Origin of the sequence: Nostoc sp. CMAA1605 (assembly GCF_021596505.1) — a bacterium.
GTDB lineage: Bacteria > Cyanobacteriota > Cyanobacteriia > Cyanobacteriales > Nostocaceae > Trichormus.
Map to the genome: position 1 here is coordinate 1 of NZ_PJIZ01000014.1, position 57671 is coordinate 57671.

Below are 57671 nucleotides of genomic sequence, written 5' to 3' on the forward strand. Positions count from 1 at the left end.
TTTTTTCCTCAACATTAAAGGCTATACCCGCCGCCTGTTCCCCATCTCGCAAGGTTGTATCGTTAATGTGAATAGCCACGTTGTTCATAGTAAATAGATAATTGATTGTTTAACTCTAAATAGTTTGCGACAACTTCACCAATGTCGCTGATGTCATAGCCGCCTAGAACTTCTAATTGTGATTGCACCAGGCGATGTCCCAAGATACTCAAAAATTGTTGTACTGGTGATTCTTCCAAGTATTCCTTGAGAATCACTAAGTCATACCGCGCTTGATGCAAGGGGATAAATCCCAAACCAAAAGCCGCCGCCACGGAAGCCGTACTCACCCCAGCATCAGCGATACCTGCGGCGATAGATAAAGCTACGTCTTGATGGCTATGGACAATATGCTCATATCCTTTGATCGCGTTTGCTGATACTTTTTCCTCTTTCAGTTTGCGTTCTAATAGCATCCGACTACCAGAACCAGGTTCACGGTTAATGATTTTGGCTTCTAGTTCCACCAAGTCAGATAAGGATTTGATTTCCATTGGATTCCCCGGCGCAACTACTAGTCCCTCTTCCCAAATACCTAGAGTGATTAAAACTGCACTTCTACCATCCAAAGCTTCTCGCGCAAAAGGAATGTTATGTTCTCCGGTTTGCGGATCGTACAAGTGCATCCCTGCAATGTGGACTTCACCCCGATTTAAACTACGCAAGGCAGCCATACTATTAGCAAAATGATAATGAACACGTAGCTGGGGATGCCAGCGTTCAGTCGCTCTGGCTAAGAAGGAAATCACCGGTGTACAACCAGCAATGACGACTGTATTTTGTAATTTGTCCAAATCATCAAGCAGCCGCACCTGGACTTTATTCGTATGTGTCTGACTCTCTGCTTTACCATCAGCCGGAATCATTTCCATGCGAAAAGCTTCCTTGCCCACAAGAGGATAAGCTATCCATTGACCGCCAACCTTTGCTAGACTCACTCTCAGTTGTTGTCCAGTGGGGACTGGTTTAGCCAGAACTGCTTCAATTTCAGGTAAATCATCTTCTAACCAGAATAAGTTTTCGACTTGACAACCAAGTGCTTTAGCTAAACGTAGAGTAATGGCGACAGAAGGCGCATATTGTCCAGATTCTACACCACTAATCGTCTGACGGGTTACGCCAGCTATATTAGCCAAATCTTGCTGGCTCATGCCTAAACGGGTTCTGATAGACTTGATGTTGTTGCAGATATTGATATCTAGCTTCATGAGACTTTATCTACTCCGCGACAAGAAGCTACCACGAGCAAATTAAATCTGCTGAGGTAATAGCACAGCCTTCTACTATATATTTGAGAAGACTGGTGATTGAGTTTGGATGACTGCATATATATTGCATTACTTGCTGGATTGATATGTTCACAGCAAATAATTTGTCAGTTGAATTGGTTGCGAGTTGATTTACAGGTTTTGTCCCCCCTTGACGCAAGTTTAACATACATTTCGCCAAAATAATTGCTAAAGAAAAAACTTTTTATACTGGTATTTTCTGTCAGTAATGTATATGCAGTTACAGAAATTTGTGACTTTTATAGTTTGAAGAAAAGGGGTGTAGGGGTATAAGGGTGTAAGGGTGTAGGGGAGAAAAACTCATCTATAACTTCTACTGTTCTAAATGCTGTGATACCAACAATTGCAGTTCTAACCATAATACGGGGTCTTTTTGTTTTAATGTAGAACAGCGATCGCGGATAATGCGTGTAGCGTTCATACAAATCGCATTGGCTATTCCCATATCCTCAGCGACACCTCTAAAAGTTTCTTTGTAAGCACTTACTGAAGCAAACAGTTGATGAGGAGCGTAAATTACAAAATACTGTAGAAGTTTTTCGGGTTTACCCCAGTAGGAGTTGACAAGCTCGACATGACAGTATTTAAGTAAAGTATTCAGTTCAGGACAGCGATCGTTAACAACAGTAGTAAATTTCTGCACTAAAGCTTCTTCAGTCAACATGATGAAATACTCCTGAAATATTTTGAGGGTATAGGGGTGTAGGGAAGAAAAACTAATGACTCACAACTCAAAACTTAGCACCTGCTAAACGCCGCGCTACTGCTAACACAACTCAGCACTCAAAACTCAAAACTCCCCACTTCATCCATAATGTTTCAAGCTGCTGATTAGACAAAGGTTTGGGAACGACAAAATTAGTATTCTGGTCAATTGCTTTGGCTAGGTGACGATAATGTTGTGCTTGTTCACAATTAGGAGCATAAGCAATCACTGTTTGATTGTGAAATTCTGCTTGCTGCACTATATTATCTCTGGGTATGGAATAGATAATTTGAGTCCCCAATTGTTCTGCAAAAGCCTGAACTAAATCATCTTCTTGATCAAAATTGGGAGAGTTATAGATTAACCCTCCCAAACGCACACCACCTAGAAACGCATATTTTTGGATTCCTCGGCAGATATTATTGATGGTATACAAAGACAAACTGTCCCCAGACGTGACAATGTAAACTTCTTGAGCTTTCTTCTCACGCATAGGCATGACAAACCCACTGCACACCACACTACTTAAACCATCATAAAAAGCATAATCAAGCTGTAGTTTTGCATCGTAAGCACCTAGTTGTTCCAGTAAGCCTATTGATGTAATGACACTGCGTCCAGTACATCCCACCCCAGGTTCAGGCCCTCCTGATTCCACACAAAAAGTCTTTCCCCATCCTTCTTTGCGAAAGTCTTCTAGGTGCAAATCTTCTGATTCTTCGCGTAGTGTGTTGAGTAGAATTTTCGGGTGCAATCTTCCTAAAAGCAGTCTGGTAGAATCTGCTTTGGAGTCGCATCCTACCAGCATCACTTTACGACCCATTTCAGCTAGTGCCGCTACAGTGTTTTGAGTAATGCTAGACTTACCGATACACCCTTTACCGTAGATAGCAATCTTCCGCATAGACATTCACCGATAGAAAATAGGAATTTATCTCACGCAAAGGCGCAAAGGCGCAAAGGTTAAGAGAACTTTGCGTACCTCTGCGCTTACCTCTGCGTTTCTACTCCCCATAATGAGGGCTAACAACCTTACCTTTAAATACTCGGTAAAGATAGATGTTGTAGAACAGTAAAATCGGGACAAAAAAGCCGATAAAAGCAATCATGAAGGCTTGGGAACTCAAAGAGGAAGAAGCCTGATAGATGGTGATTTGGAAAGGGATGATGTAAGGAAATACGACGAAAGCCAACGCCAAAATAGTGATCAAGAAAAGTACAATTGTCCAGATGAAAGGCATGATTTCTTGACGGCGGTTGATACTATTCATCAGTAGTCCGGCTGCACCAGTCGCTAAGACAGGAATAGCAGCAAATATCACTACTTCTGGTTGATGGAATAGCCTTTCTTTGACTTGTTCGTAGAACATCGGTGTGGCAATTGTCAGGACTAACGCACCCAAATATGTGGTGATGGCACTAAATTTGGCGGTAATGTAGTGATATCGTTTGAGTTCGCCTTCTGTTTTGGTAATCAAATAAGTTGAACCAATCAATACATAGCCTTGAACAACTGTGATCGCTATTAATATTGATGGTAAATTTAACCAATCCCAAGTCCCACCAATAAAGTTTCCGGCTGCATCAACTTTAATCCCCGCAATTACGCCACCTAATACTAATCCTTGGGCGAAAGCCACTAACAAACTACCGCCACCAAAACCGATATTCCAAAAGGTTTTGTCTAGGGAATGTTCCCGAAATTCAAAGGCGACGGCGCGGAAGATAAACCCAATCACCATCAAAGTAATTGGAATGTAGAGGGCATTAACGATAGTAGCGTAAGCCAGGGGGAAAGCTCCATACAACAAACCCCCTGTACATACTAACCAAGTTTCATTGGCATCCCAAACGGTGCTGAGGGTATTGATAATGATCCCCCGTCGTGCTTCGTTAGCAGCAGTTAGCGTTAAAATTCCTACGCCTAAATCAAAGCCATCGGTAATTAAGTACAAGGTGAGGAACAGGGCAACAAGTCCAAACCAGAGCAATGGTAGAGTGGTGCTTACGGATTCCATGAGAGTTGTGATAATTGGGTATTAGTTGTGTACGCTTTCTGTGATTTGTCCTATGTCGCTGTGCTGTGCATCTTGATTGGGTAAGGGTAGTCCTAAATTCGGCCCTTGGAGAACTATCCGACGACCAAAGTATAAGGCGCAGGCGAACAACAACAGATAAATACTGGTGTAACCCAGGAGTGAAATTAAGACGTTGCTGGCTGGGACATTAGAAACCGCCTCGGCTGTCCGAATTTGTCCGTACACAATCCAAGGTTGTCTACCAACTTCTCGTACCATCCAACCAGATTCGACGGCGACATAACCCAAGGGTGCAGCTAATATCCACGCCCGCATTAACCAAGTTTGGGTGGTAATATTTTCCACAGTCAGCTTACCGCGTAACCATTGGACGACACTGACACCCATCAAACCCAGGAAAAAGAAGGCGATACCTACCATGATACGGAAGGTATAAAATATCAAAGAAACTGCATGGGGTCTGTCTTCTGGTTTCCACTCATTTAAACCCAGTACAGGTTCAGAAAGTTTGGGCTTCATTTCCAACACCATACCTAAACCATTAGGAACACTGAGTGACCAATTATTTTTATTTTCCTGGTCATTGGGTGCAACTAAAACATTCCAAGGTGCTGATTCACCTGCGGGTACAGTGTCCCATAAAGCTTCGATCGCAGCTAATTTACTGGGTTGATTGTGGTATACTTCCTCACCACTGAAGTGACCAACTAGAATTTGTAGGGGTGTGACAAGAATAGCAAGTGCGATCGCAATCTTGAAAGACTTGCTAAAAAACTCCTCATAACGCTTGTGGAGGATATACCAAGCACTAATCCCACCAATCACAAACAAAGCAGTTTCTAGAATCGCCAAGATCATGTGAAACCAGCTATTCAAAGCTGCGGGGTTAAAAATGGCTTCTAGATAACTGTGAACCAGAAATTTACCATTCACCATTTCCCCACCGGCTGGTGTTTGCATCCAGGAGTTAGCAACAATAATCCAGAAAGATGAGAGACTCGCACCAACCGCTACACATAAGGTTGCAAAAAGGTGCATCAATGGTGGAATTCTATTCCAGCCATAAATCATAATCCCTAAAAAAGCAGCTTCTAGCATAAAGGCCATCGTACCTTCAAAACCTAAAATACTGCCTAAAAAATCACCCACAGCTAGAGAAAATGGGGCCCAGTTTGCACCAAATTCAAATTCAATCGCCACACCAGAAGCCACACCAAGACCAAAATTGAGAATGTAGAGTTTTGACCAAAAACGTGCATGGTGATAAAAAGTAGGATTTTTAGTTTTTAGCCATAAAATCTCGACAACAAATAAATACCAAGACATCCCAATTGTGAGGATAGGCCAAAACATATGAAAGATGCTGGTGACTGCAAATTGAATACGCGACAGCATCACTGTATCTGAAAGAAAATTCATTGTGTGTTCTCCAATATTCTCTCCATGAGTCGGTTTTGAAAAGCTAAATCTTGAATCCGTCAAACACCACGAGATTTACGCACATTATTTGAGATGAATGGATGATGATTCACGAGTAACATTCAAAATTAATCAGGTGTTTCGCAGGAAAAATTATCTCCTGACCTTGAAATTAAACTCTCTCAATTTGAACGTGAATATTAATCTTACACTAGATAAATTTTGTTGTATTTTCTGTATTTAGTGCCACCAAATAATGCTAAATATCATAATTTTTCAGTGAATAAATCCCTAATAAATTCCTCTATAACCCTGCTCCATTATTCAGCAACACGCCCTTCCTCTATGTTTGATAAACTTCGACAATTCGTCTTATTAAATCATCAACATTTCTCCTAAAAAAGTACCTTTTAAAGACGATGCTTCGACAACTTGTCTTTTGACAATAGCACTCTCATCTAGTATTTAATATATTAGTTATATTGTTTATTCTCTGTGCCTCCCTTCGGGTTCGCAGTTCCTTCAAGTCGGCAAAGCCGCCCAACGGACTGCTCACTGCGCCTCTGCGTGAGCATTTTAAACCCTATATTCAAAGACAAAAATTGTAGGTTGGTTTGACATGAGGAAACCCAACACCAACATCTATGTTGATTTTCCGAAATTTATGTTGGGTTGCACTGCGTTTAACTCAACCTACATCTTTCGGTGCGTTACGGCTTGCGCCTAACACACCCTACATATAAGACAATTGAATATTGACTGAAAATCCCTAATTAACCTTCATCACCATCAACAATTTCTTGCTTAATGAAGCGGATTTTCGTAGCTAATTCCTTGCGTGTAGAAGCTTTGAGTAAATAGCGCAAGAAAAACCATGTCACCGAAACCATGCCAATGAACTCAAAACTTAAATTGACCACAGGAATATCATTGACAGTGTATAGTAAAACCATGAGTAATTTTACCGCAAATAGCATTACCAAAATTAAGCCAATGCCAATAATGATGCGCTTATATTCCACAGAGAAATTACCGAGATATTGAGAGGATTTAGCTAATAACCCCCAAATCTTTTTCCCAATTTCTAGCCATTGAGTACCCTGCTCATTATCCGGTAATACCTGAGCTTCAACTTTAGCAATTTCCGGTTCTAATATCACTTCATCAGAAGTTAGAGCAACTGATTTTAATTGTTCTATTCTGCTTTCCATAATGTTCCTATTATTGGTAGTGACAACGTTGTTAATTTCTAAATCCAAGTATGGTGTCTCTGATGTAGAAATATATGACATATCAGTGAACAAAGCTTTGGCATCTACACAATTACTGTGATTACTAGATATTTCCAAAACAGCCTGTTCATCAATTAAGATTTCGCTTTCCTTTCTACTACCATTGCTGTTTTCTTCCTGATGGTATTTAGAAGGAGATGGTAATTCTTTGTTGTTTACATTTGCCGCAAAATCATCACGAACATCAAAAGCAGCAAGCTGCATCAGAGGAGAATAAATGGCATTGTACAAATCTCTTGCCATATTCACAGCACCTTCAAAGCCCATGTATGGCCCATTGTGATAACCATGACCATTGATATAAGGCAAGTGCAGTTTCTTCACTAACGCACCTACCCTTGGCCCAGTCAACACCACATCAGGACGAATCATTTCCAGGACTTCAAAGAACTCTAATTCATTACCATCATCAATATAGATTGTGCCTTCTTGACCTCTGGCAATGACTTTCTCAAAGTCTTCTTGGTGTCCGAACTTGGAAGACATGGATACTACTTGCATCCCCAAGTCATCTTCTAGAGCCTTTGTCCAGTGCCATAGTCTGGGGCCACCTGTCCAAATACAGACTTTTTTGCCTTTAAGTCGTTCTTTGTACCAATTCATTTTGTCTTGGTATTTAGCGACTTCTTCGGCAATGACGGCTTCGGCTCTGTCTTCAATGCCAAAGAATGCGCCGATTTTGCGTAGTGCTTCTTGGCAATAGTCAAAACCCCAAGTGTCTACGTCTAGACAGGGAATACCATATCTCTTTTTGAGTTCGTTGGCGATATATCCTGCTGAACGCGCACAGTTAGTAACGTTGAGTTGCGCTCTGTGCATTCCCCGTAAGGAATCATAGGTACCATTTCCGGTGAAGTGGGCGATGATTTGTACGCCCATTTTTTCCATGTACTTCTCTAGAACGAAGGTATCGCCTTGGATGTTGTAGTCACCAATGACGTTGATGGTGTAGGGTGAGGTGATTTCTGGCTCTAATGTGCCGACTTTTTCGTTAATCCAGGCGATGTTTAATACGTGGTGTCCTTTGGATTGGCTCACACCTGCAAATCCTGGACATTCTACACAGAAGATGTATAGCTGCTTTTCTTTTTCTGGGATTGATTCGTCACACTTTAATAGTTTCAGTGGCATTTCTCTATTCTCCTTGGCTAGTTTTTAATTTAAAAAATAGGTAAGGATAATTAAACGCAGATAAGTTTGTCCGTTAGTAGAGTAAAAAAGGCTATAAAGGACTAAAGTCCTTACTACGAAATTGAATTAGCAATGTTGTAAATATAGATAAAAACAAAGTTGAAAAAGGTTGGGTTGCGCGCGCGTTCAACCCAACTTAACTTTTCAGTTTCACTGAAAGGTGTTGAAATTCATCTCACTGTCTCAACTATTTAAATAGTAATATTTCCTTTGGTTGGTGATAGTAACTAGAACGACAATTCTAAAAATAAATATCTAGAAAATTCCAATATTATTTTCTCTATTTTTGCATGAAAAAATTTCTGTCTACTGATGTTTTTTGTAGAATGGGCGTAGACAGAATATGTAAATCTGAGTGTTTTTATATTCTCTATATATTGTTGATTTTGCTATTGCCTCTACTTACTACTTGCTGTTGTCTTGTTATGTTGATAAGCATTTCATGGTTTTGTGTTGTATCCTGATGAGATAGTTCTCTCAGTTCTATCTCTTCCTGCGAAGCTTGAAATGTAATCCAGCCTTGTTCTTTTCTTGGCATATATGCTTGTTGATTTTGGGATGTCAGACAAATCTGAAAATATCAATGATAGGCAGACTAATTTTTCCGTAAATATTTTTCTATGGGCTTTTCCCCTTCACCCTCCGTCCCCTATCCTTTGTCCTTTTCGTTGACTTTTCTTTCTGTACTCCCTCTGCTCCTGGTTTTAAATAGTAGTTTGCAGACGAGTGTTAATCTGTGGCGACTCATGTTGGTTGGTTAATCTCGTCTCAGGAGCTAGAGCATCATCATAATTTATTGCATAGCAATTATGGTTTACGCAATTATTTTAGCACAATGTTATTTAAACTTGCATACTTTCTGATATTCATCTGGTATTAATAAGTATTTTTGCCAAATATATAGTTTTTTTGCGACAAAATTAAAAAATAGCAAGTAAGATGGCAAAATGTATGCTATACTTGCACTAGAAAAGATAAAAATAGCGAAGGCATAACAGGTCTTCCTACAAAATGGGGATACGTAAGAAGATTTGGCTGTTTCTATCCGATTCATTAATTAGGTATTTTATCTGGCATTAAAAGGTCTTGTTTAGCCACGTCTAATCATGAGCCTGATAGAATTTCCAAACACAATAAAAGCTTGCTGGTTAGGGTGCATTTATCTTGGGGAAAGGGCAATTCTCCTTTCCCACTTTCTCTAATTTCTATAATTTTAGAGAAATTAATTTAGGGAATACCAAAAAATAAAGTATCCGCAATTGACAGTTTTTTAGGGTTCGTTATTGCGAGAAAACTTAACTACACCCAAAATTATTTATACTGACGCACCCTGAATTTTTAACAGGAAGTTGCTCAAAAAGTATAGGTCGTCTTTTGATGGTGTCTTTATTGGATTATTTATCTTAACTAACATGAGCAAAGATATGAGAAATACACAAGAAGAAATCAACAAATTACTTGATGAAATAGCCTGCGAATACAACCTAAAAAAATTGCAGAGCAAGCAGAATAAAACGACTTGTAAAAAACCACCAAAACCAGGTGCAGCACAGGGAAATTGTCCTTTTGAGGGGGCAATGGTGGCTCTTGGCCCAATTACGGATGCAGTTCATTTAGTACATGGCCCCGTTGGTTGCACTCGCAATCCTTGGGGTAGTCGCGGTAGTCTTTCTTCTGGCTCAGAACTATACCAAATGGGTTTTTCTACTGATTTGAGTGAAAGTGAAATCATTTTTGGTGGTGAAAAAAAGCTAGAAAAATCTATTATACACATTGCTCAACGTTATCATCCGGCTGCTATTTTTGTCTATTCTACTTGTGTCACGGCTTTGATTGGTGACGATGTCGAAAGTGTTTGTAAAAAAGCTACAAATCAATTTGGAATTCCGGTTGTTTATATCAACGCGCCTGGATTTCTTGGGAGTAAAAATTTAGGCAACCGGATTGCTGGGGAAGCCTTATTAGATTATGTGGTGGGAACGGCTGAACCAGAATTTACTACGCCATTTGATATCAATATTATTGGTGATTACAATGTTGCTGGGGAAATCTGGAATGTTTTACCATTGTTTCAGAAATTGGGGATTCGGGTTCTGTCCAAAATTACTGGTGATGCGCGTTATCAAGAAATTTGCTATGCTCACCGCGCGAAATTGAATGTGGTAATTTGCTCGAATGTGTCTCTAAAAATGGCACAAACAATGCAGGAACGTTATGACATTTCTTATATTGAAGAATCTTTCTTTGGGATAGAAAATATGAATCGTTGTTTGCGAAATATTGCAGCAGCATTCGGTGATCAATATTTACAAGAAAGGACGGAATGGTTAATTGCAGAAGAAACCGCAGCTTTAGATATCGCCCTTGCTCCTTATCGTTCTCAGTTACAAGGAAAGCGGATTGTTCTTTATAGTGGGGGTGTCAAAAGTTGGTCAGTGATTTTAGCAGCAAAAGATTTGGGTATGAAGGTTGTTGCTACTAGTGATAGGAAGAATACTCAAGATGAAAAGGCTAAAATCAAGGAATTACTGGGTCAAGATGGCATGGTTTTAGCTAAGGGTGGCCCCAAGGCTTTACTAAAAGTAATAGAAGATACTAATGCAGATATTTTAGTGGCTGGTGCTAGTAATCAATACACAGCGATTAAAGCACGCATTCCTTTTTTAGATATTAATCATGAGCGTCATCATGCTTATGCTGGTTATGCGGGAATGGTGGAAATGGCGCGGGAATTTTATGAAGCCTTGTATAGTCCTGTGTGGGAACAAGTTAGGCAGCCTGCTCCTTGGGAGTAGGAAGGATTAAGGGTGTAGGGGAGCCAGTTGCGTGGGCGGGTCTCCCGACTTGAGCAAACTGGCGTGTGTAGGGGAATGGGATGAAAAACAATCACTTTTTTTTATGGAGTAAATCAATGAAAGTAGCTTTTACGACTAGCGACGGAACTCATGTTGATACTCATTTTGGTTGGGCTAAGGAAATTGATGTGTATGAAGTCAATAAGGATGGATTTAATTTTGTGGAGACTTTAACCTTTGAGGGTGAATTAGAAGAAGCTACCCACGAAGATAAGATTGCACCAAAAATGGCAGCAGTTAGTGACTGTACAATTCTCTATGTGAAGGCGATTGGTAAACCTGCTGGCAATAAGTTAATTAAGCAGGGTATGACTATCGTTAGAGCGCAAGAATATGATACAGTTCCTGATATTTTACATATGTTGGTGAATAGTCTCAATGGTGATGCACCACCACTTTTACGTAAGGCTTTGCTACAGGAAAATCGGGAATTAGCGTATGCTCATGATGAAGATTAATTCAAGTTTTTGTTAGTGGTTGGGTGATACTAAATTTTTCCTCAGTTGTCATAACTCCAACTTTTTCAAAAAGTTGGGGTTATAAATTATATCTACTGCAAATTGCTTTGCAAGTAATTGAAGGTAAACCGCTTCATTTCTGCTATCAGCCGTTGTCGAAAATGTGGTTCTTGGCTGAGGGAAAGCCACATTAAATTACCGATCGCTTTTACCAAGACAAAGGCGATCGCTTCATAATCAGTCTGATCTAAACCTGCTTCCCGTTGGGCGAGTAAACTAGCCAAATCTCCCATGAGTTTCGCATCAGCTGCATCTTCAATGGCTTGTACTTCTGGGATTACACCTTGAACTTCCATGAAAATCTCATAGTAGCCAGGATTCTCCCAGAAAAATTTTTCACTGATATCAATCAAATGGTCAACCAGGGTAGATAAGGGTAGTTTCGCAAACTCAGGATGATGGAGTATTGCCAAGCGTTGATGTAAAAGTTCGCAATAACGCAGGGCTAAAGCTTGCACAATGGCGGTCTTATCGGGGAAAAACTGATAGAGTGACCCGATGGGTATTTGAGCGTGAGAAGCGATCGCATTGGTAGTAGTCGCATCATATCCCTGGGTAATAAACAGTTTTTCTGCCACATCTATAATCCGGTTGACTCGCTCCTGACTGCGGGCTTGTCGGGGTTGGCGGCGCATTCCCACTGGGTTTAAGGGACTTTGAGTCATACATGATCTCCAGAACAAAAATAAATATTTGAGGATTACTCACATTCTAGTTGACAAATATGAATGATGCTCATATTATCTAAATATGAGCTTCGCTCACATAAACCCGCAACTTAAATGGAGTCTCTGACAATGAGCAAGAATTTACAGACCCTACCCCATCCCAATCCTGTAACCGCTTTAGAAGAATACAGCCGCGATCATCTGGGATTTATGCAACGCTGCACCCAAGAATATGAAGGTATCGTTCCTCTGAAATTTGATGATCAATGGTTTTGTGTGTTGACCAATCCCGACTACATTACTGAAGTGTTAAAAGACAGACTCTTGTTTGTGAAAGCAAAAGATATGCAAGTAATAAGTGGTGTACTAGGTAATGGCTTGATCACCAGTGAAGGCGATTTTTGGTTACGACAACGACGACTAGCCCAGCCAGTCTTTCACCAACAGCAGATTAACAGCTATGGGGCGGTAATGGTGGATTATACCGAGCAAATGTTAAAAACTTGGCAAGGTGGTGAGGTGAAGGATATACAAGCAGCTATGATGCGCCTCAGCCTCAACATCGTCATGAAAACCCTGTTTGATCAGAATGTAGAGGATACAGCCGCAGTTAGTATTGATAATGCGCTAGTTGAAACCATGAACTGGTTTGAATATCAAGCAGCCAAAAATGTCATGTCTGCACTGTCGGAAATTGCGGAGTTAAAACAAAACACCCAAGAGATTAGTGAAGAAGATATGGAGAGACGTTATCAAAAAGCGATCGCTCTATTTGATGAAGCAGTATATGCCATTATTAAAGAGCGTCGCGCCAGTGGTAAAACAGGCAAAGATTTATTGGGAATGCTGATGCAAGTCGAAGATGCGGATGATGGTAGCCGCATGACTGATAAACAATTGCGAGACGAAGCTGTAACATTAATTTTGGCAGGACACGAAACCACCGCTAACACCCTTTCTTGGACATTCCTGCAATTGGCGCAAAATCCCGATGTCCGCGAAAAACTCAGTGCAGAACTCAAAACAGTGTTGAACGGACGCACACCCACCCTAGCTGATTTACCCCAGTTAACTTACACCAATTGGGTGATTAAAGAATCTATGCGCCTGTATCCCCCTGTTACCGAAATTTCACGAGAAGCAACTCAAGATTGTGAAATTGGTGGTTATTTCATTCCCAAAGGAACAAACATAATTGTTAGTCAATGGGCTATGCACCGTGATGGGCGTTATTTTTCCGAACCAGAATTGTTTCAGCCAGAACGCTGGGCTAATGACCTAGAAAAACAGCTACCTCGTGGTGTGTATTTCCCCTTCGGTGATGGGCCGCGTGTTTGTATTGGTAAGAGTTTTGCCCTGATGGAAGCGGTATTATTACTAGCAGCAATCGCCCAAAAATTCCAACTGGATCTCGTTAGCGATCAAAACATTGAACTTCAGATATCTATTACCCTCCGCGCCAGACATGGTATTCAATTTCTCTTGAAAGCAGCTGCATAGAATTTACTTCACATCATGAGAAGTTGGTTGCGGTCAGATATCCGACTTCTTCAATCAGTCGGGTATCTATTTTTCTCTCATATTGTACAGGTGATGAAATTATGAAGGGATTAATAGAGCAGAATCAGATTATTCAAAGCAATCAAAATAGTTCCGAAAGTATTGTATCTTTAGCACGTTTGAGTGATTCTATTTTTGCTTTTGCAATGGCTTTAATGGTAATTGCCTTTGACTTACCAGAAGATGCTAAAGCCATGACTAATAGTGATATCAATGGGTTTTTGTTGAGTCAGTTAAAACCGTTGGGAACATACACTATCACCTTTGTTTTAGTCGCAACTTATTGGATTTCTAATTCCCGCCAATTCAAATATCTGCGGAGAACCGATGAAAACCATTTGTGGATTTCTGTAGGGTATTTAATGGTCTTGTTTTTAGTGCCTTTATCTAATGATTTAGTCATCACATTTCCAGATAATTTTCTGGTCAAAGTTTGGTTTAGTTTAAATATCGCTGTAATTGGGTTTGTTTCTTGGCTAAGTTGGTCTTATGCAACAAGTGATCGCAAATTAGTAGATAGCGATTTAGATGATGTGACAATTCGCTCCATCAAAATCAAAGCTTTAATTGAACCGATATGTGCATTGATTTCCATTGGGGTGGCATATCTTAACCAAGAGTTATGGGACTATTTTTGGGTGGTGCTGTTTTTTATCTATTCTCCTTTGGAAAAATATTTGAACAAGTCGGGTGAATTGTTACGTTAATTCTGTCAATTTTAGCAAATCATTTGTGGTAATAGTTTCAGAAGTAAATAAATCAGATGTTAGCAAATTTAAGTCTTCCGCGTTGGACAGTTTGGTGTTTGGTGATTCCCGTGCTGTTTCTCAATTTTTGGTTATTGCAAATAATCTCACAGCAATTACAACCAATACCCAACATTGTATTAGTTGCTGCTTTACTAGCTTTTCTCTTAAATTTTCCTATTAGTTATCTTGAAAAACGGGGTGTGGGAAGGATTTGGTCGGTATTGTTGGTTCTCATACTTGCCGTTACAGCTTTTTTAGTTCTGGGTTTTGGTGTTGCACCGATTGTATATCAACAATTAATTGAATTTGGCGATCGCCTACCAGCATTAATAGATCAAGGACAAAGACAACTCCAAGAAATCCACATCGATACACCCCTAGCAGGCTTATCTTTTGATGCTGCCAACCTTATTACAGAAGTTATCAATAAATTTACTCAAAGTCTAGAATCTTTACCCAGTCAAATTGTAGATTTTCTCTTTGGTGTCTTTGATAGTACGCTGAATTTACTGATTACAATCGTCCTCACCATCCTCCTAATTTTTAACGGTTCTAGTTTATGGAATGCGCTGTTTAAACTATTCCCTCAACCTTGGAATGTCCAATTACCATCTCTGATTCAGCAGAGTTTTCAAAACTACTTTGCAGGACAAGCAACTTTAGCAATGATTGAAGGTACTGCACTTATAGTTTTATTTTTGGTATTTCAAATTCCCTTCGGGCTATTATTTGGTTTTGTGATTGGGATAGCGAGTTTTATCCCTTTTGGTGGAACTGTGACAGTATCCTTGATTCTTCCCATACTTGCTATCCAAAATATTTGGTTAGCAGTGAATTTATTAGTAATAGTGGTGTTGGTAGGACAGATTAACGAAACTATTGTTGCACCTCGTCTAATGGGTCAAATGACTGGCGTAAATCCTACTGTTATCTTTATTTCTTTATTGTGTGGTGCAAAATTAGGTGGGGTATTAGGAATTCTGCTGGCTGTACCCCTAACTAGTTTGTTGAAAAAATTTGCAGAACCTTTGTTTAACACTGATGAATTAGGGGCTACTACACCATAAACAGACTATCTGGAATCGCTAAAAGGCTTGTGGTATAGTTATTATTTCTTTTTCCTTTTGCCTTGTTGTACTAGTTATCCCCTTCGCTGTTTTCACAAACTTTGTCTAGCAGGATTAGCAGATGGAGGGGGAAGCCAGGGACTACTACTCACAAATTGCACATCGCTATTAAAACGACTATGGAAAGTATACAAAGTTGAACTTTCCATCAAACTAATTCTCCAACCCAGAACGGGGGTTTTTTCACAAGTTGGTTGATTAATGGTCACACCCAAGCAAGTATCATCCCAAGTTACCAAGTCGGCCCAATGTAACCGAAAGTTACTCTGAGGTTTTCCTGTTTGTATGGATGCGGTTTTGATTGCTTCCTCAACGAGATATGAGGGAATGCTTTTAGGTGCATCAAATTCAAATTCGTTTTTGGTTGCATAATATACCCATCTTTGTTTAGTGGAGGAAATCAAGACTTTCCAACCAAACGTGTAATTCTCGACGGGAACAGTCCCCGTTATTGGTCTTGAAGGCCCATCTCCACCAGTACCCGACCATTGGACGTTTTTAATTTCATCGACTTTCCAATCAGAAAGCTGTGTTTGGGAACGTTTTGCGGCATCGGATAAAATATCTGCATTGATTTTCTGGGGTAGATTCCCTACGCTTGCAACTAAATCCAGTTCCACTATCTTTCCATCTAAATCGCTGCGATATATCCATTGTGTGGGTTTCGATTCATCCGATTTATCTTTGGTGAGCTTGATTAACCATCCTGGGGTTTTGACAAAATTACAGCGTTTTTCGGTTTTGGGAAGTTCCAAACAATCGTTTTTCCATAGCCGTGATTCAACTGATAAAATTTGGATTTTCCCGATATTTTGTTGGTTGAGTCGATTGACATGGCTAATTACTTGTTGTCTTACAGACTGAGGTAAACTTTGCAACCAATTGATGCGGAAATTATTACCTGGGATTTTGGGTGAAACTGCGTGATATAACCAAATCTGCTTACCTGCACTAACCCTAATCGCCCAACCCTTGTAACCGATTTTGTTACATTTTTCATTCTTGGCTGGCAGATTCAAACAACTATCAAATACTTTTGATTCTACTCGCGCCACCTGGACATTAGCCAGTTTCACATTTAACCGTTTCGCCATATCTTGACGCACCTGTAAGATAACAGATTTAGGTATCTCAGTTGCTGTTAACGAAGGTTGAATTTGAGCTAATTTACTGGGATTGGCAGCGAAAGTATATTGATATGTACAGGGAATGGTCAGCATCAAGCTGCTCACTATTGTCAAAATAATAGCTTTCTGCGTCATAGAATATATCCAGATGGGCGTAATTTAGATGACGCAGACTAGATAGACTTGGTTGCTAGAGGATCGATTCAGTAATCAAAAACCTAACCCCCCAGCCCCCTTCCCTACGAGGGAAGGAGGAGCCAAAGTCTCCTTTTCTTGTGGGAGAGGTTCTTCCAGCATTACTGAATTGAGATTCCCTGATGAGTCAAATTTTGGTTAGCACTAAATGATCTTTGTCAGTGCTTGAATAGACTCACTTAAAGGAGTGGTAGGACGGCCTATTAGTTGGCTTAGGGTTTGGCTGTCATCAAACAACCCTCCTTTTGCTGCTCCTGTCTCAGATTCTGCTAACATCACAGCAACAGGCTCAGGTAAGCCAGCATTTTTTAATACATTAATATACTCATCTTCAGACAAATTCTGATAAATCACTTGCTTACCAGACTGCTGGCTGATTTCGGACGCAAATTCGCTCAATGTGTAGGCTACATCACCAGCCAATTCATAGACTTTACCTGCTTGGTCATTGGCTAATAAAACGGTGGCTGCGGCTGCGGCATAATCGGCGCGGGCTGCGGATGCGATTTTAGCTTCTCCAGCACAGCCCATAACTACACCATATTCCAAGGCTATCGGGATACCTGCTGTGTAATTTTCGGTATACCAACTATTGCGTAATATCACATAAGGCACACCAGATTTTTTCAGGACTGTTTCAGTTTGGTGATGTTCTGCTGCTAGAGGTAGGGGACTGCTATCTGCGTGTAAGAGACTGGTATAAGCCAGTAATTTGACTCCGGCTTGTTTACAGGCGTTGATGACGTTTGTGTGCTGAGTGACGCGATCGCCAATTTCACTGGAGGAGATCAGCAATACTTTTTCTGCACCAGCGAAGGCAATATCTAATGTGTGGGGTTGATTGTAATCAATTTCCCGCACCTGCACGCCTAAACTGGCAAAATCTGATACTTTTTCTGGATTGCGAACCGCAGCGACTAATTCATTGGCAGGAACGGATTTTAATAGTTCTTGCAATACTAATCTGCCTAACTGACCCGATGCAGCAGTGATGACAATCATATTTTTTAGTTGGTTAATTTTTGGATGTCGATAAACCTAATATAATTGCATTACTAACTTTTGGTAAGTACCAACAAAAAAGTAAGTATATGAGCGATCGCCATGATGATTCCAGGACGCTGACACAACGCCTGGAAATAGGGAATATTTTCGCCGCGCCATGTCCTTCACGAGACATTCTGAAACACGTTTGCAGCAAATGGGGCGTACTGATTCTGATTACGCTGCGCCAAAGGACTCACAGATTTAGCGAGTTGAGACGCAAAATGGGCGGAGTCAGTGAAAAAATGCTGGCTCAAAGTCTACAATCCCTGACGGAAGATGGTTTTGTGTTGCGTGTATCTCACCATGTGGTTCCGCCTGTTGTTGAGTACAGCCTGACTCCAATGGGAGAAGAAGTCGCCGATCGCGTCGCCGCCTTAGCAGATTGGATTGAAGTCAATACGCCAAGGGTGTTGGATGCAAGGAAGAAGTTAGAGCGATAGTGATGATTTCACAAAGTCGCGTTGCTCCCATCAGACGGGAAATAGCTTTGCAGATAACTTAACGCCAAGCGTTTGGTTTCTGCTAATAATCGCGGTTGAAACGTTTTTTCTTGACTGAGGGATAGCCATAATAATGTGCCGATCGCTTTGACTAAAATAAAGGCGATCGCTTCATAGTCTATTGTTTCTAACCCTGCTGCCCGTTTAGCTAATAAACTGGCTACATCTTGCATCAGTTGATTATCCATAACCTCGCCGACGGCTTGTAATTCGGGCATTGAACCCTGGAGTGCCATAAAAATGGCGTAGTAACCAGGATTATCCGAGAAATGCAGAGCAGTGATATCAATCATTTGTTCTACGAGAACATCTAAGGGCAGATTGGCTAATTCAGGATTATCCAGCACTGCTAACTTTTGATGAATATTTTCCTCATGACGCAAAGCAAGTGCCTGCATGATTGCAGATTTGTCAGGGAAAAACTGATAAAGTGACCCAATCGGGACTTTAGCACCAGAGGCGATCGCATTGGTTGTTGTGGCTGCATAACCTTGAGTGATAAACAGTTCTTCTGCTACATCCAAAATTCGATTGACTCGCTCCTGGCTACGCGCTTGTCGGGGTTTGCGGCGCATTCCACCTGCGGCTGATGGACTTTCAGTCATAGATTACCTCCCTATGTCGCAAAATGTGACTATTACTCATATTTTCTTGACTGAATATGAGTGATTATCATATATTTATAAATGAGTATTGCTCATATTTAAGTTTAGATGACTAGGGGGAATCTTTCAATGAGTCAGAATTTAATGTTCCTCTGCGGTCGTAAAACAGCGATCGCCCTGCTTGACGAAACACTATATGCAATGATCGACCATTGTCATTTGAGTGAGATAAATGGCAAAAATTCCAGAGTATGGATGCAGGATGATACCAATTTAAAATACCCAACAATACCAAATAGGGATAGATATAGGAATCATATTTGATTTCTGTGAAACTAGGTACACTTTTATCCCTTTTAACCTGTTCCCCATTCCCTTACTACGCAAATACTTTCACCGAATCAAAGCGGATTCCTATATCTTGATTTTTTTATACAAAAATAGGGAATTGGGAGCAGGAATTCCCAATTCCCTAATACATAAAAACCAACGTAGCAGAGAAGGAGAAAAAACAGTGAAATTTACTAAATCAGCATTAAAAAATGATGAGGAAAAATAGGGTAAAGAAGATTAGGGTAAAACGACAAAAATTGAGATTATCTATAGGCGTGCCTCCACATTTCAATAAATTTTTTCATGGAGGGTGGATAGGAAGAATCCACCCTATAGTTAACTGTATTTAGCAGCTAATACTAAACACAAACTCTATCTTTTATCACCGGCAACAATTTCAACGTTACCTTTCTGCACAGCTTCCAGTGCTTGAGCTTTGAGTTCTTCTTGCTTCTTGATAGCTTCTTCTTCAGCCTTGCTCATACCGACTAGTTTTTCCTTGTCTTCGTCGCTTTCAAGGATACCGAACTCAATCAACAATGCTTCTAACTCATCCATTTCGATGGGTGTAGGAACAGCCATATTTTGATTGTTGATAATCTTGTCGGCTAATATGCGGTATTCGTTAGCTTGATTGCTATCAGGTGCGTATTCGTTCACAGTCATCCGACGCAATTCAGCGTGCTGTACGATGTTATCGCGGGGAACGAAGTGAATCATCTGGGTGCTTAACCGGTTTGCGAGTGTAGTAATCAGTTCGTCTTCTCGGTCAGTTTTACGGCTGTTACAAATTAGACCACCCAAGCGTACACCGCCGGAGTGAGCATATTTCAAAATACCGCGAGCGATGTTGTTTGCAGCGTACATCGCCATCATTTCACCGGAAGTAACGATGTAGATTTCTTGCGCTTTCCCTTCCCGAATTGGCATGGCGAAACCACCACATACAACGTCACCCAATACGTCATAGGATACGAAATCTACATCTTGATATGCACCGTTTTCTTCGAGGAAGTTAATCGCGGTGATAATACCACGACCGGCACAACCTACACCTGGTTCTGGACCACCAGATTCTACACATTTGATATCGCGGAAGCCTTTGAGTACCACTTCATCGAGTTCGAGGTCTTCTACTGCACCACGTTCAGCAGCCAAGTGCAGTACGGTGGTTTGGGCTTTAGTGTGGAGAATCAGACGGGTAGAGTCAGCTTTGGGGTCACATCCGACAATTAAAATACGTTGTCCCACCTCTGCCATAGCGGCGAGGGTGTTTTGGGAGGTGGTAGATTTACCAATACCGCCTTTACCGTAAAAAGCTATCTGTCTAATGTTTGCGTCGGACATGATGGTTTAGTCTCCAATTGATTGTGTGATTGTCGTGAGTCTGTCATCTGAAGCGTTCAGACTTGAGCTGTTGTAGAACGTCTTTGGAGGTGCGCGTTCTACAACCAAAAAGTTGTAGATTGAATACATATTCCAGTGTTGGTACAATTTGATCTGTTGATGTCTGAAGACAAGCAGCTTCTTTTGGCTATGCAACGCTAGCGCACTACATCATCTCTAAATGAATAGGTGCAGTAGTATGCGCCGCCTGAAGTGCGATCGCTCGTATAATATTTTGAATATTGACCAAATGAGTGCTGAGTAACGAGTGCTGAGTAAAAAGTAAGATTAATTGCATGGGCTGAACGCCCCGCTACCGCTAACAACACTACTGAAAAACTCTGGAAACGGTAGTCAAGAGTGAGAGAAATAACAACTCACCACTCATAACTTTTGATTCCTCAATTTTTGCAATGTCAACTATCGTGCTGCATCGGCTGTTTATTTTTACTTTGCTTGACACAAAGTCTGAAGCGGACTGACGTTGTTTCCAGCAACGGAAATCTAAGGCTTGAGTTTGCCTTATACTTTGGTTGCGTTTTTGATTCCCTATAAGTCAAGCATAACATACAAATCGCTAGTTTACTTGCGCTAGTTAAAAATTTTGGAAGAATTTTTTAGAAAGTTATCATAACCTTTATTGGAAAAGGGTTTCAGCCCTCTGTTTTTGAACCTCCGAATTTGGAATTGAGGTTTTTCGGTTCATGTCCCGGAATTGGGCGGAATAAATCTCAAATCTGCAAGCCCCGCATATTAACTCCTCTACTCTCTGATTTGACACATCCGGCAAAATGGTAAGATTTGCCATATAAAACAGATAGGAACATAGCGTGTCGATAACAGAAAATAAAATAACAGTAGATTCTTTAGAGTGGTTTTATCGAGAATCTGCGCCAATTGGTCAAACTGATTTATTGCCTGTAGTCTTATTACATGGAATCCCATCACAAAGTTACAGTTGGCGTAATATTTTACCAGGATTAGCCGGACAAGGTACAAGAGCGATCGCACCAGATTGGATTGGTTCTGGATTTTCTGGCAAGCCGGAAAAACAAGAGTTTCCTTACACTCCTGATGCTTATATTAAAGCCTTATCAGGTTTTATTGACGCATTAGAAATAGAACGTTTTTCGCTAGTTGTGCAAGGTTTTTTAGGTTCTGTCGGTCTGCAATATGCTTTAAGAAATCCCGAAAAAATTGCCAACATTGCTATTTTAAATACACCTATTTCTCAGGATGCAAAATTGCCTTGGAAACTGCAACAAATGGGTTGGCCTTTTGTGGGTGATATGATGACTCAAGATCCTTTGTTAGTTGACCGCACCTTAGAAGGTGGGAGTCGCTATCGCATTGGAGATGCAGATTTAGATGTCTACCGCAAACCTTATTTAAAAACTTCCGCCGTGGGACGTGCGTTATTAACCACGATTCGCAACCTGCAACTACCAGCCGCCATGAGCGAGATTACCACGGGTTTTCAACAATGGCAACAACCAATTTTAGTTCAATGGGGGATGATTGACCCCTGGTTGCCGATAGAGATAGCGGAAAGTTTCGCTAAATCTGTCCCCGATGCGGAAGTGATTAAACTCAATAACGTCGGTCACTATCCGCAAGAACACTATCATGAGGTGATTTTACAAGACTTATTACCCTTTGTGCGCCGGACTAAGTGATGATTATGCGATCGCCTCTGTATAATTGGGATGCGATCGCTAAAACACCAACTCGATTTATTTTAATTTTTTCTCATCTATAATTTCTCCTTTTCTATTCCACATAAACACCGTTCCATCAGCACCGCTACTAGCAATAGTATTGCCATCTTGACTAATTGCTACTGATAAAACTTTGCCAATATGCTTTTTGAGAAAAGGTTTACCGTTAAATTGCTTTTGAGCATTATCATATTGCCATAGCCATATTTGCCCATCATTAGCACCACCAATAATAACTGTACCATCAGAGTTGATGGCAAGAGATGAGACTTCAATAGTTGGTTTTACTTCTCTAGGAGAACTACTAGGATTTGTATCTGTCAGATTCTGTACAAGTAAATTTCCATTGGTATTACTAACAATATGTTGTCCTCCCAAACTCATAGCAGCTACAGCACTGGTAGGGGGGTATGTTGGTTTATAGCCTTGAATTGGTAAAAAAAAGCGAAAAAAAAACCAAAAGACATAGTACCGCCAAGCCTAAACCAGCAAATATTAAAATTAACGTTTGACTGTTATTTTCTTGCTTTCTTGAACCACCTGAGTTTTTTTTAACTATATTAGTAACTTGTGGATTGTATTCAGTAAAACTTTGATGTTTAATCAAATTCGATAGTCCTCGCCAGACTAAATTTTTGATTAAAGCATCCTCTGCTTTGATGCCAGTAACTACTATTAGTACGTCTACATTTTTTTCTTGAGGAGGCAAACTTTTTGTTTCCAAAAGAGTTGCTAGTTTATCTCTGTTAGCTTGGGAATTGTAAGCTAACATATAACTAGATTCTGCTGTGTTAATTCTGTCTCTTTTATTTAAATTACTAATTATGTCACCTATTTCTTGAAAAGAGACTTTAAATCCATATTCAGCATCTTGTGTGATAGCATCGTCAATTTTATTGTCTAATTCTCCTCTGAGTGAAAGAGCCGCTAATTCTTGTAACTTCTGCTCATTTTCTTCAGATTTAGGAAAAATCCAAGCAACAGAGTTACGTATAGTACGACCCCGATAATCTCTTCTTTGACTAGCTTTCATACCAGTTATTAGTAAAATTAACTGGTTATAATCACGCGCTAATAGTAGAGAGGGAGATTCAGTTTCTAGAAGTTCTTTAAATTTGCTGACTAATGCTGGTTCACTGATTTTTTCTTGATAGTTTTCTGTAATCTTCTGCCAACAATAATCATCCTGTTGAGAAACACCAGCACTGTAAACATAAATTTCCATGTCCAACTCCTATTTTTTAATATCCAGTAAGTCGAGACCTTGTAAAATTTCAAATCCACCAGTATGCTTACATTTTTCAGCAGATTTACGAGCTGCTTCTTTTAAATATTCATCCCAACCTAGCCAACGCCGAACACGATTGAACCAGCCGCGCTTGGTATCTAAATGAAGCTTGAGTACGAAGCGTAAAAGATATCGTAGTGGCTGATCACTATCTTGGGGACTATATTCGGCATGATGATCAATTTTACGGAAATAAAAATGGGGTTTACCATCAATTTCTTTAATCTGAGAAAAGAATACAGTTCCTACAGTTTGCACAGGTGTCACCACACAAGCTACCTTTGTCAGCAAATTTTCACTGCCAAATAAACGCAATAAACCACTATATTTTTCTTTGATGCGTTCTAGTACCTTTTTTGCATCTTCTTCTTTTTGGATATATTTTTCACAGCGAACCGGTACTAACAGCACAAGTTTTGGTTCTTCTAAATCGGCGTACGCACTTTTGAAAAAATCAGTAATTTGCTTAGGGTTATTGATTAAATCATGCCATCGTCCGTTTGCTTCCATAAGAGATGGTGTATCAATAGCAATTAAAACGGCGGCACATTCTTTCACTTGTTTCTCTACAAATTCCAAGTTATCTCGGAGATAACCGCCTGGAAAATCCTGAAAACTCAATTGTAAATTGGGTTTACCTCCCAATTTACCCAGACCAAATGTAAAAGATTTATGCCCTTCAGTTCCTTCTAAGCCTCCTGTTGCTTCAAAATCATTTAATAGAGCTTTTAATTCACCTAAACGTTTTGATAATAGAGCCGAACTTTCTAAGTCTGGTGTGAGTTGCAGACCTACTTCACCAATAGTAGTATCAAACTGCTCATACATAGCTGTTAAAATACTAGTTTTACCTACACCTCTATGTCCTAGCATAGTAATTTTCAATTCTGATGGCATTGTATTTTCCTGAGTGAATTAATTGAGAAATTTCATAGAGTCTAATTGATTGGCGATCGCGACTTTTTCTATTGCTTCTAGCCACTCTCTTCTTAGTCTAGTACGTTCACCCAGTAACTCAAATTCATCAGGCCAGATTGCAGCGCGTTCTTCTCGCAAAAATATCCGCCACTCTATTTCAACTTCTTCTGCACGTAGCACACGATCAAGAAACTCTTCCACTATGGCAAAACCCGCTTGGGAAGGCTCACACAGCAATTCATCTAAGGCTGTTTCGCATTGATAAACTGCTTCGCCATGTAGTGCTTTTAGATTGCTCATTACTTGTTGAGCATTGGGGTTTGGTGGGAGTTTGAGAGTTTTCGTATCAGGAGATAAATCATTCAGACATTTACGAATGCGGTGTTGAATCATGCCTCGGTAAGATAACTCGAATTCTGCTAGAATTTGGAAACCGAATTTGATTCTGCAAGGTTGTCCATCGCCTATGAGGTCATCAGGTAATAGTTTGGCGATCGCCTGAATAAAATCAGCCCCTCTTACCTCAGTTAGCCCTCCTAAATTACCTTTTTCTATCAATACTTGCGCCACCTGAGATTTCACACGGTTCAAAGAATTTTTTAACCCCTCATCTAAAGTTAAAAAATGTTTGGAAATATGGGCGCGAATTTCATTTAAATATTCATTATAAGCTGTTTCATAAGAATTACTGACATTACGTCTAACTTCAATTCCCTCTATTGAAGACGGTAATTTAGTATCTTCGTAACAAGCTTTAATTGCAGCCTCAACTGCCTCCTTAAAGTCACGATCATGCTTATTTATCTGTTTACTTAATTCTTTAAGTAAAATCTCTAAACCAGTTGTCAGTTGTTCCCAAAGTTGTTTAAATAGAACTTCAAACCTACTAGTTTCGGCAGACTGTATCGGCTGTCCTAACGCATTTTTGGCTTTATCTAATTCAGCATCAATAGCACTTTGGAGTTGCTCAAGTCTTTCCTGACAAGAAGAGGCATATTTTTTATCTAGGGAGGTGATTTCAGTCGCTAAATAATCAACCACACGATCCAAAACTTTATTATTGGCTTCATCAGGATCAGCACAATTTGCCGTTATACATTCTACAAGTTTGATATGTTTATCAACAATACTTTGTGTCAATCGTTCACAGTTAGAAGCATTATCTCCATAATTTGAACCTCTATCTGTGCGGTTGAGAACCATAAAAGACCACTGCTCAATCGGCAAATCAGTTAAAGCTGAACGAGCTGTATCATAAAGTTTGACATCCACATCTCCCCAAAAATCACCAGAAGGTTTTGGCATTCTGACAAAGAGAACCGCATCAACTTCTTGGCCAATAGTTTTGACCATTCTTTCTTCATCACCAATACCTGTATCGCCCAATCCTGGTAAATCAACTAGAGCAATTTGCCCCACATCATCATTAGGGAATTTACAAACAATTTTTACATCCTTAACTGCCACATAATTAAAATAAATACGTTCACCTTCAAGATTATCTTGTGCTACATAAGCTCTAATTTCATCTCTAGAAATGCGCCGTGGTGAAATCTCCCGAAACAGATGACGATATTTATCAATATTTTTATGATATCCCCGCAGATGTTCATACTTTGCACCACCCTCAGCACCAGCAAAGTTACTAGGCAAAGAGGGTAATGGTTGAGTGGCAAACTCTCCTAATGTAATTGGTTTAGTACCCAATTTCAACTGTTCATAATAGGGAGCGATTACTTCATCCAAGAAAGACCGTTCTGTATGGAAAGTCACTTCTCCATAGGTTTCAAAAGCTGGGTTATGGTAAATTGTACTGCGGACTCCTGTGCAGTGTTCACCACTTCCATCAGGAATTTCTGCTGCTGTTAATTTCGTTAAACTTTGTAATAGACGGCTTTTTCCCTGTCTCGCTCGTCCAATCACACCAATGTTAAGAGTGTTACGCGAAAAGCGAGCTTTGAGCTTACTTAAAGCTTCTAACTCAGCTGCCAAATTCAATTGGATTTTGGCAAAATCAATAGCTTGCAATCTTCCTGAAATACTTATATCTTCAACCGTTGCTAATAACTGATTGCGATAGTTTTCTAAGTAGTGGAGTGCATAGGCAATAGAATTTAAATTTTCTTCTACCTCTGTAATTTTTTTCGCCAACGGTTGGCGTTTTGCAATAATCTTAGCAATGCGCTCAGTTCTACTCATAAATAAATATCAGGTTTTATATAAGACTTATACTTGATTACTAATTGAACTTACGCAGTCAATGACTTTTAAGTAGGACTTCCGTAACTGGTATATTTTTATGTAGGGTGTGTGACGCTGTGACAGAATTTAAACGTAGTTATCGGACTTATCGCGTCACGCACCGTCAATTGTAACACTTGTGTAAGTCCTGTTAAATTTAAGGGAACACCAAAAAATAAATTATCCCAAATAAACAGCTTAGTAGGGTGCGTCAGTATAAATAACCTCTTGGTATAGTTAGGTTTTCTCGCACTGACGCACCCTACAGTTTGGATGTTTTTTTATCTGGAAGTCCCTAACCACCAATTAATACAGTCGGCGCACCTACCCCTACAACAGTAGTTAAAGGTATACCCGTCACAGTATTCACACCAGCTACCTGAGAAGTGATTCTAGCGGCTGGTCGTCCACCAATTAATACAGTAAAAGAACCCAACACAATATTACCCGTAATCACTGGCCCCACCACCAAATCACCAACACAAGCGGCGGGTAAACCCATAATCAACACATTAGGAACACCAGGTGCAGTAATCGGATCACCGGTAACAGTTAAATCAGTAAGTCGTGCGGCTGGAAACATAGGGGATTAGAGATTGGGGATTGGGGACTGGGGATTGGGGACTGGGGATTGGGGACTGGGGACTGGGGATTAAGAGATGAGGGAGACAACGTAAATTAATGACTAATGACTAATGACTAATGACTATTGACTATTGACTATTAACAATTAAGCCTAACTATACCGCCCATAATGCCGACGGTAGCAGCTCCATTAATGCTCACGGAAGCCCCCGCACTGGCACTAATTGACGCACCAGCAGTAGCACTAATTGACGCACCAGAAGTTACGCTCAAAGAACCACCAGATTGTACACTCATAGAGCTACCAGCTTGTATACTCACTGTTCCAGTGGTTCTCATGGTAATGCCACTGGGAGTTAATTCTATACTAGTTGCTCCTACTGTGAGGCTAATTTTTTGCGTGGCAGTTAGGGCAATTTCTCCACCATTTACACTAATTTTCTTAGTTGTGCCAGTAGTTCCCGACTTAACTGTAATATCACCAGTAGAAGTTAAACTAATTGTTTTATTGCTATCATCAGCACGATATTTATGTCCGCCAGTTGTCTCTAATTCTACAAATTTATCACTGTCATTTAAACGAAAATTATGACCACCTATTGTCTGTAAATAAACGCCTTTTTTGGTGCCTTTATCTTCTTCTACAAACTGTAATTTATGTCCCACACGAGTTTTAAAGGTGCGGAGGCGGACTTTACCATTAACAATGGTATCATTGACACTTTCTGGTGGCGCATCTGTACCATTCCACACCCCACCAATTACATAGGGGCGATGAATATCACCATGTTCAAAAGCTACTAAAACCTCATCATTAACTTCTGGTAAACAATCAAAACCCCTACCTGGCCCTGCACCTACACTTACTACTCTCGCCCAATTACTTTCATGTTCTTCAGTCAAGGTGGGAAATTTCACTCTGACTCTACCCCAACCTTTAGGATCTTTATTATTACTGACAATTCCCACTAACAAAGTTTGTCCTGGTTGCAAGTGTTGCTGCGGGGTTAATGTAGCGAATAAGTCTCCTGGACGTAATCCCCGCACACTAAATTCTGTGGTATATTTGCGTTTTTGGAAGAGGTGACGAGTTTCTGTAACGTAATAACTGCCACTGTAATTTCCCATATCTGTCAGCTTGATGACTTTTCCTGTTCTAATTAAAGGATTACCTTCTCCTTTCGCGTCTGCATAGACAAATTCTCCCCCCAGTTCGTTACACAAAGCTTGAGCGATTTTTTGCGCTTCAGCTGTACTAAACACAGGTTGATCTACAACTATCATCTTGGGCTGAATGGTAAATTTCTTGCTACTGACGCTACCTTTACCATTATCTGTACTGGTAATTACTTGTTCTGTTGTGGCTGTTGATACAATCGATTTCTTTGTAGCGTAGTCCCAACCCCGCACTTCTACAGAACTCACCTGTTCCGCACTGGTTACACGAACACGAAAACTGTGGATGTCTTTGAGCCATTGCAGAGATAAAGTCTGGCTTTGTGTGGGTTGACGAAAGTTGAGTTTCCCATCCTGCACATATAATTCAAAACCTATGCGGGCGGCTCTTTCTCGCAAGAATTCCATGTTAGTTTGGTTTTCTTGAAAGATGTATTCATGAACAGGAGTTGTGGTAGTTATTGTGCCGGTTGTGATACTTGTTTCACCTGCAATTTGGGTGACAACATCACTATCAGTAACGTTTTGAAAAGAACGGTTATAACGTCCCCGATGTAATCTGTGAGAAATATCATAACCCCGAATCACAATCGGAGCTTGTGATTCAGGTGTAAATTCAGTTTCTATAGCAGTGATTTCCCCTTCCAGTACATAACCCTGTTCTACATCCTGAAACTCTGCGTTTTCTGTGGTGCTGGAAACAAAGCCAATTTTGATTTTTTTGCCAATAGCAAATAAACTTTGATGTTTCCAGGTAGTTTCAGTTGTTTTTCCAGGAAAGTAGTCATTACGAATGACTAAGGTAAACATCCCTGGTTGATGGAGACTCTCTTCTACAGAGATTTGCAAAATGTCTTCAATTAATTCTTTAGAAGCATCAGTGTTATCAATTTGCAATAGGGGTTCGGGGATGTAACTGACTCCGGGCATAGGATAAGCACAATGGGTTTTCCATAGCTTAAGAGGATCAATGGCACTAGGCTATTAACCGAAAGTCGAATTACTTGCGTTTGCTTCTGTTGTCACCGCCTCTGTTGACGCTAGCGGGCGCGCCCATTCCTGGTTGTGTAATTGATTCGTCTACTTCTTCTAGTGTCAGGTTTACTTTGGCTCTTACGGGCGTACCATCTGGTAAAAATAGTGTCAAGCTGTAGCTAAGTGATTGGACAAAACAACGGATATACTGTTGATCACCCCAGGTAAATATATATATAGGTGGACGTTTATCTACACCTGTTCCAGCCTCTGCAAAGTTGACGGCTTTTTCAAATTTTTTCAGATGAGTTAGGACGCTTGTGCCTGCTTCGTAGGTATCAAAGATAATGTTGTTAATGGTCAGGATACAAGGTTCAGGATAGGCAAAGCTGACTTTAGGTAATCCTCGTCCAGTCCGCGCACCACTACTTTTAGTGAGGTTGATTTGTTGGGAAAAATCTAGCTGGGTGGGATTGAACATAAATTCAATATCGGGTGCAGCTTGTTCTGTTGCAATTAATTTGGCTTTAACTAAAAGGGTGGTACTCATGATTGTTGACTGTTAATTGTTGACTGTTAAATTTACCAAGGTAATCGTCCTGAATAATTATTACCTCGGCGTTCTCGTTCTATTGCTAAACGTTGTTGGAGTATTTTGTATATTTCTTGGGCAAGTATTTCTATATTTTCGGTTTCGTCCTTAGTTAAATTATTATTAGATTCTGGTTGTTCAGAATCATTCTTAACCATTTGTATCATTGGTGATTCAGCAGGATTCGAGAATGTCTGTATTAAATCATTTCTAGAGTTATTTTTAGATGAGAAACCAGTGTTTACTGGGGATTGGTGATGATGTTTTATGTTTGGGGAAATGTTTGGCGATCGCTTTTTTTTAGGTGAAATTTTTTGCCACTGCTTTTTATCAATTTCAGGTTGAACCACTATTTTTTTAGTATGACTAATAGCTGGTATACCATCCATTAACTCAGCAATATTAGACCAAGAATCTGGTACTCCTTCATTTTGTTTTCTCTGAATTTTGGATGGTGATTTATGGTCAATATCTATAAGATTATTTGTATTTTGTGATTTGTTGTCAACCAAGTTAGATGTCATTAATCCAGATGGATGAGATAGTGGTGAGAGGATTGAGATATTTTCGATAGCTTGCGGTAACTCAGGAATTATCGTATTTTTCGCTTGAATAATCTTTGTCGCATAATTCTTGTTTACAGATTTAATATTATTCGTTTCAGGTGTTGATTTAGTTGTACTGGATGTAGTTAATTCTGAGTGGGATGATATTTCTGAAATATCAACTGATAGCTGATTTTCTCGTTGTGCTTGGATAACTGTGTTTTCAGTCGCCGAATGTGTTGGTGTTGATGTGATTTCTGGGGAATTGGAAATTGATGAATTATTTTCCAGTTGTGGCTGAATAACTGTGGTTTCAGGTGTTGAGTTAGTTGTACTGGATGTACTTACCTCTGAGTGGGATAATGCTTCTGAATTATCAACTGATGACTGATTTTCTCGTTGTGGTTGAATAAATGTGCTTTCAGTCGCAGAATGTGTTGGTGTTGATGTGACTTCTGGGGAACTGGAAACTGATGAATTATTTTCCAGTTGTGGTTGAATAATTGTGGTTTCAGTCGCCGAATGTATTGGTGTTGATGTGATTTCTGGGGAACTGGAGACTGATGAATAGTTTTCCAGTTGTGGCTGAATAAGTGTGGTTTCAGGTGTTGAGTTGGTTGTGTTTGATGTAGTTACTTCTGAATGAGATGATGCTACTAAATTATCAACTGATGGCTGATTTTCTCGTTGTGGTTGGATAACTGTGCTTTCAGTCGCAGAATGTGTTGGTGTAGATGTGATTTCTGGGGAACTGGAAATTGATGAATGATTTTCCAGTTGTGGTTGAATAATTGTGGTTTCAGGTGTTGAGTCTGTTGTATTGGATGTAGTTACTTCTGAATGAGATAATGCTGCTAAATTATCAACTGATGGCTGATTTTCTCGTTGTGGTTGGATAACTGTGCTTTCAGTCGCAGAATGTGTTGGTGTTGATGTGATTTTTGAGGAAATGAAAATTGATGAATGGTTTTCCAGTTGTGGTTGAATAATTGTGGTTTCAGGTGTTGAGTCTGTTGTATTGGATGTAATTACTTCTGAATGAGATAATGCTGCTGAATTGTCAACTGATAGCTGATTTTCTCGTTGTGGTTGGATAACTGTGCTTTCAGTCGCAGAATGTGTTGGTGTTGATGTGATTTTTGAGGAATTGAAAACTGATGAATTATTTTCCAGCTTTGGCTGAATAACCGTGGTTTCAGGTGAGTTTGATAATGTTTCTGAATTATCAACTGATAGCTGATTTTCTCGTTGTGCTTGGATAACTGTGCTTTCAGTCGCAGAATGTGTTGGTGTAGATGTGATTTTTGAGGAACTGGAAATTGATGAATTATTTTCCAGTTGTGGTTGAATAAATGTGGTTTCAGGTGTTGAGTTGGTTGTGTTTGATGTAGTTACTTCTGAGTTTGATAATGTTTCTGATTGTGGTTGGATAATTGTGCTTTCAGTCGCCGAATGTGTTGGTGTAGATGTGATTTTTGAGGAACTGGAAATTGATGAATTATTTTCCAGTTGTGGTTGAATAAATGTGGTTTCAGGTGTTGAGTTGGTTGTGTTTGATGTAGTTACTTCTGAGTTTGATAATGTTTCTGATTGTGGTTGGATAATTGTGCTTTCAGTCGCCGAATGTGTTGGTATTGATGTGATTCCTGGGGAATTGGAAACTGATGAATGGTTTTCCAGTTGTGGTTGGATAACTGTGCTTTCAGTCGCAGAATGTGTTGGTGTAGATGTGATTTCTGGGGAATTAGAAACTGATGAATGATTTTCCAGTTGTGGTTGAATAACTGTGGTTTCAGGTGTTGAGTTAGTTGTGTTTGATGTAGTTACTTCTGAGTTTGATAATGTTTCTGAATTATCAACTGATGGCTGATTTTCTCGTTGTGGTTGGATAACTGTGCTTTCAGTCGCAGAATGTGTTGGTGTTGATGTGATTTTTGGGGAACTGGAAACTGATGAATTATTTTCCAGTTGTGGTTGAATAATTGTGGTTTCAGGTGTTGAGTCTGTTGTATTGGATGTAGTTACTTCTGAATGAGATAATGCTGCTAAATTATCAACTGATGGCTGATTTTCTCGTTGTGGTTGGATAACTGTGCTTTCAGTCGCAGAATGTGTTGGTGTTGATGTGATTTTTGAGGAAATGAAAATTGATGAATGGTTTTCCAGTTGTGGTTGAATAATTGTGGTTTCAGGTGTTGAGTCTGTTGTATTGGATGTAATTACTTCTGGCTGCGATAATGCTGCTGAATTGTCAACTGATAGCTGATTTTCTCGTTGTGGTTGGATAACTGTACTTTCAGTCGCAGAATGTGTTGGTGTTGATGTGATTTCTGGGGAATTGAAAACTGATGAATTATTTTCCAGCTTTGGCTGAATAACCGTGGTTTCAGGTGAGTTTGATAATGTTTCTGAATTATCAACTGATAGCTGATTTTCTCGTTGTGCTTGGATAACTGTGCTTTCAGTCGCAGAATGTATTGGTGTAGATGTGATTTCTGAGGAACTGGAAATTGATGAATTATTTTCCAGTTGTGGTTGAATAAATGTGGTTTCAGGTGTTGAGTTGGTTGTGTTTGATGTAGTTACTTCTGAGTTTGATAATGTTTCTGATTGTGGTTGGATAATTGTGCTTTCAGTCGCCGAATGTGTTGGTATTGATGTGATTCCTGGGGAATTGGAAACTGATGAATGGTTTTCCAGTTGTGCTTGGATAACTGTGCGTTCAGTCGCAGAATGTGTTGGTGTTGATGTGATTTCTGGGGAATTGGAAACTGATGAATTATTTTCTCGTTGTGGTTGAATAACTGTGGTTTCAGGTATTGATTCAGTTGTATTGGATGTAGTTACTTCTGAATGCGATAATGCTTCTGAATTATCACCCGATGGATGATGTTCCAATTGTGGCTGAATAACTGTATTTTCAGGTATTGAGTCAGTTGTATTGGATGTAATTATTTCTGAATGCGATAATACTTCTGAATTATCACCCGATGAATGATGTTCCAATTGTGGCTGAATAATTGTGATTTCTGGTGAATTGGAAATTGATGGATGATTTTCTCGTTGTGGTTGAATAACTGTGGTTTCAGGTATTGATTCAGTTGTATTGGATGTAATTACTTCTGAGTGTGATAATACTTCTGAATTATCACCCGATGAATGATGTTCCTGTTGTGGCTGAATAATTGTGGTTTCAGGTGTTGAGTCAGTTGTATTGGATGTAATTATTTCTGAATGCGATAATGCTGCTGAATTATCACTCGATGAATGATGTTCCAGTTGTGCTTGAATAACTGTATTTTCAGGTATTGATTCAGTTGTATTGGATGTAATTACTTCTGAATGCGATAATAATGCTGAATTATCACTCGATGAATTATTTTCTCGTTGTGGCTGAATAATTGTGGTTTCAGGTGCAGAATGTGTTGGTGTTGTTGATGTGATTTCTGGTGAATTAGAAACTGATGGATGATTTTCTCGTTGTGGCTGAATAACTGTATTTTCAGGCGCAGCATTTTTTGGTGTCGTTGATGTGATTTCTGTTGAGATGGAAATTGATGGATGATTTTCTCGTTGTGCTTGAATAACTGTATTTTCAGGTATTGAGTCAGTTATATTTGATGTAATTACTTCTGAGTGTGATAATGCTGCTGAATGATCATCCGATGAACGGTGTTCCAGTTGTGGCTGAATTAATGGGGTTTCAGGTTCAGAATGTGTTGGTGTTGTTGATGTGATTTCTGGTGAATTGGAAACTGATAGCTGATTTTCTCGTTGTGGTTGAACAACTGTAGTTTCAGGTGTTGAGTCAGTTGTATTGGATGTAATTACTTCTGAGTGCGATAATACTTCTGAATTATCACCCGATGAATGATTTGCTCGTTGTGGTTGAACAATTGTAGTTTCAGGTATTGAGTCAGTTTTATTGGATGTAATTACTTCTGAATGCGATAATACTTCTGAAGTATCACCCGACGAATGATTTTCTCGTTGTGACTGAACAACTGTGTTTTCAGGTGCAGAAATTGTTGATGTTGTTGATGTGATTTCTGGTGAATTGGAAGCTGATAGCTGATTTTCTCGTTGTGGTTGAATAACTGTAGTTTCAGGTATTGATTCAGTTGTATTGGATGTAATTACTTCTGAATGCGATAATACCTCTGAATTATCACCCGATGAATGGTGTTCCAGTTGTGGCTGAACAACTGTGTTTTCAGGCGCAGAATGTGTTGGTGTTGTTGATGTGATTTCTGGTAAATTGGAAACTGATGAATGATTTTCTCGTTGTGGTTGAATTAATGTCTTTTCAGGTATTGATTCAGTTGTATTGGATGTAATTATTTCTGAATGCGATAATACTTCTGAATTATCACCCGATGAATGATTTTCTCGTTGTGGCTGAATAATTGTGATTTCTGGTGAATTGGAAACTGATAGCTGATTTTCTCGTTGTGGCTGAATAATTGTGGTTTCAGGTGCAGAAATTGTTGGTGTTGTTGATGTGATTTCTGGTGAATTGGAAATTGATAGATGATTTTCTCGTTGTGGTTGAACAACTGTAGTTTCAGGTATTGAGTCAGTTGTATTGGATGTAATTATTTCTGAATGCGATAATGCTGCTGAATTATCACCCGATGAATGATGTTCCAGTTGTGGCTGAATAATTGTGGTTTCAGGTGCAGAAATTGTTGGTGTTGTTGATGTGATTTCTGGTGAATTGGAAATTGATAGATGATTTTCTCGTTGTGGTTGAATAATTGTGTTTTCAGGTTTTGAGTTAGTGGTATTTGATGTGATTATTTCTGAGTGTGATAATACTGCTGAATTATCACTCGATGAATGATTTTCTCGTCGTGGTTGAATAACTGCAGTTTCAGGTATTGAGTCAGTTGTATTAGATGTAATTATTTCTGAATGCGATAATGCTGCTGAATTATCACCCGATGAATGATTTTCTCGTTGTGGCTGAATAATTGTGGTTTCAGGTGCAGAAATTGTTGGTGTTGTTGATGTGATTTCTGGTGAATTGTAAACTGATAGCTGATTTTCTCGTTGTGGTTGAACAACTGTAGTTTCAGGTATTGAGTCAGTTGTATTGGATGTAATTATTTCTGAATGCGATAATGCTGCTGAATTATCACCCGATGAATGATTTTCTCGTTGTGGCTGAATAATTGTGGTTTCAGGTGCAGAATGTGTTGGTGTTGTTGATGTGATTTCTGGTGAATTGGAAACTGATGGATGATTTTTTCGTTGTGTTTGAACAAACGTAGTTTCAGTTGTGGAGTTAGTGGTATTGGGTGTAATTATTGCCGACTGTGATAATGCTTCCGAATTATCACCCGATGGATGATTCTCCCTTTGTGGATTAATAACTGTGGTTTCAGGTGTTGAGTTAGTAGTATTTGATGCTATTAGTTCTGACTGTGATATTTTTTCGGAACTCTCAACTGATGAATTGTTTTCTCGTTGTGGCTGAATAATTGTGTTTTTAGGTGCAGAATGTGTTGGTGTTGTTGATGTGATTTCTGGTGAGATGGAAACTGATGGCTGATGTTCTAATTGTGGTTGAATTAATGTAGTTTCAGGTGTTGAGTTAGTGGTATTTGATGTGATTACTTCTGACTGTGATAATGCGGCTGAATTATCAATTGATGAATGATTTTCCCATTGTGGTTGAATAACTGTAGTTTTAGGTATTGAGTCAGTTGTATTGGATATAATTATTTCTGAGTGCGATAATGCTTCTGAATTGTCACCCGATGAATGATGTTCTAGTTGTGGCTGAATTAATGTGGTTTCCGTTGCAGAATTTGTTGGTGTTGTTGATGTGATTGCTGGTGATATGGAAACTGATGGCTGATATTCTAGTTGTGGTTGAATTAATGTAGTTTCAGGTGTTGAGTTAGTGGTATTTGATGTGATTACTTCTGACTGTGATAATGCGGCTGAATTATCACTCGATGAATGATTTTCCCATTGTGGTTGAATAACTGTAGTTTTAGGTATTGAGTCAGTTGTATTGGATATAATTATTTCTGAGTGCGATAATGCTTCTGAATTGTCACCCGATGAATGATGTTCTAGTTGTGGCTGAATTAATGTGGTTTCCGTTGCAGAATTTGTTGGTGTTGTTGATGTGATTTCCGTTGCAGAATTTGTTGGTGTCGTTGAAGTGATTTCTGGTGAACTGGAAATTGATTTTTGATTTTCTCTTTGTGCTTGAATAACCGTGTTTTTAGGTGTTGAGTTAGTTGTATTGGATGAAATTATTTCTGATTGCGATAATACTGCTGAATTATCACCTGATAAATGATGTTCCTGTTGTGGATGAACAACTGTGTTTTCAGATACAAAATTTGTTGATGTTGTTGATGTGATTTCTGATGAACCAAAAACTGATGGCTGATTTTGTAGTTGTGGTTGAATAACTGTGTTTTTAGGTGTTGAGTTAGTTGTATTGGATGAAATTATTTCTGATTGCGATAATACTGCTGAATTATAACCTAATAAATGATGTTCCTGTTGTGGCTGAACAACTGTGTTTTTAGGTGCAAAATTTGCTGATGTCGTTGGTGTAATTGCTGCGGAATTGGAGACTGATGGCTGATTTTCTCTTTGTGGTTGAACAATCGTAGTTTCAGGTGTTAAGTTAGTGATATTTGATGTGATTATTTCATCGGGCGATAATGTTTCTGAATTATTAATTGATGAATAATTCTCTAGTTGTGGTTGAATGGCTTTGTGTTCAGTTGCAGAGGTTATTGGTGTTGTTGATGTAATTTCTGGTGAATGGGAAATGGGTTGATAATTTTCTAATTGTGCTTGAATAAATAACTTATCTGGATAATTATTACTGATAAATTTATTGTTATCAGGAAATCTTTGTAAATTTAAATTTGTTTTTTTAAAATTCGCTGGCTGAGATTCAGATGAAAATTGTGTGGTGCTTAAATTATTAGAAGATATATCATCTGTCAGTTCAAAATCAGAAAAGATTAAATTATCAAAACTTGATAGAGATTGATAACCTAAAGGCGACAAAAATTTAGGACTGATTAATTTTTGTCCCAAGGGTTTGTGAGGAAGTAATGGTTTTTTAATTCCTAGTTCTGGGTAATCACCAAAATTAGCTGCTAACTTATCTGTCATAAATCATTAATCTAATTACTAGAAAAGTATCCAGCACTATCTCTGCCTGATAAAATGGATGCACCACCTGCTCTAGTTTTATCAACTTTTAAGCCTTCATAGGTTAAGGTCAATTCTTCAATAGCTACTGTGTTGGATTCTGCACTGAAGCTGGGTGCTTTCCATCCAACAGGAACAGCACCAATCAGAGTCCAACATTGCATGATTTCTCCAGCTTGGTTAAATAATAAAATATTGACGTTACGACGTTGTTTAGCATTAGCACCAACACTACTCAAAATTTGACTCATCCAAGTCCAAAATGTTAAATCATTAGTAATTCCTCGCTTCAGTGTGACATCAGAAAACTCTGCTGGGTTCAACAGCACTCTTTGTTGATCATTTACACCACCTTCGGAGAATTTTTCTGTTTTGACTGTCACACCTAATCCTTGACATTCGGTAAAGCAAGCAGTGATGCTGCTTTCCATTTCTACATAAAATCTATTAGTGGTTACATAATTTAATTCACGAGCAGTATTAGTCATTATTTACCTCTTAATTAATTTCTATTGCGCTCTTTTTTGAGACGTAATTCTTCTAGCATTAACTCATAAATCCTATCGCCAAGCGTTTCTAATAATTGCCGATCGCCTAAAATTTTACCTGCTAGTTTTGCTAGTAATATCTGTTTTTCTGTATCTTTCATATTACTTATTATTTTTTTGTAAAGGTACTAATCCAGTTTGTTCTAGGAGATTTTGTACTTCTTGCGTTTTGAGCATTTCAGCAAATTTTTGTCCAATGGGAGGACGGCTATTATCTCCTAGATAAACTACAACCATTGGATAACTCAGGGGATAAGTTCCGTTCTTGAAAACTTCAAGATTAGGACTATAACTTCCTTTATCATCACATAAGTCTGTGTTGGGATTTATCGGTTTATTTGTATCATTCTGTACTAAAGCTTGTACGGATTCTTTATTACCATCTACGATGGCTAAAGGATATACGGAACACTGTCCAAATACTTGACTAAGCGTCGCAAAACCTATACTACCCAGCTTTTTATCGTCTTTTTCAAAATCTTGTAAAATCTTCCTCACCATTTCTAAAGTCTTCAACTGAGTAATTACTATAGGCTCATTATCTGTAAATGTATCCTGCTGTTTATTTATTTTCTGTAGTCGCTCAAATGTATCTATAGCATTAGGTTCTTTTAAAACTCTTTCTTTAAAAATATTTACTGCTTCTTCTTCTGAAGGTATATATAAATTTACACGTAATTTAGGTAACTGAGGATTTAATTGATTCCAATATTTAATTTTGCCTGTGTATAGATTTCGCAATTGCTCAAGACTAATTTGACCCCGCAAGGGTTCAGGTAAATTTTGCTCTCGTTTAGAGTAGCTAAAAGCCACAAAAACCACCAAGCCATCATAGGCAAATTCTTTATATCTCATTTGTGGTGGTAATTGATTAACTAAATTAGTCACAGCAAAATTATACTGACCAGATTGCACCTGAGCGATCGCGGTTTCTAATTTCTCTTCTGGTTGATAATTAATTTCCAGTTTCGGTTGGCTCTCTTTGAGCTTTTCTTCTAAGGTTTGGTTTTGTAAAATTAAATTACTCTGTTGTAAAATGTAACTCCAAGTAGCAGATTTTTCACCTGTATAATTGTATTTACCTGGAGGTACGCCAGGGACATCTTTTAAACAACAAACTACTGCATCTTGTGTATTAACTTCTGGCTTATAAAATATTTTGATTAATAGCCAAATAATTCCAGACAAAAATGCTATACCTAAAAGACTTAGTAATAACCAATAAAGAGGATGAAACTTTCTTTTGGTTTCTTCTTCTGCTTCTATAACTAAAACTTGATTGTGAGTAATTGGTGTAATTTGAATGAGTGCTTGTCTGGCTTCTTCTGCACTAATAAATGGTTTATCTAGTTCTAACAGGCGAAACAGGAAAGCCTGAAATTCCTGTCTCACGACTGGCCAATGCTGTTCTATTTTCGGATCAAGTGCCTGATTATGGGAGTCTACCGTCTTGCCAGATAATAAATAAAAAGCAATATATCCTAAATTTTTTAAATCTTGAGTAAATGTAGGTGGACTTTTTTTATTATTAGGGAATTCAAATAAATTTTCCCAGACTGCTAAATCACAAACATGGGTAAAAAATTCTAGTTCATGGGCAATTAATAACAAACTATCTAAACTGAGATTGCCGTGTGCAATTCCTTGCTGTACTTGCCCAGAAGGTAAGCTAAATTTTTGACCGTGGAGAAATTGCAATGTTTGCAAAACTTGGTTCAGCACATGATAAACCTCGTTTTCATTCATTGCACCACGTTCATGAAGATACTTCCGCAAAGTGGGATAGGTATCTTGAATACCAGTGGTGACGAGATAACAACGCTCGGCTGTGGGATCAGCGATCGCATCCCAAGGTAAAATCAAGCGGATATCCTGAACTCGACCATCAGCTAAACTTAAACCCGCCAACCGTTCAAAAGCCTGTTTTTTCTCTCTGGTTTCCTCTTGATTAAAAACCCGTTGTGGTAAAAGATATTCCTTAATGACCACAGGCTGCTGGTCTGCAAGCTGCACACCTTGGTACAAGCGTCCCATTCCCCGTCCTCCCAAAAAGCCATCTATGCGGTATCGTCCCCGATAGCCGCGAATTTCAGTTTTGGGGGGTAAAATCGCCGGAAAACCGCAATTAAGGCATTGTTTCGCCGTGGGGTCTTGTTCCAGGCTTTTTTGCGTCCATGCACAAGTTAAAGGGTTGCTATTCTCACAAACATAACGCCGATAGACCTCATCAACCCCCAAAGGAATTTGTGGTTCAACAGTCACTTCCCCAGAAACAACAGCATTATTAGTAACTTCTACCCCTGGTGACTGGGGAAAAAGTCCAGTTAACTTGGCTTTGATTTGTGCATAAACCACAACTAAAAACCCCTAGCGATCGCGCTTCTGGCATCGCATATTACCCTGATTTGGCGGCGATGACCATTAGACTTTCCGCTAGGGTGGGGATTGGGGATTGGGGACTGGGGACTGGGGATTGGGGACTGGGGACAAAGTAGACAAGGAGGACAAGGTAGATTATATATCCAATGCCCTATGCCCTATGCCCTATGCCCTATGCCCTATGCCCCATGCCCAATGCCCTATGCCCTATGCCCCTATCTCAATAGTTCTTCTACCTGATGCTGGCTCCAGAGTTTGCGATACATTCCTTCTTGCTGCATCAGTTCTAGATGATTGCCTACTTGGACGATTTTACCTTTATCCATGACGAAAATTCGGTCAGCTGCTGCCGCCGCCGAAAGTTGGTGAGTGATAAATACTACGGTTTTGCGTCCTGCACCACTGGCTAAATGATTGAGGATTTGGGTAGCAGTTTGATTATCTACGCTCGAAAGGGCATCATCTAAAATTAACACTGGTGCATTAACTAACATTGCCCTTGCTAAAGCTGTGCGTTGTCGCTGACCGCCAGATAGAGTAATTCCCCTTTCCCCTACAATAGTTTCGTACTGTTGGGGAAAGTTCATGATTTCTGGGTGAATTTGGGCTGATTTAGCCACAGATTCTATATTTAATAGGTCGCTTTCTGGGTTGCCGTAGCGGATATTATTTTTGATGGTAGTGCTGAATAAAAAGCTATCTTGAGGTACATAGGCGATCGCACTGCGTAAATCAGCTAAAGCTATCTTAGTAATATCCACCCCATCTAAAAATAACTGTCCTGGGGCGATATCTAACAATCGCGGTAAAGCATTAGCCAAAGTAGACTTTCCTGAACCAATAGCCCCCACAATTGAGACTGTTTCCCCAGAATGAATTGTAAAATTAATCCCCTCTAAAGCTGATTGCTTTGCGCCTGGATAACTAAAACTGAAATTTTTCGCGGTTAATTCCCCTTTGACTTCAGCTAAGGGTAAATGAATGGCATCATGATTATCTTTTATCTTGGGTTGGACACTAAATATCGCTTCTAAACGGTCTATACTCACTTCCCCCCGTTGGTAAGAGGTAATAGTGAAACCTAACAAAGTTGTGGGAAAAACTAGTCTTTCTACATAAATTAATAACGCCAAAAAATCACCAACTGCCAAATTACCAGTTGTAATTTGTGCTGTTCCTAACCAAATAATGATGAGTGAACTTAACCCCGCTAAACCACCAATCAAGGGGAACAAAGTATTGCGAATTTTCGCTAATCCCAAGTTTGCTTGTAATAATTCTTGATTTTTTTGAGCAAAGGCTCGACGTTCATTTGTTTCTTGGGCATAGATTTTAATTAAAGCCATGCCACTCATATCTTCTTGAATGAGTTCACTAATATCAGAGATTTTCTCTTGGACTGTGGCTTGTTTCTGACGTAAATGATTGCTAAATAAATGCACCAGCAGAAACATAAAAGGATACATCGCAATAGCAGCCAATGTGAGATTGACGCTAATTGCTAGCATTGCTGGCAGTGTTAAGGCATAAGCAAACACTGTATTACTTAAACTTAACACCGCAAAACCCAACAACCGCCGCACATTGTCTACATCACTAGTAGCCCTGCTAATTAAATCACCAATAGTATTAGTGGCAAAATAAGCTGGCTCTAATTGCAGTAAATGTTCAAAAATCTTTTGTTTGAGGTCAAATTCTACTTGTCTCCCTACGCCAAATATCCACAGGCGCGAAGCCATGCGAATCAACCACATCGCCGAACTGAGTAGAACAATGATTACAACATAACGGAGTATTTCCTGCCAGCTAAAGTTCTGAGCAATTTGGTCAATACAAGCACGAATTAACCAAGGAATATAAACACCTAATGCGTTAACAGACAACAAAGCCAAAATCCCCAACGTCGCATCTCGCAAGTGGGGACGTAGATAAGCACCGATTTTAGCAATTCGCCGAGATTTTTGCATGGAAGTAAGGCAGAAAGCAGGGGAAGCAGGGGGAGCAGGGGGAGCAGGGGAAGCAGGGGAAGAAATTCAACCTCGCGCCCAATGCCCGATGCCCAATGCCCGATCCCCAGTCCCCGATGCCCAATCCCCAATCCAGCCCTCAGTATACATAGTATCGATTGACTATTGCTTCTATCCCCGACGACCACGCAAGAAAGTGTAAACCTGATTGAGATAACTTTCCCAAACTTGGGTTGTAAGTTGCAGTGTTTCGGCACTAGGTACAAAATCTTCTATCCGTAGGCCTCGTTCTCTGATTTGTTGAGGATTCTGCATTAGGTAAGGGGGAATTTGGGTTTGCCAGTAATTGAATGCTAAATCTGTCTGACCGATTCTAGAACTGGGTAAAATGCCATTTCCGGTGACATCTGTAACCTGTGAAGCCACAATTGTTTCCGGTTGTGATGCGACTAACTCAGAACGAGGAATCATTGCTTCTTGAGGGACTAAGGGCGCTCTGACCAAAAAGTAGGCGATCGCCGGTGTGCTGGATAAAAGTAAAATTGCTAGTGACCAACCTACTAAATACCCTGCCGGTTTATCAATGCCACCGGCTTTGATTTTTTGTGCCGCAAACATTAACATTAACACTGACGCTCCCAATGGTTTGAGAGGGAATGATATTAACCTCCACAATGATGCGACGGCTGGCTCATTAGGGTTGATGAATGACAAAGCAATCACAACAATAATGATGACGAAAACTGTCCGCCCTACAAAAGTTCCTGTGGGGTAAAACTTCTGAAACAACGTGTAAGCGATAGTTCCAATCAGTAACCACACCAAGACCCGACTTAAAAGTTCAAACATAGATTTACACTCAAATCTCCTTTTGCGGTAAGCCTAGAGGTTTCTTAAAGTGGATTTATTTTGTCGTCAACGGTAATTTGACTTAAAATATCCCGACCCTCACACCAATGACTACCGTCGTAGTGATTTTAGTGCAATTTTTTGCCACTGCGTCTAATATTTATAATTTTCCAGATTAGGAATGTGGTACGTCGGTGAACTAAATTGATTAATTGATTAGTTGTCACTCAAGAGGAAAAACTATGTCACCTGGAAAACCCAGTATTTTGGTCACGGGGGGAGCAGGATATATCGGCTCACACACCGTTTTAGCTCTCAAACAAGCAGGTTATGACGTGGTAATACTCGATAACTTAGTTTATGGCCACCGTGACTTGGTAGAACAAGTTTTACAAGTCGAACTCATTATTGGTGATACGAGCGATCGCGCCCTATTAGATAATTTATTTCAAAGTCGCAATTTTGCCGCCGTTATGCACTTTTCCGCTTACGCTTATGTAGGCGAATCTGTGACCGACCCAGCCAAATACTACCGCAATAATGTTGTCGGAACACTAGTGCTTTTAGAAGCCATGCAGGCAGCATCTATTAAGAAATTTGTCTTTTCTTCCACTTGTGCCACCTATGGTGTACCCGATGTAGTACCGATTCCCGAAAATCATCCCCAAAATCCCATCAATCCCTACGGTACTACCAAATTAATGGTTGAGCGCATCTTAGCAGATTTTGATGTAGCTTACGGTTTGAAATCTGTGCGTTTCCGCTATTTCAATGCGGCTGGCGCACACCCCCAAGGGTTATTAGGTGAAGACCATAACCCCGAAACCCATCTTATCCCCTTGGTACTCCTCACAGCCTTGGGTAAGCGCGAATCCATCTCTATTTTCGGTACAGATTACCCCACACCCGACGGGACTTGTATCCGCGACTATATCCATGTTAACGATTTAGCCGATGCCCACATTTTAGGCTTGGAATATCTCTTAAAAGGTGGCGAAAGCGACGTATTTAATTTAGGTAATGGTCAAGGCTTCTCAGTTCGTGAAGTCATCGCCGCCGCCGAACAAGTCACAGGACTAACCATCCCCATAGTAGAATGCGATCGCCGCCCAGGAGACCCCCCCAGCCTCATTGGTAGCGGCGAAAAAGCCCGAAAAATCTTAGGTTGGCAACCCCAATACCCAGACATTAAAGATATCGTCACCCACGCCTGGCAATGGCATCTGGGAAGGCATAAGTAGGGGACTGGGGATTGGGGACTGGGGCATGGGAGATGCTGTTAGCGGAAGCGCGGCGTTTAGCCGGTGATGAGTAATGAGTGCTGAGTGCTGAGTGCTGAGTAATGAGTAATGAGTAATGAGTAATGAGTAATGACTAATGACTAATGACTATTGACTATTGACTACTTTCCTTAAAAAAACCTTAATTCTCCGAATCATCATTGCACCTCATTGAATTGTTCGATTATACTTCGGTTAAATTTTGATGCAGTTAGTTAATATCAGTGTTTTAGCTGGTTATTTAATATTGGAAAGCAGCGAATATCGATTTTGTAGTTAGTTCGACAATATCTATTGGCCTTGCCTTATATCCCTTCTGCATTTTCATTGTAGGAGGGACGCAAAGCCATATCTATACAAAGCCTTTGAATTCTATTTGGCAGCTTGTCAATTTATGTGAAACGAATTAATTATTATGCGGAATTTACATCAATATTCAGCGTCGAACCTTCTTTTTTAATGGAGTAATACCAATTTTGCATTTTGAATTGGGAACAAAGCAACATGACAACATCAGATTTTACAATTATCAATAATAATCAATCCCCAAATTTAACTCCTGATGGCAGTACAAATCTATCTTCAGATAAGACCAAAACACTGCTGACATTGAGGATAATTGAGAATTTACTAATAGCAGCCTTCTTATTAACTAGCATAATTATAATTGCCTTTTCTAAGAATAGTAACTTGGCAATTTATGGTGTAATAATTCTCTGTGTAATTTTGGTATTATTTATTATCAACAGACAAGTATTTCAAGATTCTCAAAAATTAGTCTATCAGTATGAAGTTAATAGAAAAGCCGAAATATATACTTATCTATTGAATAATAATGCTTGGCAAGTCAACAACTTTACACCAGTCAAAGCCAAAGCGTTACAATATTGCCAAGATTTAATCGATGACTATAAACGAATTCGCAATTTATCGAGAAATATTTACTACCTATTGCAAATTACCACTGTGGTGTTTTCTGGGATTACACCGATTTTAGTGTTAGTAGATAAAATAGAATCAGGGCAGACTTGGTTAAAGTGGCTACCAGTAATTTGTCCAGCGATCGCCTCTATTTTAGCCAGTATAGTCACCTCATTTCCTTTCCAAAAAAATTGGGTGGCAGCAAATACAGCCGTAGAATTATTAGAGGCTGAACAGGAAAAATTTATTTTAGGAGTCACACCACCTTATCGGTTCTATGACATTGCCGATGAACTGCAACAGCAGCAAAAAGCTAGTCAATCATTAGAATATTTTATTCAACAAGTGAATAGTATTCATCTCCAACAAGTACAGCAAAGTAGCGAAGCGACGGGAGAAAAGAAAGAAGCCAGCGCAGCGAAAGAATCACAACCAGCAGAGTCAGCCGCATAGTTGACGGCAAATTTAATCAGCACTTCCCTTGCTTTTTCGCAATTGCCAAACACCAAATCCTACGCCTAAAAAAGTCACAGTCGGGATAGCGATCGCCCAAACTGGAAATGATGATAAATTCTTCTCAATAGCCACATCATCAATTGTTTGCTGGCTAGATACTGGGTTCTTCTTGACCCCAACACCAGCCGCCACAGTTACCTCAAAATTAAACTTAAAAGGTTGAAAGTTTGCCCCTGACTTGGGCTTTCCTGTAAGTTGCAACTGATACAATCCAGGCTTAGGAAAAGTAATATCTGCCCCAGGAATCCCTTGATAACGTTCCGCATTCACAGGCTTTAAAGACGGTTCTATCAGTGCTGGTTCTCCTGGGCTGTGGGGTTCAGCATAAATCGCTAACTGACAATTACATTGTGCAAGAGGAATTGTTTTACCACCCTTGCGCGTCAGAGCAAACCAAGCCTGTGCCGTTTCCCCAGCACGAGGATTATCGTTAGGTTGAATGTGCAGTGTTGCACCCACATCTGCGGCTATCTCTACCTTATGGGCGGAAACTAATTCAGCGTTGGTGAGTCCCAACATTAAACCACTCAACGCCGTAAAATACTTAATATATTTTCTACTCTTATTTGTAACCAATTTACTTTGATTGATTGGGTGGGACATAAAACTTTTCTAGAGTTAACTTTGACCAAAAAAAGCGCGTTCTCACTAGCAATACACCCATGCTAATTAGTCCTAACAGTAGTGTTGCTAGTTGATTCCCCCAACTTAATTCTAAAGAACCCAAGTAATGAGAACCAATCAACACCGCATGAATCACACTTAGCAGCAAAGCAGGCACACTCAATAAATGGATTTGTCGCCACCTTTTACCCCAAGTTTTCTGCAATGATTCCCAACTGGTGAAAGCGGCGGGAGTCATCAATATTAATCCTACAGCACCTAAAACCATCGCCACTTGAAACTGTGGCGGTAAAAACCACACAGCCGACAATTTCCACTGCAAAGTGTGAGCAGTCATATGGGTAGTATGCGCCGCCGCCAACACAAAAGCCCCCACACCCAAAGCACGACGGTAGCGCAGAGGTGATGCCCACAATTTACTTACAGGCCGAGCAATTAACGCCAGCATCAGACAAAATAAAGCTGCGTGTCCGGTGTAATCTACCATTGTGTCGCCAGTCCGCAGCAGAGTAATCACCCCAATAATCAGCGTTACCCAACCACCTAAACGTAATAACTGACTACGCCTATCTCGACTCACCAAAGCTGTAGAAACCCCAACACCCAGCATAGTTGGCATTGTTCCTAAACCAAAAGCCAACATAGTCGTCATTCCCAGCCACAAATTCCCAGTCTCCGCCGCTTTAATTTGAGCAGCATACAAAAAACCACAGGGCATTAAACCCCAAGTCATCCCTAAAATTAACGGTGTCCACCATCGCTGCTGCCCAGATAGCCGCATCATCACCGCACTGAGGCGATTATGCAAGCCACTTTTTAAGAAAGGATGCAATAGAGGCACATGAGGCAGTAAATTAGGTGTAATTTGCCCCAAACCAAACCAAATAAGCATCACACCGGTAATTATGGCCATTACCCGCCGGAGGTCACTACCTACCCCAGCTAATTGTCCACCTTGTAAAAGTACCGCACCCAAAGCCCCAATAGCAGCACCAACTAGGGCATAACTCAATACCCGCCCTAAGTTTAACCAGAAATGAAAGATTAATTGCTGCTGCCAAGTGACGGCAGTTGGCTCTAGAGATAATACTTGTGCTGATTTGTGGGATTGCGAATTTGGGCGACTAGACAGGGAAAACGCCACCGTTAGCGGCCCACACATCCCAAAGCAATGCCCAAAGCTACCCAAGAACCCCAGAATAGTAATGAGTGATAAATCTAGCATATTTGTTTACATTTAAGGGATACTGGCAACTTTGTCAAAACACAGCCTGTAAAACTTCCTCTCAACCCTGTTCGTAGTGAGGACTTCAGTCCTCAAAAATGATAAAAAAATGAACCTAGATGCTCATATGAGAATCTGACTTACCCTACATACTCTTTAAGAGTGTTAAAAAACAAAAAAGGGATTGCAACAAAGATTGATTCTGCTCTAATCTGGAAAAACAGTACGCCTGTTTGCTCGACCCCCTGTCTGGCACCAGCAACCTATTGATAAACTTGTATAGTAAAGTACCACCGTGCCTAAAACGATGAAAGCATCTGCTAAATTCGACTTTGAGGATGAGAAATTTAATGCACCGCCTTCTCAAGTCATCCCCTGGTGTCAGATGATTAATCCTCGGTATGGTGCAGATGGTGTGCAATCTCACGGATTAGCAATTAAGTTGGACAACGCTCAAGCTGTGGGTTTTCAGCCTGACGGTAATTGGCAACAAATAGAACATGAATTTAGTTCGGGAGGAGAAACAGTTTATATCACCACTACACCCCGCATAGTGATAGTGCGTCGGGGGCCTTTGTCTGTCAAAGATAGAGAGACAGGGATAAAACTGGGGACACTCAAAGATAATTATGATGCGTTTTTAGCAGATAAATTAAAATTTAAAACCTTCACTCGCTACTTAATATTTTTAGTAGGTGAAAACAAAAAATTCCTACATGATTCTCCACTGCAATTAACTCTCAACGGTGCAGCCGGAGCAAGTTTTAGTAAAACCTATTGTGAATTTCAACAGGGGAAAGTAGTTAGCGGTTTTGTATCGGAATTAGAAAGGGCTTATGCCTTATTTCGTAAGCAACCCATTACACCCAAAGGCCCTTTATTCCACGCCCACGGCATATTCTGCCCAATTATTGAATGTGAAGAAAGAGGCATTGAACCAAATACAGTATTAGTAGCTTCCACTGTAGATTATGAACATCCCACAGTGGCGAATTTAACTAATTATTTAATTGCTTCCGATGCTCCAGAATCAACAATTATTTGCAAAGCCTTTGAAGATTATAAAGACTTCGCCAAGGAACCTGTGAGAACAGAAACACCGAAAATGGCAGTAGCTGCCGGTGTTGCTAGTTCCTATATTTATCCTGATGAAGATGATTTTGGTTATCCGCCGTATTAGGGATTGGGGATTGGGGACTGGGGATTGGGAACTGGGGACTGGGGACAAGGTAGACAAGGTGGACAAGGTGGACAAGGTAGATTTTATTCTAATGTCCTATGCCCGATTCCCCATGCCCGATTCCCCATGCCCGATGCCCAATGCCCTATGCCCTATGCCCTATGCCCAATGCCTAATGCCCCATACCCAAATTCTATTCTTTTAACAGCAAGTAATATAATGAACCATTGCCGCCTGTAACACCGGCGCGATCGCCTGCTAGTTTACCAGTTCCCATAAAATAATCAACTCTGCCTGCTCCTCTGATGGCACTGCCTGTATCTTGATCTAAGACAAAGCGATTCACTACGCGATGTTCTAATCTACCAGCAGCAGGATAAGGTAATGAGGTCTGAACTAGTGCTAGTGCGCCAGGAGGCATAATTGATTTATCTGTGGCAATGGAACGTTCGGGAGTAACTGGTACATTAATACTACCAGTAGCTCGTCTGCCTTTGAATTCTTGGAAGAAAATAAATCTTTCCCAACGGGGAAGATAGTTGCTTAATTCGTGGGGTTGTTCCCGAAAAAAGCTGATCATTTTGGGCATAGTTAAGCCGGATAATGGCATTTTGCCATCTTTGGCTAATTCTCGTCCGATACTTGTCCAAGGATAATCTGTTGCACCTGCGTAACCAACGGCGGTTCTGGTGCCGTCAGCTAATTGAATTTGGGCAGAACCTTGAATATGTATCATATAGGCATCGAGGCGATCGCGAAACCACAGCAATTCTAAACCGCGTAACTTGCCCTTATTTCCCTGTAAACCGTCTTTGCCTTCTAGTTGCAAACGTGTAGGGTGGGGTTTAGACCATTTCTCAAAGTTAGGTGGTAGTCGATACAAAGGATACTTATAAGCCGAAGTTCTGACACGACTGGCATTATAAACGGGTTCATAGTAAGCAGTAAACTTGACTGTCCCCCGCCCATCATTACCAACAGACTGATAAAAAGCAAATTCTTTTTGCACTGCGGCTTGTAATTGGGCTGGAGACAGAGAACTAGCCGCTAATTGACGAAACCGCAGTAAACTCCGACGTACACGGGTTAAAGTAATTCCCCGTACAGGATAATTTTGATATATACGTTGTGCTGTACTCGTTTCTAGATAGCGCAGACTGTTATCAATTGATGCTAACAGAGCTTGGCGATCACCTGGTTGACCCCTGCTACCGAAAAGTTGCTCATCCCAACCCAAACAAGTGCTTTGGGTAGTGCAATTGCCAATGTTTACCAGTTTGAGGGGGCTTCATTTTCAGGTGTGCTTGGCTTGACTGGTGGTTGTAACTCAGGACTGGGTGAGTTAGGTAAGGGGACATTAATAATTACCTGAGCAACAGCAATTTGGCTGACAAGGGGAATTCCCAGACTCAAGGAAAGCAAAGCAAGGGTTTTTTCATCATTAGTTGAATCTATCTTTCAACACTAGAACTAAAAACTGGTTCTACTCGGATAGCAACAATCCGAGATGGACGCACCACCATATACTCACCTTGAATATTTTGATTGGTACACTGATAAAATCACTAGAAGCAGATTTGGGTACAAGTTCCCCACTATACCATTTTTGGAATTCTTGAATTGAGGGAAACCGCACTTCCTCACGATGACCACTTTCTAGTAAGAGGTAGACTGCATATTCATTCGGGTTCTAGCCATAAGATTGAATCTTCATCAAAAACATTCAACCCATTGTTAACCACGATACCCCAGAATGAAAAGGGTAAGCATACGGGGGCGTGCGTAGATGCTTGACAGAATTCTCTATTCATCACTCATTAGAGATAAACTGTTCAGTTTTATTTTCCTCTAGACGGTCGATGCCTTTAGCGGTTCCCTAGAATTTTGGACAATAAATCTCAATTCTACTGTGGATGTTTTGAATAATTTCTCTCTACATTAGTGATTATGTCAATATGAAGGTGAGGACTTAGACAAGTCATACAATGTTAGGAAACTTACTAGCTAGTCGTTATCAAGTCCTCCAAATCTTAGGGGGAGGAGGATTTGGTCAAACTTATATTGCGCTAGACACCCAACGTCCAGGGAATCCTAGATGTGTTGTCAAGCACTTTCGGCCTGTCACTCATAACCCAGAATTTCTAGAAACTGCTAGAAGATTATTTACCAGTGAAGCCGAAACCCTAGAACAACTCGGACATCATGAGCAAATACCTCGGTTACTAGCATATTTTGAAGAAAAGCAAGAATTTTTTTTAGTGCAAGAGTATATTGATGGATATGCTCTCAAAGTTGAAATGGTTGCTGGGCAAAAATGGGCAGAAGACAAAGTGATCTTTTTGTTGCAGCAGATATTAAGTATTCTGAGATTTATTCATAGCTACAAAGTCATTCATCGGGATATTAAACCAGAAAATATTATTAGGCGATCGCATGACAGTAAGTTAGTGCTGATTGATTTTGGTGCTGTCAAGCAAGTTCATACAAAACTGGTAACGGCTCCTGGTCAAACAGAAATGACTGTGGCGATTGGGACACCAGGATATATGTCCATCGAACAGGGACGAGGAAAACCCCACGCCAATAGCGATATATATTCTTTGGGTGTGGTTTGTATCCAAGCACTGACAGGACTGCATCCCAGAGAATTTGAAGAAGACCCCCAAACGGGGGAAATTCTGTGGCGACATCGAGCTACAGTCAGTCCTGAACTGGGGACGATGATCACGAAAATGGTCGTGAATAACTACAAACAACGTTATCAATCTGCGACAGAAGTTTTAGAAGCACTCCAGCAAAATTTTCATCCTGACGCTGCGACTTTATTTACTCAAACTCCCTGGGGGACATCGTCATCACCAATTCCCCCATCTCATCAACAAGGAACTAGTCAGCAAACTGGGACTATTTTGTCGCGGGAAAAAAGCGATCGCCTGGAAAAATTACTCTTAGAATTAGTTGGCCCTGTAGCCACAACATTATTACGTCGCGCCGCATCAGCACCCAATTATCAAACACTCATAGATAGTTTATCCCTACACATAGCTGAAAATCAGCGTACTCAATTTCAAAAAACAGCGATGTCGCTATTATTAGAACCTTCACCTAGTCAACCGCCAACTGCTGTTCAACCTGTAGGTAATATCACTCCCCCTGTCATTAATTCCACTCTCAGCGAAAGTTTTATTGCTGAATGTGAGCGAGAATTAGTTAATTTAATCGGCCCGATGGGTAAGTTTTTGATTCAAAAAACTATCAAATCGGCTGGATTATCCATTTCTCGGATACAATTTGTCAAAACACTAGCTGCAAATATTCCAGACTCTCAACAGGCTTTGCAGTTTCAGCAGCGTTTATTAAATTAATCACCAGAATGACTGATAGTTACGAACAGACACCATTACCCACTGCTAAACCCCAAAACTTTTTATTTAACCTCGCTTTGGTGTCTGTAATTTCATTAGCAGTGCTTAACCTCAATCACAATGATCCGATAGTACCAGTTTTAGGATTTCATGGACTTGTTGATACGAAAAACACTGCTGTAGCTCGCAATACTAATGAGATGCAATATTCTCAACAAGAAATAGAGAAACTTTTAGATTACTTAATTATTAATGATTATTGGTTTTTGTCAACTCAAGATTTATACGATTTTTTTATCACAAAATCTCAAGCAATACCCGATAACCGCCGTCAACAAAAGCCTATTATGATTTCTTTTGATGATGGTTATAAATCAGTACATACAAAATTATTACCGATTTTATCGAAGTTAGAGAAGAAATATCAGAAAAAAATTAAAGTTGTTTTGTTTATTAATCCTGGTAATTTAGCCAAACCAGGTGTTAATAGTAAAACCCACATGGGATGTCAGGACTTAAGGGAAGGCTTAAAAAAGGGATTTTATGACATTCAATCTCACGGTTTAAAGCATAAAGACCTAACTACCCTATCTCGGCGCGAACTTCTGCGAGAACTTGTACAAGCTAGAACTATCCTCAGAAACTGCACACAAGATTTAGATCCTCAACAGCAAGTCGCATCTCATTTTGCTTATCCTTATGGTGCTACTAATAAACAGGTAGCATCTTATGTTTCTCGCTATTATCTTACTGGTTATTTATATAATAATGAAATCTTGAATCATAGTTGCATTAATAATCATTATCAAATTCCCCGACTCATGGTAAATCGCCACTTATCGCCACAAGAATTAATCCAAATGTCAAAAAACCAACTTCCTGTTAATAAGCAAAAAGAGAAAAGTAATGTGCATAATGAATGTTGATAGCTATTAGCAAACAATGAATGGTTATTTAAAAATTAAATCTAAACGTTGCTGACTAGCTTGCAGTGCTGCTTGGGGAGAAATTTTACCCAACACAACGGCTTCAATGGCTCTACCTATACTATCGGAAATGCGATTATAACCAGGAAAAATAGGACGGCTAAGACCATATTGTGCTTGTTCTAAAAATACCTTTGCCTGTGGTAAATTCTGCACGAAAGCCTGATATTTCTCACTACTACGAGATTTTAAATTAATTGGTAAATAGCCTGCTGCCAAAGCTAATTCCGTTTGAAATTCTTGACTCATTGTATATTCGGCAAACTTAAATGCTGCCTTTTGGCGTTCTGGTGTGGTCTTAAAAAAGAAGAGATTTTCCCCGCCTATACTAGTAGCTGGAGTTTGATTTACAGGTAGCGGAAACACACCAAAATCTACATTAGTTGTTTGCAGTTGTCCTAAATTCCAAGGGCCATTGATTTGCATTGCTACCTTTCCTGAAACTAAGGGGTCTGTCTCATAACCCCTTTCCGGGCTAGATAGCATTGTTGAACCGTCCTGCACTAGATTACGCCAAAATTGTAAGGCGGCGATCGCTCCTTGATTATCTTGCAACATCACACCTGCTGCATTCTGTCCATCACCGTTAACCAATTCACCGCCACTACTCCACATAAACGGTAGCCAAGTAAAAACTGTAAACTCCCCTTTCCCCAAAGGTAAGAACATTCCATATTGGTCTATTTGTCCATCACCGTCCAAATCATGAGTTAATTGTTTAGCAACTCGGCGGAACTCTTCCCAAGTACGAGGTATGGCTTTAATCCCTGCGGCTTGAAATAAACTAGGACGATAGAAAATGCCGACATTATTCGTAGCAAAAGGAACTGACCACAGTTGACCTTGATATTCCATTGAAGAGTATAAAGTGGGGTCAATTTCTGGCTTAACTGCTGATTGGGACAGCATCTCATCCACAGGAATTAATGCACCCAGTTCTACTAATTGACCTGTGATCGTCGGATTAAACCACAATAAATCAGGTGGTGCATTACCTACCACAGCCGCCAAAATTTTTGGCATTTGCTGATCTTGCTGTCCCACATACAGTGACTCTACTTGAATCTGGGGATGTGTTTGATTAAATTTATCTACCAGTTTTTGTAAGACATCCCGATTCGGTGGTGGGTTGACTCCATGCCAAAAAGTGATGTGAGTAACTTTACTAGCTTCTACTCCAGTCCGCCAAGCCTGACATCCACTTACAGTTAATATAGTGACTAGCATCAACAATAGTAAACGACGCAGACTGTGTTGCCATCTTCTGTTTTTCACTTTGGATGGGTAGAAAGTAGAAAAAAACCGCATAGCAAACTGACTCGTAATTTTCTACAGCCAGACTATGCTGATTAGGGGACACAAACCAACCCTCTGAAGGCTAATTTCCAGTTATTTTGCATTCCAGCAGAAGCTATGTATATCCTAGTTTATTGGAGAGTGCAGGAATATTTTCAGGTTATGGCAGGTCATAGTAAATGGGCAAATATTAAACGCCAAAAAGCGGTAGTCGATGCGAAAAAAGGAAAAACTTTTACACAGTTATCTAGAGCTATTATTGTAGCGGCGAGAAACGGCATACCAGACCCAGCCGGGAATTTTCAATTACGGACAGCGATTGAAAAAGCTAAAGTTGCGGGTATTCCCAATGACAATATTGAAAGAGCGATCGCCAAAGGTGCAGGTACATTTAGCGATAATAGTACCCTAGAGGAAATTCGCTACGAAGGTTATGGCCCTGGTGGTGTAGCTATTTTAATAGAAGCTTTGACTGATAATCGCAATCGCACGGCGGCTGATTTGCGGGTAGCTTTTAGCAAAAATGGCGGAAATTTAGGTGAAACTGGCTGTGTTAGCTGGATGTTTGACCAAAAGGGTGTGTGTCTAGTCCAAGGTGTTGTAGATGAAGACCAGTTATTAGAAGCATCCTTAGAAGGTGGTGCGGAGTCTTACGAAATGACTGAGGAAGAGACAGCAGAAGTTTTTACGGAAGTCGCCAATTTAGAAATTCTCAACCAAACCCTCAAAGAACAAGGCTTTAAAGTCACTGAAGTAGAATTGCGCTGGATTCCCAGCAACAATATCGAAGTGACAGAACCAGACCAAGCGCGATCGCTCCTCAAGTTAATTGATACCCTAGAAAGTCTAGATGATGTCCAAAATGTGACATCCAACTTCGATATGTCAGAACAGCTATTAGCTGTCAGTATGGCTTAGAACTGTCTCATGAAATTCACTCAAAATTCTTTACATTTAAGAGGACAAACAGTGAAGGCCTAACCTGCCACTGTTTGTTCACCTAGCGTTCTGAAAAAAAGACCCCTGGATATAACAATTTTGGATTTTGGATTTTGGATTTTGGATTACAAGCCTAGATTCTTATACCAATTCTCCAAAATTAAGCAACAGATGCGAAGCTTGAAACCCAGATGCTATATGACTTTCTTAATTGCGTAAAGCCTGCGGCATAGCTGCGCTTAGAGCATAGTGGGAAGTTAGTCCATTGCGTTAGCATAGCGGGGCGGGAGCATCGTTGCGAATTGCGAATTGCGAATTGCGAATTGCGAATTGGTATTATTATTTTTCCTTAACGCTCAAAGTGTAATTGAACTTCACACCAGGCTCGAACGCACCCACCCACACTTCGTATTTTCCATTCGACCATTGCTGGTCATCAATACTTGCATCTTTACTTTTACCAGTATCATCACCGCAACGAATAGTTTTGTTGGGGCCTCTAATGACTAAGGTCGTGTCTTTACCACCGCTATTCACTAACACCTGTAAGCGGGAAAAATCCTTGTCTAATTCGATGATGAAATCTGGGTTAGAGTCAGCAAAGCCTATACACATCTTGCCATCGCGATCGCGGTTGCTGATGGCTGATAGAGAAAAAGTCCCACCAGTATAACCGTTGGTTTTTCCCTCTGTAGAACTAAACCCTGGTGCTAATTTCAACGTTCTGAAATTGGGTACAGTTTGGGCAATTACAGGGGTAGCAATTATAGCAGCTAATAACGCTGATAGCCATACACCACCAGAATAAAGTCCTGAACGAAAATTTCTCATATTAACCTGCCAAATATGCTTCTATAACAATAAAGATATATACATATTTTAGTTAATAATTTTCGATGAAGTAACAAAAAAATGTGACACATTCTCATGTGCCACAATTGAAATTTTACTAAACATTGTCAATTTAAATTAAGAGGCAATAATTCAGCCGTTATGTCTGCTAACTTTGCGGTTATTTGCTGAATCCTGGTTAAGAATTAAGTTCCAGAAATACTGCGCCTTTGAGAGTTCCAGTATCATCACTGTAGCTGCTGAAGGTGAGCGATCGCAGTTGTTGAAAAAATGACTTACCAAAGACTTCTAAGAGCTTTAAAACAGGCAACTGTCGCTCTAATAAATTATGGCTTTTATCCCAGTTAAGATATACATAACCTTGGTTTTGTGCAGGAATTACTGCAATACTATTTTGGAAATTACGATTCTTGATCAAAGAATTATCTTGATTGGTTAAAACTTCATTAATTGTTTCTAAATCAGAGGTAAAGACCTCATAATTTCCTACAGTTGTATGTATACCTTTAACCTTAGCATCTACCGTAAATGAGGATTGGTTTTGAGCCTCAGACTTTTTGCTATTGGCGATTAATTCTATCCAAGCTGCGACTTTTTGCTGTTCCCAACTCAGAGAATCAGTGTTAAGTCCGTTAGCAGCAGCGATCGCATCTAAACGCTCAATCCCATCTACCACAGCCTCTTGTTTTTCTACCACAAAAACCCAGCCAGGAGGAGTTTTCCCACCACGGGGAATGATTCCCAGCGCATATTCCCCTTGTACCCAGTTAAATACATCCTGTTGCAAATTCATTCCCCAAGCTTTTTGGATGGCTAGTAAGGGTTGTTCCAGGCGAGAAATTACGTCTGTTTCTGAACCGGAGATGGTTG

General features: G+C 40.0%; 46 protein-coding genes and 2 pseudogenes (1 of these 48 running past the window's edge). 16 read left to right on the top strand and 32 right to left on the bottom strand.

Going from position 1 to position 57671, the window contains the following annotated elements; genetic code table 11:
• Window positions 1-62: 62 nt before the first annotated feature.
• From CV014_RS07380 to CV014_RS07405, 6 genes are all read right to left on the bottom strand, one after another.
• Window positions 63-1247, bottom strand: coding sequence for a substrate-binding domain-containing protein (locus tag CV014_RS07380; RefSeq protein ID WP_236141441.1), 1185 nt, complete (start codon window positions 1245-1247; stop codon window positions 63-65).
• A gap of 394 nt (window positions 1248-1641) precedes the next feature.
• Window positions 1642-1992 (bottom strand): hypothetical protein, encoded by a 351-nt coding sequence (locus CV014_RS07385; protein ID WP_236141442.1) that lies wholly within the window; start codon window positions 1990-1992, stop codon window positions 1642-1644.
• 112 nt (window positions 1993-2104) lie between these two features.
• Window positions 2105-2938 carry a nucleotide-binding protein gene (locus CV014_RS07390; protein WP_442946892.1) on the bottom strand — a complete coding sequence of 278 codons (834 nt, stop codon included), beginning with the start codon at window positions 2936-2938 and terminating at the stop codon, window positions 2105-2107.
• Between the two features lie 100 nt (window positions 2939-3038).
• On the bottom strand, window positions 3039-4052 hold the full coding sequence (gene cydB, locus CV014_RS07395) for a cytochrome d ubiquinol oxidase subunit II (RefSeq protein WP_236141444.1): 1014 nt from the start codon (window positions 4050-4052) through the stop codon (window positions 3039-3041).
• A gap of 21 nt (window positions 4053-4073) precedes the next feature.
• A complete protein-coding gene (locus CV014_RS07400) occupies window positions 4074-5492 on the bottom strand; it encodes a cytochrome ubiquinol oxidase subunit I (RefSeq protein WP_236141445.1) in 1419 nt (472 codons plus the stop codon).
• A 773-nt stretch (window positions 5493-6265) separates the two neighbouring features.
• On the bottom strand, window positions 6266-7915 hold the full coding sequence (locus CV014_RS07405; protein ID WP_236141446.1) for a nitrogenase subunit alpha: 1650 nt from the start codon (window positions 7913-7915) through the stop codon (window positions 6266-6268).
• A 1484-nt stretch (window positions 7916-9399) separates the two neighbouring features.
• Between CV014_RS07405 and nifE the strand changes: the two genes are divergently transcribed.
• Together nifE and nifX are read left to right on the top strand one after the other, a co-directional pair.
• Window positions 9400-10770 carry a nitrogenase iron-molybdenum cofactor biosynthesis protein NifE gene (gene nifE, locus CV014_RS07410; RefSeq protein WP_236141447.1) on the top strand — a complete coding sequence of 457 codons (1371 nt, stop codon included), beginning with the start codon at window positions 9400-9402 and terminating at the stop codon, window positions 10768-10770.
• Between the two features lie 116 nt (window positions 10771-10886).
• Window positions 10887-11288: a nitrogen fixation protein NifX gene (gene nifX, locus CV014_RS07415; RefSeq protein ID WP_236141448.1), complete on the top strand. Its 402-nt coding sequence runs from the start codon at window positions 10887-10889 to the stop codon at window positions 11286-11288.
• Between the two features lie 92 nt (window positions 11289-11380).
• Here the strand turns inward: nifX and CV014_RS07420 are convergent, their stop codons facing one another.
• The gene (locus CV014_RS07420; protein WP_236141449.1) at window positions 11381-12013 is read right to left on the bottom strand and encodes a TetR/AcrR family transcriptional regulator; all 633 of its coding nucleotides are present in this window, start codon (window positions 12011-12013) and stop codon (window positions 11381-11383) included.
• 132 nt (window positions 12014-12145) lie between these two features.
• On the opposite strand from CV014_RS07420, the gene CV014_RS07425 reads away from it, so the two are divergent.
• From CV014_RS07425 to CV014_RS07435, 3 genes are all read left to right on the top strand, one after another.
• The gene (locus CV014_RS07425; protein WP_236141450.1) at window positions 12146-13516 is read left to right on the top strand and encodes a cytochrome P450; all 1371 of its coding nucleotides are present in this window, start codon (window positions 12146-12148) and stop codon (window positions 13514-13516) included.
• Window positions 13517-13617: 101 nt separating this feature from the next.
• Window positions 13618-14283 carry a TMEM175 family protein gene (locus CV014_RS07430; RefSeq protein ID WP_236141451.1) on the top strand — a complete coding sequence of 222 codons (666 nt, stop codon included), beginning with the start codon at window positions 13618-13620 and terminating at the stop codon, window positions 14281-14283.
• Between the two features lie 56 nt (window positions 14284-14339).
• A complete protein-coding gene (locus CV014_RS07435) occupies window positions 14340-15392 on the top strand; it encodes an AI-2E family transporter (RefSeq protein WP_236141452.1) in 1053 nt (350 codons plus the stop codon).
• Window positions 15393-15484: 92 nt separating this feature from the next.
• Here CV014_RS07435 and CV014_RS07440 read toward each other — a convergent pair whose 3' ends face one another.
• Together CV014_RS07440 and CV014_RS07445 are read right to left on the bottom strand one after the other, a co-directional pair.
• Window positions 15485-16714, bottom strand: coding sequence for a hypothetical protein (locus CV014_RS07440; RefSeq protein ID WP_236141453.1), 1230 nt, complete (start codon window positions 16712-16714; stop codon window positions 15485-15487).
• Window positions 16715-16918: 204 nt separating this feature from the next.
• Complete coding sequence (locus tag CV014_RS07445) at window positions 16919-17776, bottom strand: SDR family oxidoreductase (RefSeq protein ID WP_236141454.1); 858 nt, start codon at window positions 17774-17776, stop codon at window positions 16919-16921.
• A gap of 20 nt (window positions 17777-17796) precedes the next feature.
• Between CV014_RS07445 and CV014_RS07450 the strand changes: the two genes are divergently transcribed.
• Window positions 17797-18261 carry a winged helix-turn-helix transcriptional regulator gene (locus CV014_RS07450; protein WP_268964546.1) on the top strand — a complete coding sequence of 155 codons (465 nt, stop codon included), beginning with the start codon at window positions 17797-17799 and terminating at the stop codon, window positions 18259-18261.
• An 8-nt stretch (window positions 18262-18269) separates the two neighbouring features.
• Here CV014_RS07450 and CV014_RS07455 read toward each other — a convergent pair whose 3' ends face one another.
• The 3 genes from CV014_RS07455 to CV014_RS29910 form a co-directional block, all read right to left on the bottom strand.
• A complete protein-coding gene (locus tag CV014_RS07455) occupies window positions 18270-18926 on the bottom strand; it encodes a TetR/AcrR family transcriptional regulator (protein WP_236141455.1) in 657 nt (218 codons plus the stop codon).
• A gap of 705 nt (window positions 18927-19631) precedes the next feature.
• Window positions 19632-20606: a nitrogenase iron protein gene (gene nifH / locus CV014_RS07460; protein ID WP_236141456.1), complete on the bottom strand. Its 975-nt coding sequence runs from the start codon at window positions 20604-20606 to the stop codon at window positions 19632-19634.
• A 205-nt stretch (window positions 20607-20811) separates the two neighbouring features.
• Window positions 20812-20943 carry a hypothetical protein gene (locus tag CV014_RS29910; protein WP_268964547.1) on the bottom strand — a complete coding sequence of 44 codons (132 nt, stop codon included), beginning with the start codon at window positions 20941-20943 and terminating at the stop codon, window positions 20812-20814.
• A gap of 532 nt (window positions 20944-21475) precedes the next feature.
• On the opposite strand from CV014_RS29910, the gene CV014_RS07465 reads away from it, so the two are divergent.
• A complete protein-coding gene (locus CV014_RS07465; RefSeq protein ID WP_236141457.1) occupies window positions 21476-22321 on the top strand; it encodes an alpha/beta fold hydrolase in 846 nt (281 codons plus the stop codon).
• A 57-nt stretch (window positions 22322-22378) separates the two neighbouring features.
• On the opposite strand, the gene CV014_RS07470 is transcribed toward CV014_RS07465, so the two are convergent.
• From CV014_RS07470 to CV014_RS30350, 11 genes are all read right to left on the bottom strand, one after another.
• Complete coding sequence (locus tag CV014_RS07470) at window positions 22379-22747, bottom strand: WD40 repeat domain-containing protein (RefSeq protein WP_236141458.1); 369 nt, start codon at window positions 22745-22747, stop codon at window positions 22379-22381.
• Between the two features lie 34 nt (window positions 22748-22781).
• On the bottom strand, window positions 22782-23588 hold the full coding sequence (locus CV014_RS07475) for a hypothetical protein (protein WP_236141459.1): 807 nt from the start codon (window positions 23586-23588) through the stop codon (window positions 22782-22784).
• A gap of 9 nt (window positions 23589-23597) precedes the next feature.
• Complete coding sequence (locus tag CV014_RS07480) at window positions 23598-24548, bottom strand: hypothetical protein (RefSeq protein WP_236141460.1); 951 nt, start codon at window positions 24546-24548, stop codon at window positions 23598-23600.
• A gap of 18 nt (window positions 24549-24566) precedes the next feature.
• Window positions 24567-26768: a hypothetical protein gene (locus CV014_RS07485; protein ID WP_236141461.1), complete on the bottom strand. Its 2202-nt coding sequence runs from the start codon at window positions 26766-26768 to the stop codon at window positions 24567-24569.
• Between the two features lie 337 nt (window positions 26769-27105).
• Complete coding sequence (locus tag CV014_RS07490) at window positions 27106-27393, bottom strand: PAAR domain-containing protein (RefSeq protein WP_236141462.1); 288 nt, start codon at window positions 27391-27393, stop codon at window positions 27106-27108.
• Between the two features lie 140 nt (window positions 27394-27533).
• Window positions 27534-29501 (bottom strand): VgrG-related protein, encoded by a 1968-nt coding sequence (locus CV014_RS07495; RefSeq protein WP_236141463.1) that lies wholly within the window; start codon window positions 29499-29501, stop codon window positions 27534-27536.
• A 70-nt stretch (window positions 29502-29571) separates the two neighbouring features.
• Window positions 29572-30096, bottom strand: a complete 525-nt coding sequence (locus CV014_RS07500) for a CIS tube protein (protein WP_103138461.1) — start codon at window positions 30094-30096, stop codon at window positions 29572-29574.
• A 32-nt stretch (window positions 30097-30128) separates the two neighbouring features.
• Window positions 30129-37835, bottom strand: a complete 7707-nt coding sequence (locus CV014_RS07505) for a hypothetical protein (protein ID WP_236141464.1) — start codon at window positions 37833-37835, stop codon at window positions 30129-30131.
• Between the two features lie 11 nt (window positions 37836-37846).
• Window positions 37847-38362, bottom strand: coding sequence for a phage tail protein (locus CV014_RS07510; protein ID WP_236141465.1), 516 nt, complete (start codon window positions 38360-38362; stop codon window positions 37847-37849).
• 14 nt (window positions 38363-38376) lie between these two features.
• Window positions 38377-38523 (bottom strand): hypothetical protein, encoded by a 147-nt coding sequence (locus CV014_RS07515; protein WP_236141466.1) that lies wholly within the window; start codon window positions 38521-38523, stop codon window positions 38377-38379.
• A gap of 1 nt (window position 38524) precedes the next feature.
• The gene (locus CV014_RS30350; protein WP_236141467.1) at window positions 38525-40777 is read right to left on the bottom strand and encodes a substrate-binding domain-containing protein; all 2253 of its coding nucleotides are present in this window, start codon (window positions 40775-40777) and stop codon (window positions 38525-38527) included.
• On the opposite strand from CV014_RS30350, the gene CV014_RS07525 reads away from it, so the two are divergent.
• Together CV014_RS07525 and CV014_RS07530 are read left to right on the top strand one after the other, a co-directional pair.
• On the top strand, window positions 40765-40917 hold the full coding sequence (locus tag CV014_RS07525; RefSeq protein WP_236141468.1) for a hypothetical protein: 153 nt from the start codon (window positions 40765-40767) through the stop codon (window positions 40915-40917). The two genes, CV014_RS30350 and CV014_RS07525, sit on opposite strands and share 13 nt — an antisense overlap.
• Window positions 40868-41041, top strand: a complete 174-nt coding sequence (locus CV014_RS07530; RefSeq protein WP_236141469.1) for a hypothetical protein — start codon at window positions 40868-40870, stop codon at window positions 41039-41041. The genes CV014_RS07525 and CV014_RS07530 overlap by 50 nt, the downstream gene beginning before the upstream one ends.
• Here the strand turns inward: CV014_RS07530 and CV014_RS07535 are convergent.
• On the bottom strand, window positions 41017-42768 hold the full coding sequence (locus CV014_RS07535) for an ABC transporter ATP-binding protein (protein WP_236141470.1): 1752 nt from the start codon (window positions 42766-42768) through the stop codon (window positions 41017-41019). The two genes, CV014_RS07530 and CV014_RS07535, sit on opposite strands and share 25 nt — an antisense overlap.
• A 171-nt stretch (window positions 42769-42939) precedes the next feature.
• Entirely contained in the window at window positions 42940-43617 is a 678-nt protein-coding gene (locus CV014_RS07540; RefSeq protein WP_236141471.1) for a hypothetical protein, read from the bottom strand.
• Window positions 43618-43859: 242 nt separating this feature from the next.
• Here CV014_RS07540 and galE point away from each other — a divergent pair, with 242 nt between their 5' ends.
• Together galE and CV014_RS07550 are read left to right on the top strand one after the other, a co-directional pair.
• Window positions 43860-44858 (top strand): UDP-glucose 4-epimerase GalE, encoded by a 999-nt coding sequence (galE, locus tag CV014_RS07545; RefSeq protein ID WP_236141472.1) that lies wholly within the window; start codon window positions 43860-43862, stop codon window positions 44856-44858.
• A 543-nt stretch (window positions 44859-45401) separates the two neighbouring features.
• Window positions 45402-46271, top strand: coding sequence for a DUF4231 domain-containing protein (locus tag CV014_RS07550; RefSeq protein ID WP_236141473.1), 870 nt, complete (start codon window positions 45402-45404; stop codon window positions 46269-46271).
• Between the two features lie 12 nt (window positions 46272-46283).
• On the opposite strand, the gene CV014_RS07555 is transcribed toward CV014_RS07550, so the two are convergent.
• Both CV014_RS07555 and CV014_RS07560 read right to left on the bottom strand, forming a co-directional pair.
• Window positions 46284-46937, bottom strand: coding sequence for a hypothetical protein (locus CV014_RS07555; RefSeq protein ID WP_442946893.1), 654 nt, complete (start codon window positions 46935-46937; stop codon window positions 46284-46286).
• Complete coding sequence (locus CV014_RS07560) at window positions 46912-48183, bottom strand: urease accessory protein UreH domain-containing protein (RefSeq protein ID WP_236141474.1); 1272 nt, start codon at window positions 48181-48183, stop codon at window positions 46912-46914. The genes CV014_RS07555 and CV014_RS07560 overlap by 26 nt, the downstream gene beginning before the upstream one ends.
• Before the next feature lie 307 nt (window positions 48184-48490).
• Here CV014_RS07560 and CV014_RS07565 point away from each other — a divergent pair, with 307 nt between their 5' ends.
• Window positions 48491-49363, top strand: coding sequence for a DUF5895 domain-containing protein (locus tag CV014_RS07565; RefSeq protein WP_236141475.1), 873 nt, complete (start codon window positions 48491-48493; stop codon window positions 49361-49363).
• 3 nt (window positions 49364-49366) lie between these two features.
• The gene (locus tag CV014_RS07570) at window positions 49367-49603 is read left to right on the top strand and encodes a hypothetical protein (RefSeq protein WP_236141476.1); all 237 of its coding nucleotides are present in this window, start codon (window positions 49367-49369) and stop codon (window positions 49601-49603) included.
• On the opposite strand, the pseudogene mltA reads toward CV014_RS07570, so the two are convergent.
• Both mltA and CV014_RS07580 read right to left on the bottom strand, forming a co-directional pair.
• A pseudogene (mltA, locus tag CV014_RS07575) lies at window positions 49557-50818 on the bottom strand (murein transglycosylase A). The gene CV014_RS07570 and the pseudogene mltA sit on opposite strands and share 47 nt — an antisense overlap.
• Window positions 50815-51050 (bottom strand): annotated as a pseudogene (locus CV014_RS07580) (hypothetical protein); the annotation flags it as partial. The pseudogenes CV014_RS07580 and mltA, both read right to left, overlap by 4 nt.
• Before the next feature lie 298 nt (window positions 51051-51348).
• Here CV014_RS07580 and CV014_RS07585 point away from each other — a divergent pair.
• Both CV014_RS07585 and CV014_RS07590 read left to right on the top strand, forming a co-directional pair.
• A complete protein-coding gene (locus tag CV014_RS07585) occupies window positions 51349-52728 on the top strand; it encodes a serine/threonine-protein kinase (protein ID WP_236141477.1) in 1380 nt (459 codons plus the stop codon).
• Window positions 52729-52736: 8 nt separating this feature from the next.
• The gene (locus CV014_RS07590; RefSeq protein WP_236141478.1) at window positions 52737-53654 is read left to right on the top strand and encodes a polysaccharide deacetylase family protein; all 918 of its coding nucleotides are present in this window, start codon (window positions 52737-52739) and stop codon (window positions 53652-53654) included.
• Window positions 53655-53678: 24 nt separating this feature from the next.
• Here the strand turns inward: CV014_RS07590 and CV014_RS07595 are convergent, their stop codons facing one another.
• On the bottom strand, window positions 53679-54941 hold the full coding sequence (locus tag CV014_RS07595) for an ABC transporter substrate-binding protein (protein ID WP_236141516.1): 1263 nt from the start codon (window positions 54939-54941) through the stop codon (window positions 53679-53681).
• A 231-nt stretch (window positions 54942-55172) separates the two neighbouring features.
• Here CV014_RS07595 and CV014_RS07600 point away from each other — a divergent pair, with 231 nt between their 5' ends.
• Window positions 55173-55928, top strand: coding sequence for a YebC/PmpR family DNA-binding transcriptional regulator (locus CV014_RS07600; protein WP_236141517.1), 756 nt, complete (start codon window positions 55173-55175; stop codon window positions 55926-55928).
• Window positions 55929-56288: 360 nt separating this feature from the next.
• Here CV014_RS07600 and CV014_RS07605 read toward each other — a convergent pair whose 3' ends face one another.
• Both CV014_RS07605 and CV014_RS07610 read right to left on the bottom strand, forming a co-directional pair.
• Window positions 56289-56780, bottom strand: coding sequence for a hypothetical protein (locus CV014_RS07605; protein ID WP_236141479.1), 492 nt, complete (start codon window positions 56778-56780; stop codon window positions 56289-56291).
• A gap of 199 nt (window positions 56781-56979) precedes the next feature.
• Window positions 56980-57671: the final stretch of a DUF3352 domain-containing protein gene (locus tag CV014_RS07610; protein ID WP_236141480.1), read on the bottom strand. It continues 964 nt past the right edge of the window; only the last 692 of its 1656 coding nucleotides appear in the window; its start codon lies beyond the right edge, outside the window — the gene reads right to left on this strand; it ends in the stop codon at window positions 56980-56982.

Coding starts and splice junctions, on each gene's coding strand:
- CV014_RS07535 (WP_236141470.1), bottom strand. CDS start 42,768: ATGCAAAAATCTCGGCGAATTGCTAAAATCGGTGCTTATCTACGTCCC.
- CV014_RS07400 (WP_236141445.1), bottom strand. CDS start 5,492: ATGAATTTTCTTTCAGATACAGTGATGCTGTCGCGTATTCAATTTGCA.
- CV014_RS07595 (WP_236141516.1), bottom strand. CDS start 54,941: ATGCTAGTCACTATATTAACTGTAAGTGGATGTCAGGCTTGGCGGACT.
- CV014_RS07390 (WP_442946892.1), bottom strand. CDS start 2,938: ATGCGGAAGATTGCTATCTACGGTAAAGGGTGTATCGGTAAGTCTAGC.
- CV014_RS07425 (WP_236141450.1), top strand. CDS start 12,146: ATGAGCAAGAATTTACAGACCCTACCCCATCCCAATCCTGTAACCGCT.
- CV014_RS07565 (WP_236141475.1), top strand. CDS start 48,491: ATGAAAGCATCTGCTAAATTCGACTTTGAGGATGAGAAATTTAATGCA.
- CV014_RS07380 (WP_236141441.1), bottom strand. CDS start 1,247: ATGAAGCTAGATATCAATATCTGCAACAACATCAAGTCTATCAGAACC.
- CV014_RS07555 (WP_442946893.1), bottom strand. CDS start 46,937: ATGTCCCACCCAATCAATCAAAGTAAATTGGTTACAAATAAGAGTAGA.
- CV014_RS07470 (WP_236141458.1), bottom strand. CDS start 22,747: ATGAGTTTGGGAGGACAACATATTGTTAGTAATACCAATGGAAATTTA.
- CV014_RS07490 (WP_236141462.1), bottom strand. CDS start 27,393: ATGTTTCCAGCCGCACGACTTACTGATTTAACTGTTACCGGTGATCCG.
- nifH (WP_236141456.1), bottom strand. CDS start 20,606: ATGTCCGACGCAAACATTAGACAGATAGCTTTTTACGGTAAAGGCGGT.
- CV014_RS07600 (WP_236141517.1), top strand. CDS start 55,173: ATGGCAGGTCATAGTAAATGGGCAAATATTAAACGCCAAAAAGCGGTA.
- CV014_RS07420 (WP_236141449.1), bottom strand. CDS start 12,013: ATGACTCAAAGTCCCTTAAACCCAGTGGGAATGCGCCGCCAACCCCGA.
- CV014_RS07560 (WP_236141474.1), bottom strand. CDS start 48,183: ATGCTAGATTTATCACTCATTACTATTCTGGGGTTCTTGGGTAGCTTT.
- CV014_RS07430 (WP_236141451.1), top strand. CDS start 13,618: ATGAAGGGATTAATAGAGCAGAATCAGATTATTCAAAGCAATCAAAAT.
- galE (WP_236141472.1), top strand. CDS start 43,860: ATGTCACCTGGAAAACCCAGTATTTTGGTCACGGGGGGAGCAGGATAT.
- CV014_RS07445 (WP_236141454.1), bottom strand. CDS start 17,776: ATGATTGTCATCACTGCTGCATCGGGTCAGTTAGGCAGATTAGTATTG.
- CV014_RS07500 (WP_103138461.1), bottom strand. CDS start 30,096: ATGAGTACCACCCTTTTAGTTAAAGCCAAATTAATTGCAACAGAACAA.
- CV014_RS07540 (WP_236141471.1), bottom strand. CDS start 43,617: ATGTTTGAACTTTTAAGTCGGGTCTTGGTGTGGTTACTGATTGGAACT.
- CV014_RS07495 (WP_236141463.1), bottom strand. CDS start 29,501: ATGCCCGGAGTCAGTTACATCCCCGAACCCCTATTGCAAATTGATAAC.
- CV014_RS07510 (WP_236141465.1), bottom strand. CDS start 38,362: ATGACTAATACTGCTCGTGAATTAAATTATGTAACCACTAATAGATTT.
- CV014_RS07385 (WP_236141442.1), bottom strand. CDS start 1,992: ATGTTGACTGAAGAAGCTTTAGTGCAGAAATTTACTACTGTTGTTAAC.
- CV014_RS07475 (WP_236141459.1), bottom strand. CDS start 23,588: ATGGAAATTTATGTTTACAGTGCTGGTGTTTCTCAACAGGATGATTAT.
- CV014_RS07435 (WP_236141452.1), top strand. CDS start 14,340: ATGTTAGCAAATTTAAGTCTTCCGCGTTGGACAGTTTGGTGTTTGGTG.
- CV014_RS07480 (WP_236141460.1), bottom strand. CDS start 24,548: ATGCCATCAGAATTGAAAATTACTATGCTAGGACATAGAGGTGTAGGT.
- nifE (WP_236141447.1), top strand. CDS start 9,400: ATGAGAAATACACAAGAAGAAATCAACAAATTACTTGATGAAATAGCC.
- CV014_RS07405 (WP_236141446.1), bottom strand. CDS start 7,915: ATGCCACTGAAACTATTAAAGTGTGACGAATCAATCCCAGAAAAAGAA.
- CV014_RS07605 (WP_236141479.1), bottom strand. CDS start 56,780: ATGAGAAATTTTCGTTCAGGACTTTATTCTGGTGGTGTATGGCTATCA.
- nifX (WP_236141448.1), top strand. CDS start 10,887: ATGAAAGTAGCTTTTACGACTAGCGACGGAACTCATGTTGATACTCAT.
- CV014_RS29910 (WP_268964547.1), bottom strand. CDS start 20,943: ATGCAATTAATCTTACTTTTTACTCAGCACTCGTTACTCAGCACTCAT.
- CV014_RS07455 (WP_236141455.1), bottom strand. CDS start 18,926: ATGACTGAAAGTCCATCAGCCGCAGGTGGAATGCGCCGCAAACCCCGA.
- CV014_RS07585 (WP_236141477.1), top strand. CDS start 51,349: ATGTTAGGAAACTTACTAGCTAGTCGTTATCAAGTCCTCCAAATCTTA.
- CV014_RS07550 (WP_236141473.1), top strand. CDS start 45,402: ATGACAACATCAGATTTTACAATTATCAATAATAATCAATCCCCAAAT.
- cydB (WP_236141444.1), bottom strand. CDS start 4,052: ATGGAATCCGTAAGCACCACTCTACCATTGCTCTGGTTTGGACTTGTT.
- CV014_RS07515 (WP_236141466.1), bottom strand. CDS start 38,523: ATGAAAGATACAGAAAAACAGATATTACTAGCAAAACTAGCAGGTAAA.
- CV014_RS07505 (WP_236141464.1), bottom strand. CDS start 37,835: ATGACAGATAAGTTAGCAGCTAATTTTGGTGATTACCCAGAACTAGGA.
- CV014_RS07590 (WP_236141478.1), top strand. CDS start 52,737: ATGACTGATAGTTACGAACAGACACCATTACCCACTGCTAAACCCCAA.
- CV014_RS07440 (WP_236141453.1), bottom strand. CDS start 16,714: ATGACGCAGAAAGCTATTATTTTGACAATAGTGAGCAGCTTGATGCTG.
- CV014_RS07485 (WP_236141461.1), bottom strand. CDS start 26,768: ATGAGTAGAACTGAGCGCATTGCTAAGATTATTGCAAAACGCCAACCG.